This is a genomic window from Saccharothrix sp. NRRL B-16348, assembly GCF_001280085.1.
Taxonomy (GTDB): domain Bacteria; phylum Actinomycetota; class Actinomycetes; order Mycobacteriales; family Pseudonocardiaceae; genus Actinosynnema.
Genome location: NZ_LGED01000257.1, coordinates 57672 through 115342 on the forward strand (window position 1 = coordinate 57672; position 57671 = coordinate 115342).

At 71.9% G+C, this 57671-nt stretch carries 48 protein-coding genes and 1 pseudogene (2 of these 49 cut by a window edge); 27 read left to right on the forward strand and 22 right to left on the reverse strand.

Going from position 1 to position 57671, the window contains the following annotated elements:
- The 4 genes in view from ADK67_RS42265 to ADK67_RS42280 are tightly spaced (at most 50 nt apart) and all read right to left on the reverse strand, a layout consistent with a single transcriptional unit that may run on beyond the window.
- Positions 1 to 1221 carry the 5' portion of an ABC transporter substrate-binding protein gene (locus tag ADK67_RS42265; RefSeq protein ID WP_053722223.1) on the reverse strand. The gene continues 411 nt to the left of window position 1, outside the view, so only the first 1221 of its 1632 coding nucleotides appear in the window; it begins with the start codon at positions 1219 to 1221; its stop codon lies beyond the left edge, outside the window.
- 50 nt (positions 1222 to 1271) lie between these two features.
- Positions 1272 to 2207, reverse strand: coding sequence for a carbohydrate ABC transporter permease (locus ADK67_RS42270; RefSeq protein WP_231648631.1), 936 nt, complete (start codon positions 2205 to 2207; stop codon positions 1272 to 1274).
- Positions 2204 to 3193, reverse strand: a complete 990-nt coding sequence (locus ADK67_RS42275) for an ABC transporter permease (protein ID WP_053722225.1) — start codon at positions 3191 to 3193, stop codon at positions 2204 to 2206. The genes ADK67_RS42270 and ADK67_RS42275 overlap by 4 nt, the downstream gene beginning before the upstream one ends.
- Positions 3190 to 5583, reverse strand: a complete 2394-nt coding sequence (locus ADK67_RS42280) for a glycoside hydrolase family 3 N-terminal domain-containing protein (protein ID WP_053722300.1) — start codon at positions 5581 to 5583, stop codon at positions 3190 to 3192. The genes ADK67_RS42275 and ADK67_RS42280 overlap by 4 nt, the downstream gene beginning before the upstream one ends.
- A 313-nt stretch (positions 5584 to 5896) precedes the next feature.
- On the opposite strand from ADK67_RS42280, the gene ADK67_RS42285 reads away from it, so the two are divergent.
- Positions 5897 to 6958 (forward strand): LacI family DNA-binding transcriptional regulator, encoded by a 1062-nt coding sequence (locus ADK67_RS42285; protein ID WP_053722226.1) that lies wholly within the window; start codon positions 5897 to 5899, stop codon positions 6956 to 6958.
- Positions 6959 to 6961: 3 nt separating this feature from the next.
- On the opposite strand, the gene ADK67_RS42290 is transcribed toward ADK67_RS42285, so the two are convergent.
- The 5 genes and pseudogenes from ADK67_RS42290 to ADK67_RS53140 form a co-directional block, all read right to left on the reverse strand.
- Complete coding sequence (locus ADK67_RS42290) at positions 6962 to 7921, reverse strand: glutathione S-transferase family protein (RefSeq protein ID WP_231648640.1); 960 nt, start codon at positions 7919 to 7921, stop codon at positions 6962 to 6964.
- A gap of 178 nt (positions 7922 to 8099) precedes the next feature.
- A complete protein-coding gene (locus ADK67_RS42295) occupies positions 8100 to 8570 on the reverse strand; it encodes an NPCBM/NEW2 domain-containing protein (RefSeq protein WP_053722228.1) in 471 nt (156 codons plus the stop codon).
- Positions 8571 to 8573: 3 nt separating this feature from the next.
- Positions 8574 to 9131: a glycoside hydrolase family 97 C-terminal domain-containing protein gene (locus ADK67_RS53130; protein WP_231648641.1), complete on the reverse strand. Its 558-nt coding sequence runs from the start codon at positions 9129 to 9131 to the stop codon at positions 8574 to 8576.
- 54 nt (positions 9132 to 9185) lie between these two features.
- Positions 9186 to 10039 (reverse strand): annotated as a pseudogene (locus tag ADK67_RS53135) (glycoside hydrolase family 97 catalytic domain-containing protein); the annotation flags it as partial.
- Positions 10040 to 10055: 16 nt separating this feature from the next.
- Positions 10056 to 10313, reverse strand: a complete 258-nt coding sequence (locus tag ADK67_RS53140) for a glycoside hydrolase family 97 N-terminal domain-containing protein (protein WP_197289887.1) — start codon at positions 10311 to 10313, stop codon at positions 10056 to 10058.
- Between the two features lie 211 nt (positions 10314 to 10524).
- On the opposite strand from ADK67_RS53140, the gene ADK67_RS42315 reads away from it, so the two are divergent.
- Complete coding sequence (locus ADK67_RS42315) at positions 10525 to 11691, forward strand: AI-2E family transporter (RefSeq protein WP_053722232.1); 1167 nt, start codon at positions 10525 to 10527, stop codon at positions 11689 to 11691.
- 103 nt (positions 11692 to 11794) lie between these two features.
- Positions 11795 to 12268, forward strand: coding sequence for a winged helix-turn-helix transcriptional regulator (locus ADK67_RS42320; protein WP_053722233.1), 474 nt, complete (start codon positions 11795 to 11797; stop codon positions 12266 to 12268).
- Here ADK67_RS42320 and ADK67_RS42325 read toward each other — a convergent pair.
- Positions 12219 to 12593 carry a DUF4345 domain-containing protein gene (locus ADK67_RS42325; RefSeq protein ID WP_053722234.1) on the reverse strand — a complete coding sequence of 125 codons (375 nt, stop codon included), beginning with the start codon at positions 12591 to 12593 and terminating at the stop codon, positions 12219 to 12221. The genes ADK67_RS42320 and ADK67_RS42325 overlap by 50 nt on opposite strands.
- Positions 12594 to 12879: 286 nt before the next feature.
- On the opposite strand from ADK67_RS42325, the gene ADK67_RS42330 reads away from it, so the two are divergent.
- The 6 genes from ADK67_RS42330 to ADK67_RS42355 all read left to right on the forward strand — a co-directional run bounded on the left by ADK67_RS42330 (position 12880) and on the right by ADK67_RS42355 (position 20055).
- On the forward strand, positions 12880 to 15153 hold the full coding sequence (locus tag ADK67_RS42330) for a helix-turn-helix domain-containing protein (RefSeq protein ID WP_053722301.1): 2274 nt from the start codon (positions 12880 to 12882) through the stop codon (positions 15151 to 15153).
- 132 nt (positions 15154 to 15285) lie between these two features.
- Positions 15286 to 16470: a hypothetical protein gene (locus ADK67_RS42335; protein WP_053722235.1), complete on the forward strand. Its 1185-nt coding sequence runs from the start codon at positions 15286 to 15288 to the stop codon at positions 16468 to 16470.
- Entirely contained in the window at positions 16467 to 16814 is a 348-nt protein-coding gene (locus ADK67_RS42340; RefSeq protein ID WP_053722236.1) for a hypothetical protein, read from the forward strand. The genes ADK67_RS42335 and ADK67_RS42340 overlap by 4 nt, the downstream gene beginning before the upstream one ends.
- Positions 16811 to 17638, forward strand: a complete 828-nt coding sequence (locus tag ADK67_RS42345; protein WP_331459409.1) for an ESX secretion-associated protein EspG — start codon at positions 16811 to 16813, stop codon at positions 17636 to 17638. Before ADK67_RS42340 ends, ADK67_RS42345 begins: the two co-directional genes overlap by 4 nt.
- Before the next feature lie 231 nt (positions 17639 to 17869).
- Positions 17870 to 18991, forward strand: a complete 1122-nt coding sequence (locus tag ADK67_RS42350) for a serine hydrolase domain-containing protein (RefSeq protein WP_053722237.1) — start codon at positions 17870 to 17872, stop codon at positions 18989 to 18991.
- Positions 18988 to 20055, forward strand: a complete 1068-nt coding sequence (locus ADK67_RS42355; RefSeq protein ID WP_053722303.1) for an alpha/beta hydrolase — start codon at positions 18988 to 18990, stop codon at positions 20053 to 20055. Before ADK67_RS42350 ends, ADK67_RS42355 begins: the two co-directional genes overlap by 4 nt.
- A 300-nt stretch (positions 20056 to 20355) precedes the next feature.
- Here the strand turns inward: ADK67_RS42355 and ADK67_RS42360 are convergent, their stop codons facing one another.
- From ADK67_RS42360 to ADK67_RS51850, 3 genes are all read right to left on the reverse strand, one after another.
- The gene (locus ADK67_RS42360) at positions 20356 to 21942 is read right to left on the reverse strand and encodes a cellulase family glycosylhydrolase (protein ID WP_053722238.1); all 1587 of its coding nucleotides are present in this window, start codon (positions 21940 to 21942) and stop codon (positions 20356 to 20358) included.
- Between the two features lie 111 nt (positions 21943 to 22053).
- Positions 22054 to 22671, reverse strand: coding sequence for an alpha-ketoglutarate-dependent dioxygenase AlkB (locus ADK67_RS42365; RefSeq protein WP_053722239.1), 618 nt, complete (start codon positions 22669 to 22671; stop codon positions 22054 to 22056).
- A 77-nt stretch (positions 22672 to 22748) separates the two neighbouring features.
- A complete protein-coding gene (locus ADK67_RS51850; RefSeq protein WP_157621546.1) occupies positions 22749 to 22916 on the reverse strand; it encodes a hypothetical protein in 168 nt (55 codons plus the stop codon).
- Between the two features lie 236 nt (positions 22917 to 23152).
- Here ADK67_RS51850 and icmF point away from each other — a divergent pair, with 236 nt between their 5' ends.
- Positions 23153 to 26392 carry a fused isobutyryl-CoA mutase/GTPase IcmF gene (gene icmF, locus ADK67_RS42370; protein ID WP_053722240.1) on the forward strand — a complete coding sequence of 1080 codons (3240 nt, stop codon included), beginning with the start codon at positions 23153 to 23155 and terminating at the stop codon, positions 26390 to 26392.
- Between the two features lie 5 nt (positions 26393 to 26397).
- On the opposite strand, the gene ADK67_RS42375 is transcribed toward icmF, so the two are convergent.
- On the reverse strand, positions 26398 to 27402 hold the full coding sequence (locus ADK67_RS42375; protein WP_053722241.1) for a hypothetical protein: 1005 nt from the start codon (positions 27400 to 27402) through the stop codon (positions 26398 to 26400).
- A 120-nt stretch (positions 27403 to 27522) separates the two neighbouring features.
- On the opposite strand from ADK67_RS42375, the gene ADK67_RS50100 reads away from it, so the two are divergent.
- The 4 genes from ADK67_RS50100 (at position 27523) to ADK67_RS42395 (ending at position 30839) form a co-directional block, all read left to right on the forward strand.
- On the forward strand, positions 27523 to 28629 hold the full coding sequence (locus ADK67_RS50100; RefSeq protein ID WP_082404681.1) for a sensor histidine kinase: 1107 nt from the start codon (positions 27523 to 27525) through the stop codon (positions 28627 to 28629).
- Complete coding sequence (locus ADK67_RS42385; RefSeq protein WP_231648642.1) at positions 28626 to 29198, forward strand: response regulator; 573 nt, start codon at positions 28626 to 28628, stop codon at positions 29196 to 29198. Before ADK67_RS50100 ends, ADK67_RS42385 begins: the two co-directional genes overlap by 4 nt.
- A gap of 82 nt (positions 29199 to 29280) precedes the next feature.
- Complete coding sequence (locus ADK67_RS42390) at positions 29281 to 29907, forward strand: hypothetical protein (RefSeq protein WP_053722243.1); 627 nt, start codon at positions 29281 to 29283, stop codon at positions 29905 to 29907.
- Positions 29904 to 30839, forward strand: a complete 936-nt coding sequence (locus tag ADK67_RS42395; RefSeq protein ID WP_231648632.1) for a hypothetical protein — start codon at positions 29904 to 29906, stop codon at positions 30837 to 30839. Before ADK67_RS42390 ends, ADK67_RS42395 begins: the two co-directional genes overlap by 4 nt.
- A gap of 10 nt (positions 30840 to 30849) precedes the next feature.
- On the opposite strand, the gene ADK67_RS42400 is transcribed toward ADK67_RS42395, so the two are convergent.
- Positions 30850 to 31884, reverse strand: a complete 1035-nt coding sequence (locus tag ADK67_RS42400) for a LacI family DNA-binding transcriptional regulator (protein WP_053722244.1) — start codon at positions 31882 to 31884, stop codon at positions 30850 to 30852.
- Between the two features lie 271 nt (positions 31885 to 32155).
- Between ADK67_RS42400 and ADK67_RS42405 the strand changes: the two genes are divergently transcribed.
- Genes ADK67_RS42405 through ADK67_RS42420 form a run of 4 tightly spaced genes read left to right on the forward strand, consistent with a single transcriptional unit; the run spans position 32156 to position 36580 of the window.
- Positions 32156 to 33394 (forward strand): ABC transporter substrate-binding protein, encoded by a 1239-nt coding sequence (locus tag ADK67_RS42405; protein WP_231648633.1) that lies wholly within the window; start codon positions 32156 to 32158, stop codon positions 33392 to 33394.
- Between the two features lie 7 nt (positions 33395 to 33401).
- A complete protein-coding gene (locus ADK67_RS42410) occupies positions 33402 to 34322 on the forward strand; it encodes a carbohydrate ABC transporter permease (protein WP_053722246.1) in 921 nt (306 codons plus the stop codon).
- Positions 34323 to 34331: 9 nt separating this feature from the next.
- Positions 34332 to 35213 carry a carbohydrate ABC transporter permease gene (locus tag ADK67_RS42415; RefSeq protein ID WP_053722247.1) on the forward strand — a complete coding sequence of 294 codons (882 nt, stop codon included), beginning with the start codon at positions 34332 to 34334 and terminating at the stop codon, positions 35211 to 35213.
- A complete protein-coding gene (locus ADK67_RS42420; protein ID WP_053722248.1) occupies positions 35210 to 36580 on the forward strand; it encodes a GH1 family beta-glucosidase in 1371 nt (456 codons plus the stop codon). The genes ADK67_RS42415 and ADK67_RS42420 overlap by 4 nt, the downstream gene beginning before the upstream one ends.
- Before the next feature lie 79 nt (positions 36581 to 36659).
- On the opposite strand, the gene ADK67_RS42425 is transcribed toward ADK67_RS42420, so the two are convergent.
- Entirely contained in the window at positions 36660 to 37457 is a 798-nt protein-coding gene (locus ADK67_RS42425; protein WP_053722249.1) for a DUF3152 domain-containing protein, read from the reverse strand.
- Positions 37454 to 39031, reverse strand: coding sequence for a putative glycoside hydrolase (locus tag ADK67_RS42430; RefSeq protein WP_053722250.1), 1578 nt, complete (start codon positions 39029 to 39031; stop codon positions 37454 to 37456). Before ADK67_RS42430 ends, ADK67_RS42425 begins: the two co-directional genes overlap by 4 nt.
- A 138-nt stretch (positions 39032 to 39169) precedes the next feature.
- Between ADK67_RS42430 and ADK67_RS42435 the strand changes: the two genes are divergently transcribed.
- The gene (locus tag ADK67_RS42435; protein WP_053722306.1) at positions 39170 to 40204 is read left to right on the forward strand and encodes a polysaccharide deacetylase family protein; all 1035 of its coding nucleotides are present in this window, start codon (positions 39170 to 39172) and stop codon (positions 40202 to 40204) included.
- Between the two features lie 253 nt (positions 40205 to 40457).
- Here the strand turns inward: ADK67_RS42435 and ADK67_RS42440 are convergent, their stop codons facing one another.
- Complete coding sequence (locus tag ADK67_RS42440) at positions 40458 to 42464, reverse strand: hypothetical protein (RefSeq protein WP_231648634.1); 2007 nt, start codon at positions 42462 to 42464, stop codon at positions 40458 to 40460.
- A 108-nt stretch (positions 42465 to 42572) separates the two neighbouring features.
- Positions 42573 to 43058 carry a hypothetical protein gene (locus ADK67_RS42445; protein WP_231648635.1) on the reverse strand — a complete coding sequence of 162 codons (486 nt, stop codon included), beginning with the start codon at positions 43056 to 43058 and terminating at the stop codon, positions 42573 to 42575.
- Between the two features lie 157 nt (positions 43059 to 43215).
- Between ADK67_RS42445 and ADK67_RS42450 the strand changes: the two genes are divergently transcribed.
- The 3 genes from ADK67_RS42450 to ADK67_RS42460 are packed head-to-tail and all read left to right on the forward strand — an operon-like array spanning position 43216 to position 49392.
- Positions 43216 to 45258, forward strand: coding sequence for a DNA gyrase/topoisomerase IV subunit B (locus ADK67_RS42450; protein ID WP_053722252.1), 2043 nt, complete (start codon positions 43216 to 43218; stop codon positions 45256 to 45258).
- A 30-nt stretch (positions 45259 to 45288) separates the two neighbouring features.
- Complete coding sequence (locus ADK67_RS42455; RefSeq protein ID WP_053722253.1) at positions 45289 to 48696, forward strand: DNA topoisomerase (ATP-hydrolyzing); 3408 nt, start codon at positions 45289 to 45291, stop codon at positions 48694 to 48696.
- A gap of 27 nt (positions 48697 to 48723) precedes the next feature.
- Positions 48724 to 49392 carry a class I SAM-dependent methyltransferase gene (locus tag ADK67_RS42460; RefSeq protein WP_053722254.1) on the forward strand — a complete coding sequence of 223 codons (669 nt, stop codon included), beginning with the start codon at positions 48724 to 48726 and terminating at the stop codon, positions 49390 to 49392.
- Positions 49393 to 49459: 67 nt separating this feature from the next.
- Here ADK67_RS42460 and ADK67_RS42465 read toward each other — a convergent pair whose 3' ends face one another.
- On the reverse strand, positions 49460 to 50032 hold the full coding sequence (locus ADK67_RS42465; protein WP_157621547.1) for a hypothetical protein: 573 nt from the start codon (positions 50030 to 50032) through the stop codon (positions 49460 to 49462).
- 55 nt (positions 50033 to 50087) lie between these two features.
- A complete protein-coding gene (locus ADK67_RS42470) occupies positions 50088 to 51182 on the reverse strand; it encodes an acyl-CoA dehydrogenase family protein (RefSeq protein ID WP_231648636.1) in 1095 nt (364 codons plus the stop codon).
- 140 nt (positions 51183 to 51322) lie between these two features.
- On the opposite strand from ADK67_RS42470, the gene ADK67_RS42475 reads away from it, so the two are divergent.
- The 5 genes from ADK67_RS42475 to hisG all read left to right on the forward strand — a co-directional run bounded on the left by ADK67_RS42475 (position 51323) and on the right by hisG (position 56016).
- Positions 51323 to 52411, forward strand: a complete 1089-nt coding sequence (locus ADK67_RS42475) for an LLM class flavin-dependent oxidoreductase (RefSeq protein ID WP_053722256.1) — start codon at positions 51323 to 51325, stop codon at positions 52409 to 52411.
- A complete protein-coding gene (locus ADK67_RS42480) occupies positions 52408 to 52986 on the forward strand; it encodes an FMN reductase (RefSeq protein WP_053722257.1) in 579 nt (192 codons plus the stop codon). Before ADK67_RS42475 ends, ADK67_RS42480 begins: the two co-directional genes overlap by 4 nt.
- A 69-nt stretch (positions 52987 to 53055) precedes the next feature.
- Positions 53056 to 53763, forward strand: a complete 708-nt coding sequence (locus tag ADK67_RS42485; RefSeq protein ID WP_053722258.1) for a GNAT family N-acetyltransferase — start codon at positions 53056 to 53058, stop codon at positions 53761 to 53763.
- Positions 53764 to 53838: 75 nt separating this feature from the next.
- On the forward strand, positions 53839 to 54966 hold the full coding sequence (locus tag ADK67_RS42490) for an acyltransferase family protein (RefSeq protein ID WP_197289888.1): 1128 nt from the start codon (positions 53839 to 53841) through the stop codon (positions 54964 to 54966).
- Positions 54967 to 55152: 186 nt separating this feature from the next.
- Positions 55153 to 56016 (forward strand): ATP phosphoribosyltransferase, encoded by an 864-nt coding sequence (gene hisG, locus ADK67_RS42495; protein WP_053722260.1) that lies wholly within the window; start codon positions 55153 to 55155, stop codon positions 56014 to 56016.
- 47 nt (positions 56017 to 56063) lie between these two features.
- Here hisG and ADK67_RS42500 read toward each other — a convergent pair whose 3' ends face one another.
- Positions 56064 to 57671: the final stretch of a serine protease gene (locus ADK67_RS42500; protein WP_157621548.1), read on the reverse strand. 3276 nt of this gene lie beyond the right edge of the window; only the last 1608 of its 4884 coding nucleotides appear in the window; the start codon falls outside the window, past its right edge; it ends in the stop codon at positions 56064 to 56066.

The window sequence follows — 57671 nt, forward strand, 5'->3', positions numbered from 1 at the left end:
CTTACCCGACGCGTCCTTGTCGTAGGTCGTGCCCTTCACGCCCCACTTGGTGAACTCCTGCGCCTCGTCGGAGTACCAGAGCCAGTCGATGAACTGCATCGTCGCCACGAACTTGTCGCTCTCGACCGCCTTGGCCGACACCATCAGCCCGCTCTCCAGGCGCGTGCCGCGGATGACGTCACCCTTGGGGCCGGCGGGCAGCGGGATCTTCGCCACGGTCGCGCCGGGGATCTTGGAGACGTTCGGCCGGTAGTCGTTGATGATGTTCTGCGCGTTGCTGCTGATCGCGAACGACTTGCCGCTGGCGAACTTCTGGATCGCCGCGTCGTCCTTCTGCGTGAAGCTCTCCGGGTCCATCAGGCCTTCGGAGACGAGCTTGTGGAAGTACTCGATCAGCTGCTTGTACTCCGGGGTCGCGCCGGTGAACTCGTACTTCTGCGCGGACTCGTTCCAGATCGTGTTCTTGACGTAGCCCCACCCGGCCTGGGTGCCGAAGGTCTGGCCGGCGTAGTTGAGGATCGACTTGGCCTCGAAGCGGTCCGACAGCGGGTAGCTGTCCGGGTTCGCGGCCTTGATCGCCTTGAGGACGGTGTAGACCTCGTCCCAGTTCTTCGGCGTCTGCAGGTTCAGGCGCTTCAGCTCGTCGGTGCGGAACGCCAGCGTGTAGTCCTGCCAGATCTTCTCGTGCATGCCGGGCAGCACGTAGAACTTGCCGTCCTCCTGCCGCAGCGTGTTCAGCTCAGGCTGCAGCTTCCACTTCTCGACCTTGTCCTTGAAGTGCGGCATCAGGTCGATGTAGTCGCTCACCGGCAGGATCGCGCCGGAGGAGACGAACTGCTCCTCCTGGCCCGGGTAGGTCTTGGAGATGATCGTCGGGGCGTCGCCCGAGCTGATCAGCAGACCGCGCTTCTGGTCGTAGTCGCTGTAGGGCACGACCGTCGGCTTGATCGTGACGTTGGTCCGCTGGGTGATCTCCTTCCACAGCAGCCAGTCGTCCTTGATCGGGTAGTGCGACTGGTCGAGGTAGAGCAGGCTGACGTCGAGCGGCTCGGTCGCCTTGAACTGCGCGCCCGTCTTGTAGTCGGCCATCGACGCCGTCTTCTTGCCGTCGAGGTTGACGCCGCCGCCCGCGTCCGCGCCCTCCTCGCTGCACGCGGCCAGGCTGACCACGAGGCTGCCGGCGACGGCAGTCAGAAGCGTTCGCTTCCATTTCGTTCGCATCGTGCTGTCTCCTCAGGTGATTGACGCCGTCGTCAACTGGAGCGGATGCGCTACTGCTTGACCGCGCCGAGCATCACGCCCGACACGAAATAGCGCTGGATGAACGGGTAAACGGCGACGATGGGCAGCACGGTCAGCACCATCGTCACGGCCTTGATGTTCGCGGAGATCGCCACCGCGTTGGTCTCGACGGCGCCGACCGACGTCGCCGAGGTGGCGCCGGCGATCATGTTCCGCAGGTACACGGTGACCGGGAACAGGTCCGACCGGTCGAGGTAGAGGAACGCCTGGAACCACGAGTTCCAGTTCGCCACCGCGTAGAACAGGATCATGGTGGCGAGCACCGCCTTCGACAGCGGCAGCACGATCCGCAGGAGGATGCCGTACGTGTTGAGGCCGTCGATCGCGGCGGCCTCCTCCAGTTCGGCGGGCAGGCTCTCGAAGAACGCCTTCATCACCAGCAGGTTGAAGACGCTGATCGCGTTCGGCAGCACGATCGCCCAGATCGTGTTGGTCATCCCGAGACCGTTGACGAGCACGTAGTTCGGGATCAGGCCGCCGTTGAAGAACATGGTGAACACCGCGATGCCGACGAGCAGGCCGCGGCCCTTGAGCCGGTGCTTCGACAGCACGTACGCGTAGACCGTGGTGAGCACGATCGAGATCGCGGTGGCCGTCACGGTGTAGATCACGGTGTTGAGGTAGCTGTTCCAGAACGCCGGGTCGGACGCGACCAGCTTGTAGGTGTCGAGGTTGAACCCGCGCGGCACCAGGTTGACCTGGCCGGTGCGGATGTAGACCTCGCTGCTGAACGACTGCGCGACGATGTTGACGAACGGGTACAGCGTCACCACGACCACGCCGAGCAGCAGCACGGCGTTGACGACCCGGAAGATCCGGTAGCCGCGGGAGTCGTCCAGCGAGGTGTGCCGGGGCCTGCTGGGCTTGTCGAGCCGGTCCGCGAGGAGTGTCGTGTCGGTGGTCACCACAGGCTCGTCCCCACTGTGCGGCGCGAGATCGCGTTGGCGGACAGGATCAGCGTCAGGCCGATGATCGACTCGAACAGGCCGATCGCGGCGGCGTAGCTGAAGTTGTTGGACACCAGGCCGACCCGGTAGAGGTAGGTCGACACGACGTCCGCGGTGGGATAGGTCAGCGGGTTGTACAGCAGCAGGACCTTCTCGAACCCGACCGCCATGAACGTGCCGATGTTGAGGATCAGCAGCGTGATCATCGTCGGGCGGATGCCGGGCAGCGTCACGTGCCACGTCTGCTGCCAGCGGTTCGCGCCGTCGATCCGGGCCGCCTCGTAGAGCTGCGAGTCGATCGTGGTCAGCGCGGCCAGGTAGAGGATCGTGCCCCAGCCGACGGTCTGCCAGACCTCGGACGAGACGTAGATCGTGCGGAACCAGCTCGGGTCCTGGATGAACGAGACCGCGTCGCCGCCGAGCGCCCGCACGATCTGGTTGACCGAGCCCTCCAGCGACACCAGCTGCATGACCATGCCGGCCACGATCACGATCGACAGGAAGTGCGGCAGGTAGGACACCGTCTGCACGAACCGCTTGAAGTAGCGCGAGCGCACCTCGTTGAGCAGCAGCGCGAGCACGATCGGCAACGGGAAGGTGAAGATCAGCGACAGCGCGCCGAGCGCCATCGTGTTGCCGAACACCTCCCAGAAGTTCGGGTCGTTGATGAACATCTTGACGTAGCGCAGGCCGACCCACGTCTCGCCGTAGATGCTGCCGCCCGGCACGAACTTCCGGAACGCGATCACGTTGCCGAGCATCGGCGCGTAGCGGAAGACCAGGAAGAACAGCAGCGGGACGATGACGAGCGTGTAGAGCTGCCAGTCGCGCTTCCACGCCTTGCGCCACGTGGTCTTGTACCGCGGCGTCTTCGGTGTCCTCGGTGGTTTGTCCGGCCGGTCCGGCGCCGCGTCGGCCGCCGGTTCGCTGATCTGGGTGGTCATGCTCGCTCCACCTCCTCGTGGGTGACCGACACGGCGGTGAGCCAACGCCGCGTGTGGTCGACTTGGCGCAGCGGGCCGACGAGCCTCAGGTCCACCGCTTCGTGCACGTCGGCGCTCGACCGGGACACGCGCAGCTGCACCGCGCCCGGTTCGACCACGCGCTTGCCGTCCAGGCCGGTGAACGACGTGACGTCGGCCGGCACGCGGAACGTGACGCGTGCCGAGGCGCCACCGGCCAACTCCACCCGCGCGTAGCCGATGAGCCGCACGACCGGGCGGGTCACCTGCGCGACGGGGTCGTGCAGGTACAGCTGCACCACGTCCGCGCCGTGGCGTGCGCCGGGGTTGCGCACGTCGAGTTCGACGGCGACCTCGCCGTCGGTGGTCCACGGCTCGTCACCGGAGACCACGCGGACGGACGACCAGGTGAACGTGTCGTAGCCGAGGCCGTGGCCGAACGGGAAGGCGTGCGTCGGGTCGACGTTGGACACCTCGGTGCGGCGGCCGAGCGGCGCGGAGAGGTAGGTGCCGGGCTGGCCGGACGGGTCGTTCGGGATGCCGACGGGCAGCCGGCCGGACGGCGCGACCACGCCGGTCAGCACGTCCGCGAGGGCCCGGCCGCCGAGCTGCCCGGGGAAGAAGGCCTGCACGACCGCCGCCGCGCCGTCGGCCAGGTCGCCGATGGCGTACGGCCGTCCGGTGATCAGCAGCAGCACGACCGGCGTGCCGGTGGCGAGGACGGCGCGGACCAGGTCGGCCTGCGCGCCGGGCAGCCTCAGGTCGGTCGCGTCGCACCCCTCGCCCGACGTGCCGCGGCCGAACAGGCCCGCCAGGTCGCCGACGGCGACGACGCACACGTCCGCGTCCCGTGCCGCCGCCACCGCGGCCTCGACGTCGTCGGCGTCGGGTTCGGCGGAGACCTCGCAGCCCTTCGCGTGGGTGACCTCGCCGCCCACCGCGTCGCGCAGCGCGGAGAGCACGGTCGGGATCTCCAGGCCGAGCCCGGAATCCGGGTGGTGCACGCCGATGTGCGCGGGGAACGAGTAGCAGCCCAGCATCGCCATCGGGTCGTCGGCGAGCGGGCCCACCACGGCGAGCCGCACGTCCGGCCGCAGCGGCAGGACGCCGTCGTTGGCCAGCAGCACGACGGACTCCCGGGCGAGGCGGAGCGCGACGTCCTGCGCCTCGGGGGAGTCGAACCGCAGCTCGTCCACGTTCTCGGGCAGGGGCGACCAGTCCGGGTCGAGCAGGCCGAGCTCGACCTTCTGGCGCAGCACCCGGCGCAACGCCCGGTCGACCAGGTCCTCGTCCACGTCGCCGCGCTCGATCGCGTCGCGCAGCGGCGCGCCGTAGCAGCGCACGGTCGGCAGCTCGACGTCCACGCCCGCGGCGAGGGCCAGGCCGGCGGCGTGCGCCTCGTCCTCGGCCACGCCGTGCAGGGTCTGCAGGAACTTGATCGCGAAGTAGTCGGCGACCACCGTGCCGTCGAAGCCCCAGGTGTCGCGCAGCAGCGTGGTGAGCAGCCCGGCGTCGGCCGCGGACGGCACGCCGTCGATCTCGGTGTAGGACTGCATGACCGACCGCACGCCGCCGTCGCGCACCGCCATCTCGAACGGCGGCAGGATCACGTCGGCGAACTCGCGCGGGCCGATGGCCACCGGCGCGAGGTTGCGCCCGGCGCGGGAGGCGGAGTAGCCGGCGAAGTGCTTGAGGGTGGCGACGACCCCGGACCGCTCCAGGCCGCGCACGTACGCCGTGGCCACCGTGCCGACGAGGTACGGGTCTTCGCCGATGGTCTCCTCGGTGCGGCCCCAGCGGTAGTCGCGGGTGACGTCCAGGACCGGCGCCAACCCCTGGTGCACGCCCGCCGCGCGCATCGAGGCGCCGATCAGGCCGGACATCTCGGCCACCAGGTCGGGGTCGAACGACGCGCCCCAGGAGAGCGGCGCCGGGTAGGCGGTCGCCTGCCACGCGGCGAAACCGGTGAGGCACTCCTCGTGCACCAGCGCCGGGATGCCGAACCGGTTGGCGTCGGCGACCTGCCGCTGCGACGCGGCGAGCGACCGGGCGCCCGCCACCGGCGCGACCGGCCGGGTGCCGAACGGGCGGGTGAGCTGACCGAGGCCGGACGCGATGACGTCCGTCCAGACCACCGGCTCGCTGGTCATGTCGTGCTGGTGCGGTGCGACACCGGCGCCGGAGGGGTCCGCGCCGACCCAGACACCGACGAGCTGGGCCAGCTTCTCGTCGAGGGTCATGGCGTCGACGAGCGCGTCGACCCGTTCGGCGACGGGCCGGGAGGTGTCCCGCCACGTCGCGCTCGGCCGGTCGGCGGCAGTCGGGACGGCGTCGCCTGCCGGCGTCGTCGCGACCTCCGTCGTCCTGTTCATCATCGACCAGGTACCCCCGCTCACGTCCTCATGAAGACCGAAACTATCGAAGTACTTTCCGACACGCCGATCTGGTGGGGAGACCGTAGGAGGATCTCCTCAAGACGTCAACAGTCCGTGTCCTTCCTGTGTCTTCGCAGTTCACAGGTATGAACAGCCACCGAAAAAGGGCTCTCTTACTGGACCGATTACGTCAAAGATCTACGCCGATAGCTGTCATGCTGGTGATCGGAAGGTCGAACCTTTACGCTCGGCCGTCGAAACTTTAGATCCGGTGTGCGGTGCGCGGACCGTGATGCGGACAGGGGGCAGCATGAGTTCGTCGACCGAGCGGGAGGCCGCCGGCGCCGTGCCGGAGAAAGCCGTGAAGGGCGCGGCGTCGATCTCGTCGATCGCGGCCGAGGCGGGGGTGTCCATCCCGACCGTTTCGAAGGTGCTCAACGGACGGCCGGACGTCGCGCCGGACACGCGCGCCCGCGTGGAGAGCATCATCGAGCAGCACCGGTACCGACGACGGCGGGCCCGCCAGTCGTCCCGGCCGGCGCTGATCGACCTCGTGTTCCACGAGATGCACTCGGCGTGGTCGACCGAGATCATCCGCGGCGTGGAACTGGCCGCGGCGAACGAGCGCGCCGCCGTGGTGCTGTCCGAGCTGGGCGGCGAGCACCGGCCGCGCCGCGAGTGGTTCGACGACCTGCTGGCCCGCCGGCCGCTCGGCGTGATCCTGGTGCTGGCGGGCTTGGACGACGAGCAGCGCCGTCAGCTCGCCACCCGCAACATCCCGTTCGTCTTCGTGGACACCGCGGGCGAGCCGCCGCCCGGCGTGCCGACGGTGGGCTCGGCGAACTGGGCCGGTGGCCTGGCCGCGACCCGGCACCTGCTCGGGCTCGGCCACCGCCGGATCGCGGTCATCTCCGGGCCGACGACCATGCTGTGCAGCCGGGCCCGGGTCGACGGCTACCGCAGCGCGCTGGAGGACGCGGACGTCGTCGTGGACCCGGACTTCGTGCGTTACGGCGACTTCTACGTCCAGGGCGGCTACGGGCACGGCCTGGAACTGCTCAGCAGGCCCGACCCGCCGACCGCGATCTTCGCCGGCTCCGACTTCCAGGCGCTGGGCGTGATGCGGGCGGCACGGGAACTCGGCCTGACCGTGCCGGACGACCTGTCGATCGTCGGCTACGACGACCTCTCGGTCACCGAGTGGATAGGGCCCCCGCTGACCACCGTGCGGCAGCCGTTGCGCGAGATGGCCACCACGGCCGCGCACATGGTGTTCAGCTTGGCGCGCGGCGAACGGCCGCCGAACGAGCGCATAGACCTCGCCACGGAACTCGTCGTGCGGGAGAGCACCTGCCCGCCGCGGGCGCGGTGACGGCTAGCGCAGCGGGGTGTGCGCCGGGTCGACCCGTTCGCCGTCGCGGACGGGGCCCGGCGGCGTGCCGTCGCCGAAGGGCCGCCCGCCGAGCGCTTCGCGGCCGTGCGGCGTGACCCAGCCGGACAGGTCCGGCCCGGCGGGCACGATGCCGCTCGGGTTGATGTCCTTGTGCACGACGTAGTAGTGCCGCTTGATCTGGGCGAAGTCGACGGTGTCGCCGAAGCCGGGCGTCTGGAACAGGTCGCGGGCGTAGGCCCACAGCGCCGGCATCTCGGCCAGCTTGTTCCGGTTGCACTTGAAGTGGCCGTGGTAGACGGCGTCGAAGCGGGCGAGCGTGGTGAACAGGCGGACGTCGGCTTCGGTGATCGTGTCGCCGACGAGGTAGCGCCGGTCGCGCAGGCGTTCCTCCAGCCAGTCCAGGGCGGTCCACAGGCGGGTGTAGGCGTCGTCGTACGCCTCCTGCGTGCCCGCGAACCCGCACCGGTAGACGCCGTTGTTGACCTCGGTGAAGACGCGCTGGTTGACGGCGTCGATCTCGTCGCGGTGCTCGTCGGGCAGCAGGTCCGGCGCGCCGTCGCGGTGGTGCTCCCGCCACTCGGTGGACAGGTCGAGCGTGATCTGCGCGAAGTCGTTGGTCACCACGGCGCCGGTCGTCGTGTCGACGATGGCCGGCACCGTGATCCCGCGCGGGTAGTCGGGGTCGCGCTTGAAGTACGCCTCCTGCAACCGCTCGATCCCCAACACGGGATCCCGCCCACCGGGATCGAGGTCGAACGTCCACGACCGCTCGTCGTGCGTGGGCCCGGGCAACCCCAGCGAGAGCGCGTCCTCCAACCCCAACAACCGCCGCACGATGATCGACCGGTTCGCCCAGGGACAAGCCCGCGCCGCCACCAACCGGTACCGCCCGGCCACCACCGGAAACCCGTCCCGCCCGTCCGCGGTGACCCGCGTCGCGATGTACCGCGTGTCGCGGGTGTACTCCTTCCCCTTGACGGAGTACGTCCCACCACGCCGGTGCTCGGCCTGCCCACCGCCCGCCGAAGTCTCACTCACCTTCCCGAGCCTACGTCCCCACCCCGCCCCCGTCTTGTCGCGCAGGGGGAGGGGTGCCGTACCGGCTTGGCCACACTGCTCCTCACGCGCAGACCAGGCGGGCGTCGGCCCAGTCGGCGTGGTCGAAGTTGCGGTCGTCGCCGCCGTCCGTCACGCGGAGGCTCAGCAGCCGCACGCCGGCGATGTCGACGGTGATCGGAACGGCCTGGTCGCCGTCCCGCAGCACGCCGCTGTCGTACAGCAGCCGGTCGTCGCCGAAGACCCGGAACGCCACCGAGCCCGGCGACGTCGTCTCGTCGTCCAAGCCGACCGTCGCGGTGAACGCCCGGCACGCGCCGCCCAGGTAGACGGACAGCTCGGACGGCGCGTGCACGCCGACGCCCTTCTCATACACGACACCGCCGATGGTCAACGGGTTGCCGTCACCGCCCGCGTTCAAGCCGTTGGACCGGTCCCGCTCGACCGGCCCCCAGCCGTTGCTCTCGCTCATGAACGGCAGGTCGCTGACGTACGGCTCACCGGTGGGCGCGGGCGGCGGCACGAAGGCGCGCACCGCCTACTCCACGTGCACCCGAGCGTGGCCCGGCGCCCGGAACTCCGCGAACACCGGCACGTCCACCGGGCCGACGGGGCTGCCGTCACCCACCCGCACGGTCCACCGGCCGGTCAACGTCTCGCCCGGCCGCAGGGCGCGTCGCCCGACCGGCGCACCGGTCACCGTCCAACCCTTCGCCGCGTCCACGACACCCGACGGGGTGCCCGCGAGCGTGGTCGCGGGCACCGGCACCACCGGTCGTTCGCACGTCAGCATCCCCGGCAGGTACGGGCAGATCACCGCCGCGAACCCGCCGTCGCGCCGCACCGCGACCTCCAGCGCCGCCGACGACCGCACGATCCGGGCGTCCCGCCGCACGTCACCGCGCCCCACGCCGTCGCGCACCACCTCGACCAGCCACTGCCCGCCGCCCAGGAAGCCCAGCGGCGCCCGCAACGTCCGCGGGTCACCGGCCGCCACCGCGCCGACGAACCACCGGTCGCCGGAACGCCGCGCCACCACCGCGTGATCGGACGGGTCGCCGCCCAGCACGCGGGTCTCGTCCCACGCCGTCGGCACCTGGTTCAGGTACCGCAACGCCTCCGGGAACCGCTCGTACGCCTCCGGCCTGTCGGCGAAGTGCGTCCACCCCGACTCGTACAGCACCGGCAGCGCCACCTCGTGCGCGACCGACGCCTCCTTGGTCCCGACCTCCAACGACACCGGCGTGTAGTCCATCGACCCGACCACGTTCCGGGTGAAGAACTGCACCGGGTTGTTCGCCGCCGGCGGGAAGTTCTCCGCGCCGCGCACGGCCTCCATCGTCAGCACGTCCGGGCCAGGCCGTGCGGGATGGTCGAGCCGTGGGCGTTCACCATCAGCCGCAGCTCGGCGGTCTTCGCCAGCACCGCGTCGTACCACTGGTAGCGGGCCCGCGAGTCGGACTCCATGAAGTCCAGCTTCACGCCGCGCACACCCCACTGGCGCACGCTGGGCAGCACGGTGTCGCGCTCGGCCTGCGTGTCCAGCGCCGACCAGTGGAACCACAGCAGCACCTCGACACCCCGCGCGCGGGCGTACCGGACCAGCTCCGGCACCCACGTGTCGCGCCACCCCTCGTCCACGAGCACGTACTCCCAGCCGTTGCGGGCGGCGAAGTCCACGTACCGCTTCTGCCGCTCGAAGTCGCCGGGGCCGGCGTGCTCGCTCAGCCACGACCACGCGACCTTGCCCGGCCGCCCCCAGGACGTGTCGGCGACCTTGGCGGGGGACGCGAGGTCGTCCACCAGGGTCGACTCGCCGACGGTCGCCAACGAGCCGACGATCGCGGTGCGCCACGGCGTGCGCGACACGTCCGCGACCTGCTCGTCCGCGAGCACGACCCCGTAGTCGGTCGACCCGGCGGCGTGCCGCAGCCTGCTCCCCGAATACTGGCCGTCCACATCGGACTCGGTGAGCAGCGCGTAGTCCTCGCCGACCCGGAACAGCGACGGGTAGCCGTACTCACCCTCCGCCCGCGCCGGCGAACGTCAGCGTGCTCTCGGTCATCCGGCTCTGCCGCTGGAGCCGCTTGCCGGTGGTCATCGCGTACCGCTCGGTCACGACCCGGTCCGCGCGGTCGACCGCCCGCAGGTCCCTGGTCAGGTCGGCTCCGGTGGTGCGCAAGCCGATCGGCGACGGCGCCAGCACCGTGCGGCCGTGCCGTGAGACGGCGAACAGGGCCACGAGCCGCACCGCCAGGACGCGGCGAAGTGATGACATCGTTGTCAACTCCCGTTGCCGGTCGCGCCGGATGATGTTGAACCGCCATCGTCAGCGCCCGTGCGGCGACGGGTCAAGGTCGTCGACCGGACAGGTTTTGTCCTGGTGCGGGCCTTGACACGGGGTGGGGCGGCACGATCGGCGCGGCCGGCTCTGGCAGGCTGCCGCACAGGCGCCGCAGGGCGCGACGCGGTGGAGGGGATGGGAAGACGTGAGCGCTGAAGACCGCCGCTGGACCGATCGCGGTCAGGCGATCGGGCACGGGGTGACCTGGCTGGCGCGGTGGAGCACCCGCCTGGCGCTGGTCGCGATCGGCTTCTGGCTGCTGTGGACGCTGATCGGCAGGCTCTGGGTCGTCGTGATGCCGGTCCTGCTGGGCCTGCTGATCACGACCGTGCTGTGGCCGCCCGCCCGGTGGCTGCGCTCGCGCGGCGTGCCCGGCGCGCTGGCCGCGACGATCGTGCTGCTCGCCGGGCTGATCGTGCTCGGCGGCGTGCTGGCGCTCATCTCGACGTCGATCGCGTCCGGCGTGCCCGAGATCGCCGACAGCGCGACCCGCGCCCTGCAACAGGCCCTCGACTGGGCGGCGGGCCCGCCGCTGAACATCGGCGAGGGCCAGCTCGACCAGCTGCTGCAGCAGGGCATCGACCAGTTGCGGTCCAGCGTCGGGTCCATCGCGGACAGCCTGCTCACCGGTGTCGGCACGGTGACCTCCGGCGTGGTCACCGGCATCGTCGCGCTGCTGCTGGCGTTCCTGTTCGTCAAGGACGGGCCGCGGTTCACGCCGTGGGTGCGCGGCGTGATCGGCGAGCGCGCCGGCCGACACGTGACGATCGTGCTGGAGCGGGTCTGGACGACGTTGGGCGACTTCATCCGCACCCAGGCGATCGTGAGCCTGGTGGACGCGGTGTTGATCGGCCTCGGCCTGGTGGTGCTCGGCGTGCCGCTGGCCGTGCCGTTGGCGGCGTTGACGTTCCTCGGTGGTTTCGTGCCGATCGTCGGCGCGTTCATCGCGGGCGCCCTGGCCGTCCTGGTCGCGTTGGTCAGCAACGGCCCGACGACCGCGCTGATCATGCTGGTGATCGTCGTGGTGGTGCAGCAGGTGGAGGGCAACGTGCTCCAGCCGGTGCTCCAGTCGCGGAGCCTGCGCCTGCACGCGGCCGTCGTCCTGCTCGCCGTGACGGCGGGCAGCACCCTCTACGGCATCGCGGGCGCGTTCCTCGCCGTGCCGGTCGTGGCCGCGATGGCGGTCGTGCTGCGGTACCTGGGCGAAGTCATCGACCAGCGGTCCTCGCCGCAGCCCGCCGTGCCGGACCGACCGGACGAACCGGACCGCGTGCCGGACGTCGAACCACCGCGCCCGGCGGACGGCGCCTGAGCGCGAGGCGTGCCGCGGCGCCGAACGCGCCGCGGCACGCTCGGCGCCGATTTCCTCGCCCACGACCGGTTTTCCTGACGAAAACCGCGGTTATCATGCGCGGATGCTCCGACGCACATACGACGACCAGGTCTGCTCCGTCGCACGCACGCTCGAGGTCGTCGGCGAGCGCTGGACGCTGTTGATCGTCCGGGACGCGCTGTCGGGCGTCACCCGGTTCGACGGGTTCCTGCACCGCATGCCCATCGCGCGCAACGTGCTCAGCGACCGCCTCAACGGCCTGGTCGAGCACGGCGTGCTGGAACGCGTGCGGTACCAGGACCGGCCGCCGCGCCACGAGTACCGGCTCACGGACCGGGGACGTGAGCTGACGCCGGTGGTCCTGTCGCTCATGGCGTGGGGCGACCGCCACCTGCCCACGCCGACCGGTCCGCCCGCCGTCGCCGAGCACGAAGGCTGCGGCGGCGCCGTCCACACGCGAATGATCTGCGACTGCTGCGAGCGGCAGGTCGACCCCGACGTGGTGATCAGGCGGCCAAGCGGCGCTGCCACAGCACCAGGACCGGCGGCACGATGAGCTCGATCGCCAACAGGACCAGCATCAACGCGTGCGGCTGACCGACCGCCAGCCACGACGCGATCCGCGCCAGCCCGCCGACGAACACGGCCGCGCTGACGAAACGCAGCACCGTGGTGGCTTCCCGGACGCGCGGCACCACCGACAGCAGCGCCACCCCGATGGCCAGCCACATCGCGGCGAAGAACCGGTAGTTGCTGTCCAGCGTCGGCTCCGGCCGCGGGCTGCCCGGCAGCAGCACGGACGGGCCCAGCACGACCTCCAGCAACCCGGTGCCCGCGACGAACAGCCCGAGCAGCACCAGCACCACTTGGAACGCCTTCATCCCGACCCCCGTCGTCCCGTGCGCGTCAGCCCGCCGTCGATCCGCCGAACCCCGCGGACGCCGTGCGGCGACAGGAGATCCGCGCGTCGACGATCAAGCTCCCCGGCGTGACGGTACCACCGGGTAACTTAGTGGGCCGGTCGTGTCGATCAGTGGCGCGGAGTGACGATCCGGTGCCGCCGCGGGTGCGGCCGGTGTCTAGGATTCGGTCCGCCGAGGCGTGGACCGACGATGTCCGGTTGATGACGGGGTGTGCACTCGGCGTGCGTGACGGTGGGGGTTGGGTGTGACGAGCCGGTTCGGCGCCCTGCTGCGGCGATGGCGGCAGCGGGCCGGGTTGAGCCAGGAGAGCCTGGCCGAGCGCGCCGGGCTCGGTGTCCGCACCGTCCGCGGCCTGGAGACCGGACAACGCGGCAACCCCCAGGTGCGCACCGTGCGGTTGCTGGCCGACGCGCTGGGCCTGGACGCCGCCGAGCGCGCCGAGCTGCTCACCGCCGCCGGCCACCCCGAGCCCGCCGCCCCGGACGAGGACGTGCCCGTGCGGGTCGGTGGGACGCGCCCACCGCCCGCGCCCGTCCTCGGCGCCGATCCGCTGGTCGAGGCGGCGGACGCGCTCGCGTACGCGGTGCACGCCCGGTGGCGCCGCGAGGAGGAGCAGCAGCAGGTGCACGACCCCGTGCCGCTGCCGGTCCGCTGGCGACCGGCGCCCGACGAGCTGCGGGACAGCTGGGCCAACATCCGGCAGGCGAAGCCGGGCCAGACGTCCCAGCCGCTCGACCTCTCCGGGCGGCTCGACCAGGTCGTGGAGGTCTACCGGCGGATCCCGTCGTCCCGGCTGATCGTGCTCGGGCGCGCCGGCGCGGGCAAGACGATCCTCACCACCCGGTTCGTGCTCGACCTGCTGGCCACCCGCGCGCCGGCCGACCCGGTGCCGGTGATCTTCGGCCTCGGCTCGTGGAACCCGGTCCGCACCGACCTGCGGGACTGGCTCGCCGAACAGCTGGTGCGCGACCACCCCGGCCTCGCCGCTCCCGGTCCCGGCGGGTCGACGCTGGCCGGCGCCCTGGTCGACGCCCACCGCGTGCTGCCCGTGCTCGACGGGTTCGACGAGGTGGCGGGCGGCTTGCACCGGGCGGCGCTGGCCGCGTTGAACGCCACCACCCTGCCGCTGCTGCTGACCAGCCGGGTGGACGAGTACCGGGCGGCGGTGCGGGCCACCGGCGTGCTCCGGGCCGCCGGCGCGGTGGAGCTGGTCGACCTGTCCGCGGCCGACGTCGCCGACTACCTGCCGCGCACCACCGGCACGACCGAGCACGCCGGCAACGTCTGGCAACCCGTGCTGGACCACGTGCGGGAACACCCGGACGGCGCCCTCGCGGCCGTGCTGACCACGCCGCTGATGGTGGCGCTGGCGCGCCGGATCTACAGCGACACCCCCGGCCACGACCCGGCGGAACTGGTCGACGCGGACCGGTTCGCCGACCGCGACGCGATCGAACGGCACCTGCTCGGCGGTTTCGTGCCGGCCGTCTACCAGGAACGACGCGGCGGCCGGGCCTACGACGCCGAGCACGTCCGGCGGTGGCTCGGCCACCTCGCCGACCACCTGAGCAGGCTCGGCACGCACGACCTGGCCTGGTGGCAGCTCGGCACCTCGCTGCACCGGCGCTCCAGGGCGCTGGTGGTCGCGCTCTTCGTGTTCGCCGGGGTGTGGCTGGGTGACGTGGTGCTCGAGGGTTCCCTGATCGGGGCCGTGTCCGGGGAACTGGTGGGCCTCGGCGCCGTGGTCGCGCTGCTCGCCGGCGTGCCGTTCGGGTTCGTGCACGGGCACCTGGCGCGCGTCCAACCGCTCGAACCGATCCGGTTCCGGCTGCGGCTGCGAGTGGGTCCGGGGGCGAAGTGGCGGCGCGTGCGGATCCGGGCCCGGATGGGCCTGCTGTTCGGCGCGCTGGTCGGCTGCTCCTACGGGGTGCTGATGTTCCTGGTGAAGTGGCTGTTCGGGACCGGCAGGGTCACGCCGGCGATGCTGCTCGTCGACGCCGGCGTGTTCACCGTGGTGTTCGCGTCCGGCGCGGCGCTCGCCTTCGGGCTGATCGCCGCGGGCGAGTCGCCGCAGGACATCCGTTCGGCCGCGAGCCCCGCCGGCCTGCTCGGCGCGAACCGGAGGACCGTGCTCGGCCAGCTGGCGCTGTTCGGGCCGCTGTTCGCGGTGTTCTTCTCGGCCACGACCTGGCTCATCGCGCGCACGTTGATGTCGCTGCCGGGCGGTGGGCCGTTCGAGGTCGTGATCGCCTGGCCCGCTTTCGCGGGACTGGTGCTCGGCCTCGTCGGCGGCTTCGGCGGCGGGTTCGGCTACGCGATCAGCATGACCGCGTGGGGCCAGTGGGTCGTGTTCGCCCGGTTCTGGCTGCCGCTGACCGGCCGATTGCCCTGGGCCGTGCACGCGTTCCTCGATGACGCCTATCGGCGGGGTGTGCTGCGCCGGGCGGGCGCGGTCTACCAGTTCCGCCACGCCCGCCTCCAAGATCACCTGACCGAGGCGTACCGCGCTCTCCCGTGACCTCTTGACGGCCTTTCTACGCAGGTCAGGGCCACCGGCCATAGATGGCCGCCCCACGACCTGTCGGTGGCCTCCCCGTTGTCGTGAGCATGGACGGCGTCGGGGAGGCCGGCCGGGGGAGGGGGATGGCGGATGTCCGAGGAGGAACCGGCGCCGACGACGGGCGCGGTGAACTGGGAGGCGTACAGCCACGAAGAGCTGTACCGGATGCTGTGGCAGGACGCGGACGTCGCGGACGTCAGCGTGATCGCCACCGAGTGGGCGCAGCACCGCGCCGCGCTGGACGCGCACGCCCAAGTGCTGAGGGAGCAGCGGGTGGCGCTGCTCGACGGCTGGCACGGCACGGCGGCGGAGGAAGCGGCCGACCGGCTGACCGCGCTGACCGCCCGGGTGGAGAAGATCAGCGAACTGGCGCACGCGGGGCAGGTCGCGGCGCAGGAGGCGGCCGACGCGCTGGCCAGGGCGAGAGCCATGATGCCGCCACCGCCCGCCGCGCCCGCCGACCCGTCGGCCGGTGACCTGTCGGCTGGTGGTCAGTCGGCCGGTCACGGGACCACCTCGCGGTCGTCGTTCGCCATGGCGTTCCCGGAGTTCACGCCGCCGACCATGCCGACCGCACCGCCCATCCCGTCCATCCCGTCCTTCACCTCGTCCGTGCCGAACTTCGCCGCGATGTACTCCCCGACCGGGAACACCACGGCCTCCGGCATGGGTGCCGCGTTCGGCGCGGTGGGTGGCGCCGGGTTCAGCTTCTACTTCGGCGCGTCCTCCTTGGACCAGCAGAAGGCCGACGCGGTGCGCGCCATGCAGGCCTACGAGTCGAGCCTCGTGGGCGGCAGCAAGCTCATCGACGGGGCACGGGGCGCGATCCCGTCGGCGTCCCACACCGGCGCGACCGGGCCGTCGGCCGGAGGGGTGCCGGGCGGCCTGACGACGGGCCCGCGTGACGGCGGCGTGCCGTGGACCCGTCTGCTCTGCGGTGGTGGCGCGGGCAGAGCGGTGGGTGCGGGCGTGGGTTCGGCGGTCGGCGGTTCCGCGCCGTCCACCGGTCAGGGCGTGCAATTAGGCCCCGGCGGTCGGGTGGGTGTGGTGGCGGGCGGGCCCGGCGCGTTCGGCCTGCCGGTCGGACCGCTCGCCGGCGACGCCGCGCGGGGCACGACCCCAGCGGCGATGGCCGCGCCGATCGGCAGCCGTGCGAACGGCACTGACGACGAGCCGCACGAGAACCGGATGCCGTCCGTCAACCACGGGCTGTTCAAGGTGGACGCGCCGGCCGGCCCGGCGGTCATCGGCGAGACGACGGGAGCACAGCCGTGAACGCGGGTCAGGGCTACCAGGTCGAACTCGACCTGATCGAGGACCGGATCGCCGCGCTGACCAGGTTGGGCGACCTGACCGGCGACCTGGTGACGGCCGTGAGCCGGCTCGCCGAACGGCAACCGATGCTCGGCACCGCGCCACCCGCGGTGGAGCTGGCGTCACGGCTGCGCGCGGCGGCGGGGGAGTCCGGCCTGGCCGGCGAGGTGAGTGCCGCGCAACGCGAGGTGGTGGCGTTCCGCCGGCTGCTGTCCGACGCCAGAACCGCCTACACCGAGGTGGACGCCGCCGCCGCATCCGCCGTGCGCGCCGCGGGCGAGCTGTCAGACGGGCCTACCAAGTGACCGCGACCGGGCACGGTGGCGAACTGACCGCCGCGATCGAGCACGACGCCGTTTTCGAGCCCGCCGAACTGGACCTGCTCGCCACCTACGCCGGCGCCGCCTTCCCGTTCCCGCTCAGGGTGCCGTCCGTCGGCCGGTTCGCCCACGAGCGCGACGAGCTGCTCGCCGACGCCGCGCACGCCCTGCGCGCCCGCGGCCTCGCCACCGAATCCGAACCGATCGGCGTCGCGGCCGAGCTGGTCACCGCGTTGCGCGAGCACCGGGGCGCGGTCGACCTCGTGGTGATCGGCACGGAGGAGGCCACCGGCGCGGTGGCCATGGTCTACCGGGACCGGGCGGTGGTGTGCCGCCAGTCGCTGCACGGCGAGCGGGGGAACGCGGTCCGCGTGACGGCGGTGCCCGCCACCCGGCTGGCCGACGCGCTCGCCGGCCTGATCCCCGAGGTGCGGGCGGCGTCGACCCTGCCGATCACGTTGCCGCCCGGCGTGGTCGAGGGCGCGTTGCGGGTGTTCGGCGACCCCGAGGGCGACCACGCCGCCCGGCGGCACGTGCGCGACCTGGTCCGTGCCGGCGGCGGTGACGAGTCAGCGGTCGACCGGTTGGTCAACCTGTTCCCCGTGGTGGCGGGCCGGGGCCAGCTCGGCGTCGTCCGCCGGACCGGCAACGCCATCACCCGGCCGCACGAGGTGTCGTGGCTGGACAGCGCGCGCGGCCGGCTCCGGGTCGACCGCGGCGACGCCGGCTGGGTGAGCGTCAACCCGTTGCGGCACAGCGAACTCGTCCGCCGGCTCGGCGAGGCCGCGTCGGTCGCCCGCACCTGGTGACCGGGCCGACCGGCAGGAACACCCAGCAGAGGGAAGGGGAGGACCGTGGATCCAGCGCACTGGCCGGCGGACTACCGGGAACGCCTCGAACGCGCGGCACCCGACGCATGTGCGGCGAACGCGAGCCTGCGCGAGGTAGGTGCGACCGCCACCGCCGGGCTCGACCGGCAGGACCGCCCCACCCGACCACGACGAACCAACCCTGACGACGTCAACCACGGAGGAATTCGCATGATCGGCAAGACCCGACGCCTGGTCACGGGCGTCGGCGGCGCTGTCGTCCTCGCCGTCACCGCCGCGCTCACCACGCCGGCGGCCGCGCTCGCCGCGCAGGACGACCACGCCGCGACCCAGGCCGTCCTCGACCGCTACCAGGCGCAGGCCGGACCGGGCGCGGCCGTCCACGCCGGTGACGACACCGCCGCGTGGACGCTGAGCAGCGGCACCGCCAAGATCGGCCAGAACCGCCCCATCACGTCGACCGAGCACTTCCGCATCGGCAGCCAGACCAAGACGTTCACGGCTGCGGTGGTGCTCCAACTCGTGGACGAGGGCCGCGTCGTGCTGGACGCGCCGATCGGCCAGTACCTGCCCGGCGTGTTCACCGGGAACTACGACGGCGCCGTCATCACGGTCCGCCAGCTCCTCCAGCACACCAGCGGCATGGTCCGGGACATCCGGGACGCCGCACCCAACCCCGACGGCAGCTACGCGCTGACCGAACTGGTCCGGTCCGCGATGGACGAACCCGCCCAGTTCGCGCCCGGTGCGGGCCTCGGGTACTCCAACGTCGGCTTCCTCGTGCTCGGCCTGCTCATCGAACGGGTCACCGGCCGCACGGTCCGCGACGCGATCACCGAACGGGTCATCACGCCGCTCGGGCTGGCGCACACGTCGTTCCCCGCACCGGGCACGCGGGCGCTGGCCGACCCGTACCTGCCCGGTTACGTGGGCGGCAGGCTCGGCCCGTTCTTCTTCTGGACCGAGGGCACCACGAACACCGAGCTGACGTTCTGGAGCACCGCCGGCGCGATGGCGTCCACGTTGGAGGACATGGCCGCGTTCTACGGCGCGCTCCTCGACGGCCGGGTCGTCTCCCCGGCGGCCCTCGCCGAGATGCGCCGGACCGTCGCGCCGGACCACTCGTACGGGCTCGCGCTGTCCAAGGTGAACCTCACGTGCGGCGGTGAGGCGTGGGGCCACAACGGCGCGTTGCCCAACGGCCACTACTCCATCACCCTGACCACCGACGACGGCCGGTTCGCGTCGCTGGTCACCAACGGGAACGTGGTCAGCTCCCGGCTGGTCTCGGTCGAGGTGCTGGACGCGGCGTTGTGCGAGGTGGCGGCGTGATCCGGCGACTGACCGCGCTCGCCGTCGCGGCCGTGCTCGGCCTGCCCGGCGCCGGTGCGACCGCGTCGGCGACGAGCGGGCCGCCGGTGTTCACCGACGGGCACGGGCTGACCGTGGTGAGCCGGCCGGCGTGGGTGGACGAGCACGAGCGGACGTTCGTGTTCACCGTGCGCACGGCCCAGGTGCCGGCGTACTCGGTGATGGAGGGGCAGGTCTCCGGTGAGCACACGATCATGGTGACGCTGCCGGAGGGGTACGACCAGGCCGCCGCCACCCGCTACCCGGTGCAGTACCACCTGCACGGCCACCCGGACCGCCCGAACACCGTCGCGAACCAGCGGATGTTCGAGGAGACCACGGTCGGCGTCCCGCTGATCACGGTGGCGCCCAACGGCTCCGGCCGAGGCTGGTACACGAACTGGCTGTACCCGCCGGCGTCGCTCGGTCCGCAGAACTGGGAGACCTTCCACCTGGACCAGGTGATCCCGTTCGTGGACGGAAACCTGCGCACCATCCCGCGCCGGGACGGTCGGGCGATCTCCGGTCACTCGATGGGAGGGTTCGGCGCGTTCCACTACGCCGAGCACCGACCCGAGCTGTTCGGGTACGTCGGCGCCTTCTCCGGCGGGCTCGACCTGCTCAGCCAGGAGCAGCGGGCGGCGGTCCTCGCGTCCACGCAGCTGCCGGGCAGCGGCACACCGACCGTTCCGGTGGAGTCCGTCTTCGGTGTGCCGATCTGGCCGCTGGACGGCGGGTGGAACCGGGAGAGCCCGGCGCAGCACGTGGGTTCGCTGCGGGGGATGGGCGTCGCGATGTACACGGGGAACGGCGGGGACCTCACCGTGAACCCGGTGCAGGCCGTGATCGAGAACCGGGCTCGGGCGACCAACGTCGTCACGCGGGATCACCTGGTCGCGGCCGGTATCCCGCACACGTTCGTCGACTACGGCGACGGCAACGGCTGGGCGGAGGGCTGCACGGGCAAACACGCCCAACTGCCGTGCCTGCTGGCCGACATGGACCACTTCGTCGACCTGCTGATGGGCAGCCTCACCCACCCCTAGCCCGACCTGTCATCACGCCCTGACCTGCACCTTTGCCGATCACCGGCTCCACGATCGAGTGATCCTGCCGCCGACTTCCAAAAAAGACACCGTTATCAACGACCTGAAACGTCGGTTGAAACAAAGAGGCCCCCGACCAACCGCCCCACCTACCCGAACCACGACCCACCGCGACGGGACGGGGCACGACCGGGCCGCAGGTGCGATACCTGCGGCCCGTCACCGTCACCTGTCGACCCGGCCCGATCAGGAGCATCGCGGCCCTGCATCGGCCGGCCGGGGGAGCGCGCTACGCGACGGTCACGCCGTGCACGAAGCCCCGCCCAGCGTCACGCCGGCAGGCACGCTCGCCGCGCCGTTCGCGGTGAACCCGAGCGACACCGAGGCGCCCGCGCCCAGCGACGGCGCGTACGTCGGCGCGCTTACGGTCACCGTCGTCCCGCTCTGGCTGAACGTCCCGTTCCACCCGCTGCCGATGGTCACGCCGGCCGGCAGGGTGAACACCACCTTCCACGGGTTGACCGGGCTGGTCGCGCTGTTCGTCACGGTCAGCGAACCCTGGAAGCCGCCCTGCCACGCGTTGTCCTGCCGCCACACGACCTTGCACGCCCCCGAGCCGTTGCCGCCGGAAGTGGTGGTCGTGGTGGTCGTGGTCGTGGTCCCGCCACCCGTCGGCGGGATCAGGTACGGCTGCAGGATCGACTGCTTGGCCTGGTTCACCGTGGTCCAGTCGTCGCCCACGATCCCGCCCGTGTCACCGCTGTTCGGGTTCCACGACCAGTACGTGAACGAGATGCCGTCGACACCCTTCCCGGTGTACGCCATCAGGTTCTCCAGCCACACCTTGTCCTTCGGGTTGGCCAGCGTGGAACCGAACTCGCCCATCATCAACGGCGCGGTCCCGCTCTTGTGCAGGTAGCCCCAGTACTTGTCCCAGATGGCGGGCATGTTCGCCGGGAAGTCCGGCGCGGTGAACCACTTCTGCTCGAACACCGAGGTCGCGTACTCGTGCGGCGAGTAGACCAGCCGGTTCGGCACGTCCAGGCGCACCGGGAACTCGCCCGCCTTGGACAGGTTGCCGCCCCACCAGCCGCAGTCCTCGTCGTTGGACGGGTCGTTGTCCCACGTGTCGGACAGGCCGCCGCTCGGGCAGCTCACGCCCTCGACGAAGATCAGCCAGTTCGGCTGCACGGACAGGATCGCGTTGCCGGCCCGCTCGGCCGCCAGTCGCCAGTCGCGCTCCACCACGCCGCAGCCCCAGCACGCGCCGGTGGCGTTGGGGTTGGTCCCCTCGGCGTGCGGCTCGTTGTGCAGGTCCGCGCCGATCACCGTGGTGTTGCCCGCGTACCGCTGGGCGAGCATCTTCCAGTCGTTGATCCACGTCGACTCCGGCACGGTCGCCGTGTACCAGAGCGCGGACTGCCCGGCGCTGGTCGGGCGGTGCCGGTCGAGGATGATGCGCATCCCCTTCTGGCCCGCGTACTCGATGACCTTGTCCAGGATCTGCAACGGCGACAGCCCGACCAGGTCGGGGTTGGTGAAGTCGTTGACGCCCGACGCCGTCGCGCCCGGCTTGAGCGCGTCGTTGGAGAACGGCACGCGCAGGGTGTTGTAGCCGAGCGAGGCCATCTGGTCGAGCTGCTGCTTCCACGTGCGGTTGGACCACAGCCCGTGGAAGGTCTTGTTGTCGGTCTCCATGCCGAACCAGTTGATGCCGGTCAGCCGGACCGTCGCGCCGGTGCTGTCCACGATCTTGTTGCCCGCGGTGTGCAGGTAACCACCGGCCGGGGCCGCCGTGACCTGTCCCGCCGTCGCCATCGCGACGACTCCGCTGACGGCTACCGCAGCCGCGAGCAGAGCGCCGAAGATGGATCTCCGTTGCCGCATACCGCTCTCCTTTGAGGATGTTCGCAACGTTCTGGGAGCGCTCCCAGAAGGAGAGTAGTGACGCCGGTCAGGCGGGACAAGCAGCAAAATTCCAGGTGGGGTCAGCGTGGATCAGCGCACGCCGCGCGGCCGGAACTGGACGCTGATCCGCGGACCCACGGCCTTCGCCGCCTTCGGCACGGCGTGCTCCCACGTCCGCTGGCACGACCCGCCCATCACGATGAGGTCGCCGTGCCCCAGCGCGTACCGGACGGTCGCCCCGCCGCCACGCGGTCGCAACGCCAACGCCCGCGGCGTCCCGACGGACACGATCGCCACCATCGTGTCCTCGGTCGAGCCTCGCCCGATCGTGTCACCGTGCCACGCCACGGAGTCGCGGCCGTCCCGGTAGTAGCACAGGCCCGCGGTCCGGAACGGCTCGCCCAACTCGTCGGCGTACCAGGCGCTCAACTCGTCCCGCGCGAGCGTCAGCACGGGGTCGGGGAGCGGCGCGTCCTCGCCGTAGAAGCAGAGCAGCCGCGGCACGTCCACCACGCGCTCGTACATCTGCCTGCGCTCGGCCCGCCACGGCACGTCGGCGGCCAGGCGTCGGAACACCGCGTCCGCGCCGGTCAGCCAGCCGGGGAGCACGTCGACCCACGCGCCGTCGCCCAGCCACGTCCGCCGCACACCGGTCAGCGGGCGCAGCGCGGGCGCCTCGGCGCCGTCGTCGAACAGCGACACCTGCATGAGGTCAGCATAACCCGAGGGTCGAACACCCGTTCGACCCCAATGGGCTCTATAGCTTCAGTGCTGACTAAAAAAGATCAGGCGTCCGGTTCGGGCTTGCGTCGTCGGCCACCGGTGCGGGCCTGCTTCGAAGGCTCGTCGGCGGTCTCGGTCTGCTGCTTCCCGGCGACGGCCGCGTCGGCGGTGCCCGGGTGGTCGGCGAGCAGGATGGCGGCCAGCTCGTCGTAGATAGGTGTGCTGCTCATGGAAGATCCTCTACCCCGTTTGGACGGAAGTTACACGCGCGTTCGGTGAGAGGTACGGCCAGGGTTGCGAAAACGATCGACGTCGGCCGGATAGGCCCGATTCATCCCGGTTCACGGGCGCCTCATCCCGGTTCACGGGCGCCGCGGGTGACCCGTCGCACAACACGCTAGTACTTCCGATAGACGGATGTCCTAGTAATCTGGTGGGCAGTTCCGCGCTGCCGAAGGAGCCAGTCGTGACCGCTGCCCCGCTGCACACCCCGCTGCACCCGGTCCGCTTCGTGACCGCGGCCAGCCTGTTCGACGGGCACGACGCCGCGATCAACATCATGCGTCGGATCCTGCAGTCCCAGGGCGCCGAGGTCGTGCACCTCGGCCACAACCGGTCGGTGCGCGAGGTCGTCGCCGCGGCCGTGCAGGAAGACGTGCAGGGCATCGCGATCAGCGCCTACCAGGGCGGGCACGTCGAGTACTTCAGCTACCTGGTCGAGCTGCTGGCCGAGCGCGGCGCGGGGCACATCAAGGTCTTCGGCGGCGGTGGCGGCGTGATCGTGCCGGAGGAGATCGAGCTGCTGCACTCGCGTGGCGTGGCGCGGATCTTCTCGCCGGCCGACGGGCAGGAGCTGGGCCTCGCCCGCATGATCAACACGATGGTGGAGGCGTGCGACCACCCGCTGGCCGAGCGCCCGCCGTCGTCGTGGGACGGCCTGTTCGCCGGCGGCGAGGACGTGCTGGCCCGGGCGATCACGCTGATCGAGGCGGGCGTGCTGCCGGCGGACGTGCGCGACCGGATGGTCCACGTCGCGGCCGAACGCCCGGTGCCGGTCCTCGGAATCACCGGAACGGGTGGTTCGGGCAAGTCGTCGCTGACCGACGAGCTGGTGCGCCGGTTCCGGCTGGACCAGCAGGACAAGCTGCGCGTGGCGGTGCTGGCGGTGGACCCGACCCGGCGGAAGGGCGGCGGCGCGCTGCTCGGCGACCGGATCCGGATGAACTGCCTGGACGGCGACCGGGTGTTCTTCCGCTCGCTGGCGACCCGCCGGGCGGGCTCGGAGGTGCCCGACGGCCTCGGTGACGCGATCCTGGCCTGCAAGGCTGCCGGGTTCGACCTGGTCGTGGTGGAGACGCCGGGCATCGGCCAGGGCGACGCGGCGATCGTGCCGTTCGTGGACCTCTCGCTGTACGTGATGACGCCGGAGTTCGGCGCCGCGTCGCAGCTGGAGAAGATCGACATGCTGGACTTCGCGGACGCGGTGGCGATCAACAAGTTCGAACGGCGGGGCGCCGAGGACGCGCGGCGTGACGTGGCCCGTCAGCTGGTGCGCAACCGGGAGGCGTTCGGTGCGTCGTGGGAGGACATGCCGGTCTTCGGCACGTCGGCGGCGACGTTCAACGACGACGGCGTGACGGCCCTGTACCAGCACCTGCGCGACGAGCTGGCGCAACGCGGCCTGGACGTGGCCGAGGGCGCGCTGCCGGTGGTGACGGGGAAGGTGTCGACGTCGGCGGCGACGGTGGTGCCCGCGACGCGGGTGCGGTACCTGGCCGAGATCGCCGAGACCGTGCGCGGCTATCACCGGGCGACCGAGACGCACGTGGACGCGGTGCGGCGGGCCGCGCACCTGCGGGCGGCGCGGGCGGAGCTGGCTGAGGCCGGGCACGACACGGCGGCGATCACGTCGCTGCTGGAGTCGGCGGAGAAGGCGGTCGACGCGGTGTCGGCGGAGCTGCTGGCGTCGTGGCCGCAGGTGGTGGAGGCCTACAGCGGTGACGAGATGGTCGTGCGGGTGCGGGACCGGGAGATCCACACCAAGCTGACCCGGGAGACGCTGTCGGGCAACAAGGTGCGGCGGGTGTCGTTGCCGCGCTACGAGGACGAAGGCACGTTGCTGCGGTTCCTGCGCAAGGAGAACCTGCCGGGCCACTTCCCGTACACGGCCGGGGTGTTCCCGTTCAAGCGGGACGGCGAGGACCCGGCGCGGATGTTCGCGGGCGAGGGCGACGCGTTCCGCACGAACCGCCGGTTCAAGTACCTGTCGAGGGGCTCGGAGGCGACCCGCCTGTCGACGGCGTTCGACTCGGTGACGCTGTACGGCCGCGACCCCGACACCCCGCCGGACGTCTACGGCAAGGTCGGCACGTCCGGGGTGTCCATCGCGACGTTGGACGACATGAAGGCGCTCTACGACGGTTTCGACTTGACCTCGCCCACCACGTCGGTGTCGATGACGATCAACGGTCCGGCGCCGACGATCCTGGCGTTATTCCTCAACACGGTGGTCGACCAGCAGGTCGACAAGTTCCGGGCGGAGCACGGGCGCGAGCCGTTGGAGGCGGAGGCGGAAGAGCTGAAGGCGTGGGCGCTGGCGACCGTGCGCGGCACCGTGCAGGCCGACATCCTGAAGGAGGACCAGGGGCAGAACACCTGCATCTTCTCCACCGAGTTCTCGCTGCGGATGATGGCCGACATCCAGGAGTGGTTCATCCAGCAGAAAGTGCGCAACTTCTACTCGGTGTCGATTTCCGGCTACCACATCGCCGAGGCCGGGGCGAACCCCATCAGCCAGCTGGCGTTCACGCTGGCCAACGGGTTCACCTACGTCGAGTCGTACCTGGCGCGGGGCATGAGCATCGACGACTTCGCGCCGAACCTGTCGTTCTTCTTCTCCAACGGCATGGACGCCGAGTACAGCGTGATCGGCCGGGTGGCGCGGCGGATCTGGGCGATCGCGATGCGGGAGCGGTACGGGGCGAACGAGCGGTCGCAGAAGTTCAAGTACCACGTGCAGACGTCCGGTCGGTCGCTGCACGCGCAGGAGATGGACTTCAACGACATCCGCACCACGTTGCAGGCGTTGTGCGCGCTGTACGACAACACGAACTCGTTGCACACCAACGCCTACGACGAGGCGATCACCACGCCGACGGAGTCGTCGGTGCGCCGGGCGATGGCGATCCAGCTGATCATCAACAAGGAGTGGGGCCTGTCGGCGAACGAGAACCCGTTGCAGGGCTCGTTCGTGGTCGAGGAGCTGACCGACCTGGTGGAGGAGGCGGTGCTGGCGGAGTTCGACCGGCTCTCCGAGCGGGGCGGTGTGCTGGGCGCGATGGAGACCGGCTACCAGCGCGGCCGGATCCAGGACGAGTCGATGCTCTACGAGCAGCGCAAGCACGACGGGTCGTTGCCGTTGATAGGGGTGAACACGTTCCTGCCGGAGGACGGCAAGCGCGAGGACGTGACCATCGAGCTGGCGCGGGCGACGGAGGACGAGAAGCGGTCGCAGGTCGAGCGGACCCGTGCGTTCGCCGCCGCGCACGCGGCCGAGGCGGAGCCCGCGCTGCGGCGGTTGAAGGAGGTCGCGGCGTCGGGGGAGAACGTGTTCGCGGTGCTGGTGGACGCGGCCCGGGTGTGCACGCTCGGGCAGATCACCGAGGCGTTCTTCGAGGTGGGCGGCCAGTACCGGCGCAACGTCTGAGCGCGTCACGTGCTGGTCGGCGCCGAGGCGACCGCGTGCGGCGCGGGGTGCTTGCGGCGCTGGTGGTAGGAGATGGCCGCGGTGGCCAGCGCCGCGCCCCAGACCGGCCAGAAGCACTCCGGCAGCCAGGCTCCCCACTCGGCGGCGGTGAACCGGCCGGCGATCGCGAAGCGGAGGTAGGTGAACCCGGCGACGGTGACGATGATCGAGACGAAGCCGGCCGGGACGACCGCCAGCAGCGGGGGGACCCGCTTGCCGCGCAGGCCGGGGATCCAGCGCGGGAAGACCTCGCCCCACCGCTGGGTCAGGCCGAGGGTGAGCACGCCGCCGAACGCGCCGAAGGTCGCCAGGTAGGCGCCGGCCAGCCACAGGGCGTCGTCACCCTCGGCCAGGAACTCCTCGCTCACGCCGAGCGGGATGCCGAGCGCCCATGCCCACCGGGTGGCGCAGTACACCAGCGGCACCGCGACCGCCACGTGCACGGCGACACGCCCGCGTTCGGGGGTGAACCACGTCCCGCGTCGCCGGTCGCGTCCGTAAGCCGTTGCGGCGGCGGCCAGCAGCAGGCCGCCGAGCACGCAGACGAGCTGGTTGAGCACCGGCCACGGCCAGGCGTCGGCCAAGGTGGTGCCGTCGAAGTCCCAGCCGAAGAGCGGGGCGATCAGGAGCAGCGGTGTGTAGGCGACGCCCATGAGCAGCCGGGAGTCGGGGATCACCAGGACCAGCAGCGCGGCGATGGACCAGGCAGGCACCAGCGGCGCGCGGTGGCCGCCGTTCCGGGTCAACGCCAGCGCCGTGGCCGCGGTGATCAGCGAGAAGGCGGCGATCCACCAGCCGAAGGCCGGTGTCGTGCCGGCCAGGACGGACAACGCGCCGTCGGGATCGGGATCGTCGGCGCCCCAGGGGTAGCCGGGCGTCCCCAGCGCCCAGGCGACGCCGAGCACCCCGTAGACCAGCGCCCACAGTGCCGGCGCGTAACCCCGCCGGACGGGGGTGAACAGGTTCTTCATGCGACCGAGCCTTCCGCCGCGGCCGGGTGGCGAGCCAGATGCCGTTCGGCACCCGTGTGGGCGTGAGAGGTGCCGTTCGGCACTCGTGGGCGGCTCGGGGGTTGTGCTTATCGTCTGCGGGTGAACGTGACTTGGGCTGTCGTCCTGCTGCCGGTGCTGGTGGCCGTCGCGGTGAGCGCGATCGGGTTGGGCCGGCCCCGGTGGCGGCCGCGTCTGCCCGTGCTGGTTCTCTTGGCGGGGAGCGTGTCCCTGGTCGTCACGGCGGTCCACGTCCTGGGAGCGGTGCGGCCGGTGTGGGGCTCCGACGCGCTGGGGATGGTGGAGGGCGCGGCGCTGCTGGTGTCGACCGGTCTGGTCTTCCGGTACGCGCCGCCGCCGCGGGCGGTGGTGTCCGCGGCGGCGACGGGCCTGGCCGCGGCCGGGTGGCTGTTCCGCGTGTTCACGCCCGCGTCGCCGTTGGAGGCCGTCGGCGTGTTCGCGTTCTGGGGACTGGGCGCGTTGTCGGCCGCCGGGGTGGGCGCCTACTTGCGCTCCCTGGACGTGCGGCAGGAGCGGGCGGTGGCCGACACGCGCACCGCCTTGCGGCTGCGGCTGGCCCGGGACCTGCACGACTTCGTCGCGCACGACATCAGCGAGATGGTGGCGCACGCCCAGGCCGGCACGGTCGCGGGCGATCCGCTGCGGGCGTTGGAGCGGGTCGAGGCCGCGGGTCAGCGGGCCTTGTCGGTGCTGGACCGCACGCTCGACATGCTGCACCACGACCGACCCCTGGGTCCGGTGGGCGACCTGGGCGGCATCGAGGAGGCCGCCGCGCGGTTCTCCGCCGCCGGACCCGCGCGGGTCGACCTGCGGCTGGACCGGGCGGTGGCGGTTCCGGTGGAGACCGCGGCACTGGCCTACCGGATCGTGATCGAGGGACTGACCAACGTGCGGCGGCACGCGCCGCGGGCGACGCGCGTCGACCTGCGCGTCGGCGTCTCGGCCGGTGCGCTGGAGATCAGGCTGACCAACGACGGCGTGAGCGGCGCGCGCGGCCGTCGGCGTGGTGGGTCCGGGCTGCCCGGCCTCGCCACGCTCGTCGCGGAGCAGGGCGGTGAGCTGGTCACCGGCGCCGTGCCGGACGGGTGGTCGCTGACGGCGCGCCTGCCTCCGGCACAATCACCGGCGTGGTCGCCCGAATCCTCCTCGCCGACGACCAGGAGGGCATCCGGAGCGCCTTCCGCATGATCCTCGACGCCCAGCCCGACCTGACCGTGGTGGCGGAGGCGGCCGACGGCCGTGCCGCGATCGACACCGCGACGGCGATCCGGCCCGACGTGGTGCTCGCCGACATCCGGATGCCCGGCGCCGACGGCATCGAGGTGGCCCGCGCGCTGGCCGGCACCGGCATCCACGTCGTGGTGGTGACCACGTTCGGGCTCGACGAGTACGTCCAGGCCGCCCTGCGCCACGGCGCCGCCGGGTTCATCCTGAAGCGCTCCGCCCCGGCGCTGCTGGTCGAGGCCGTCCGCGCGGCGGTCAACGGCGACGTGCTCATCAGCCCGGAGCTCACCGTCCGGTTGCTGCGCGGGCGGGAGCTGCCGCACGAGCCGTCGAGCGTCGTGCTGACCGAGCGGGAAGACCAGGTCGTGGCCAGGGTGGCGGTCGGCAGGACCAACGCCGAGATCGCCGCCGAGCTGTTCCTGTCCCCGGGCACGGTGAAGAACCACATCGCGTCCGTCCAGCAGAAGACCGGCACCAGGAACCGGGTCGCCATCGCCGCGTGGGCCTGGGCCACCGGCCGGGTCAAGCCCTGAAGTCTCACCGGCTGTATCCAGGACCGTGCTCCGAAACTCCTAATGGGTGAACCCATAAGGAGTAGCAGGGCGGTGAGTTCCGATGAAGTGGTGGACCGGAGGGTCGTTCGCGATCCTGGCGTGCGCGGTGGTGGTCGGCTGTGCCGGGGTGCCGGGACGGCCGACCGCGCAGCAGGTGGACCAGGGCCGGTCCGCGGAGTCCGCCGGCGAGCCGCCGGGCGGAACAGCGGCCGAACCGCCGCGGGAGTCGGAGACGCCTTCCTCGCCTTCCGTGCCTCCCGCGCCGCAGGTGCCCAGCCCTCGCGTCCCACCTCGGACGACCGACGACCTGCCCGGCGTGCCCGGCAGCCCGATCAAGTACGACAACACCCTCTTCGGTGCGGCGCCGGAGGTCGCGAGGGACTCGATCGAGCGTGAGATCGGCGAGCAGTGCGGTCCGGGGCTCTGCGGCGTCCGGGTCGTCACGACGCCGCGGGGCAGCGAGGGGTGCATCTCGGAGATCTCGCCGATGCCCGTCCACCCCGGCGGCACGGTCACCGTCTACCACGGTCCGCAGTGCGCCGAACAACGCGGCGAGGTCCTGACGGGGGAGCCGCCGACCGAAGATCCGCCGACCGGAGAACCGGGACCCACACCGGAGAACACGCCCGACCCGATCCCGGAGCCGACCCCCGAGGCCTCGCCCGGGACGACGGGCAGCGGACCGTGACCGCGGTGATCGCGCGCCGGACCGCGGCCGCGGCGCAGCCGGCGACCGACCCGGCCGAGCCGCGGACCGGACCGGCGCGGGCGTTGCGGATCGTGGCCTCGGTGGTCGCCAACACCACCCTGCTCACGGCCCTGCTGTACTTCTTCGGCCTGGTGGCCACGCAGGTGTTCTTCGCCCACTTCCGGGTGCACTACACGTTGCTCGGCCAGACCTCCGACGAGATCCTGGCACGTGGCGCGGACGGGCTGTTCATGCCGCTGGCGGGGATCGCGATCGCCGTCCTGTTCGTCACCTTCGTGGCCCGGTACCTGCGCACGCGGCTGTCCGCGCGGCGGTGGGCGGCGTTCCTGCGGGTCTGCGCGCCGGTCGCCGCCGTGCTCGGCGTCGCGCTGCTCGCGGTGACCGTGCCGATCACGGTCGACCCGGAGCCGTTCCGCGGCTACCCCGGGCTGCCCGGCCTGGGGTTCGCGGTCGGCGTCGTGCTGCTCGCGTTCGCGTGGCGGCGGTGGAGCGTCACCGCGGGGCGTGCCAGGAAGGGCGCGGGATTCGGGGTCGCGGAGTCGGTGGCCGCGTTCCTGCTGGTCAGCATCGGTCTGTTCTGGGCTGTCGGCGACTACTCGGCCTCGGTCGGCACGCGGCGCGGGTTCGAGGTCGAGGCACGCGTGCCGGACATGCCCGCGCTGGTCGTCTACAGCGGGGGAAGCCTGAACCTGACCGGTGACGGGGTGCGCCAGGTGACGTGCGCCCAACCCGACGCGACCCACAAGTACCGCTACGACGGCCTGAAACTGCTGCTGCACTCCGGCGGCCAGTACGTGTTCCTGCCCGCGACGTGGCGGACGTCGTCCGGCACCGCGTTCGTCGTGCCCCGCACCGACTCGCTGCGCCTGGAGTTCGGGCCGCCGGACAGCACTCCGCCGCCGACCTGCTGACCGGGGCGGCTCACCGGCTGGAGGCGCGCACCACCAGCCTGGTCGGCAGGAACGCGGGCGCCGGCTTCTCGCCACCGTGCACCATGGTCAGCACGGCCCGCGCCGCGGCCACCCCGATACCGGCCTTGTCCTGCGCCAACGTGGTCAACGGCGGGTCGACCAGGGCGGCGAGCTCGATGTCGTCGAACCCCACGACCGCCAGCTCGTCCGGCACCCGCAGCCCCGCGTGGCGCGCGGCCAGCAACGCGCCGACCGCCATCTCGTCGCTCGCGCAGAACACCGCCGTCGGCGGCTCGGGCAACGCGATCAGCGACCGCATCGCCGCCTGGCCGCTCGGCCGGTAGAAGTCGCCCTCCACCACGTACTCCGGCGGCACCGCCAGGCCTTCCTCGGCCATCGCCGCGCGGAAGCCGTCCAGCCGGTCCGTCGCCGGGCGGTTGGCGCGCGGCCCGGTGATCGTGGCGATCCGGCGGTGGCCCGCGCCGACCAGGTGCCGCACCGCCAGCGCCGCGCCGCCGACGTTGTCCGACGTCACGTACGTCGCCCGCGGCCCGTCGACCTCCACGTCCACCGCCACGCACGGCAGCCCGGACTGGGCGAACGCCGCGAACGCCGAGGCGTCCGACCCGCTGTCGATGAGCACCAGCCCGCCGAGGTGGTGCCGCCGGGTCATGTTCACGTACGCCACCGGGTCGGCGAGCGACGCGCCGACCGCCCGCAGCGCCGCCGACCCGCTCGTGGCGAGCATCAGCAGGTGGTAGCCGTGCGCGCTCAGCGCCGACTTCAACCCGATCAGCAACTCCTGCAGGTACGGGTGCCGCCAGCCCGGCCTGCGGTGGTCGGTGTCCCACACCAGGCCGATCAGCCCGGACCGCTTGGTGGCCAGCGCGCGGGCCGACTCGTTGGGCCGGTAGTCGAGCTCGCGGGCCACCCGCTCCACCACTTCGCGCTTTTCCTTGCTGACCGTCAGCGGCTGGTTGAAAACGCGCGAAACCGTCGCCACCGACACCCCGCAGAGCTGGGCGATCTCACGGATCGTGGTCATCTGCGCCCTTTCTTTGTAACCGGTTTCAGACGCTCAGTCGGTGCCTCCTGACCAGGAGGGACACGCTACCACCTGCGGAAACGTCGAAGCCCGGAAACAGCCAGGTTATCGTTTCGTTACTTGACGGTGTCGCGGCCCGGGGCTGTCATGTACACCACACCGGCCGGGTGCGAACCCCGGTCGAATTCGCCGGAAACCCCCGGATCGACCTTGCGCGTGTCCGGCGTGCCCGAAAACGGCCCGCCTATTGATGGAGAGTGAGAGCCGCGTTATGAGACGAACTCCGACCCTGATCGGCGCCACCCTGCTGGCCGCCGGCCTGGTCGCCGCCGGCTGCGGCAGCGGCGCGGGCGACGGCAAGACCAGGATCACCATCGGGCTGTTCGGCAACTTCGGCTACCAGCAGCTGTTCGAGGAGTACGAGAAGGCGCACCCGGACATCGACATCACCGACCGCACCGCCTCCTACTCCGACCACCACAAGAACCTCGCCGCCCACCTCGCCACGAACAACGGCGCGGCGGACATCGAGGCGGTCGACGTCGGCTACATCAACCAGTTCAAGGCCAACCCCGGCCAGTTCGTCGAGCTGAAGGCCGACGTCAAGGACCGCTGGCTGGACTGGAAGTGGGAGGGCTCGCTGTCCAAGGACGGCAAGCAGATCGGCTACGGCACCGACATCGGCGGCCTGGCCATCTGCTACCGCCGCGACCTGTTCGAGGCCGCCGGCCTGCCGTCCGACCGCGACGCGGTCTCGGCGCTGTGGCCGACGTGGGAGCAGTTCATGGCCACCGGCAAGCAGTTCGCCGCCAAGGCCCCGGCCGGCGCGAAGTTCTTCGACGGCGGCCCCACCGTGCTCAACGCGATCGTCGGCCAGGCGCCGACCGGCTACTACGACAAGAGCGACAAGATCGTCGTGGGCGAGAACCCCGACATCAAGAAGGGCTGGAACCTCGTCGCGCAGGGCGTCGCCGACGGCCTGTCCGCCGGGCTGCTGCACAGCACCCCGCAGTGGAACACCGGCTTCAAGCAGGGCCAGTTCGCCACCCTCGCCTGCCCCGCCTGGATGATGGCCAAGATCAAGGACCAGGCCCCGGACACCGCGGGCAAGTGGGACCTCGCGGCCGTGCCCGGCGGCGGCGGCAACTGGGGCGGCTCGTACCTGACCGTGCCCAAGCAGGGCAAGAACGTCGACAAGGCCGTCGCCCTCGCCGACTGGCTCACCGCGCCCGAGCAGCAGGCCAAGGTCTTCGCCAGCGCCGGCCTGCTCCCGTCCGCGCCCAAGCTCTACAGCGAGCAGTCGGTGGCGCAGAAGCAGGACGCGTTCTTCAACAACGCGCCCACCGGCAAGGTCTTCACCGACGCCGCCCGCGCGCTGAAGCCGCAGTACCAGGGTCCCAAGGCCGGTGACATCCAGACCGAGCTCGGCAACGCCATGCAGCGCGTCGAGCAGGGCAAGCAGAGCCCGGACGAGTCCTGGGACCAGTTCGTCGCCGACGTGACGAGGTAGCCGACCGATGAAGACGGACTGGCGCGAACGCCGCCACCGGTGGGACACCCGGTACGCGCCGTACGCCTACATCGCGCCGTACTTCCTGCTGTTCGCGGTGTTCGGCCTGTTCCCCCTGCTCTACACCGCGTGGGTGTCGCTGCAGGAGCGCAACCTGATCGACGGTGACGCGGCCAGGTTCATCGGCCTGGACAACTACGTCGAACTGCTCACCGCGGACCCGCACTTCTGGAACGCCATGGGCAACACGATGAGCCTGTGGCTGCTCACCACCGTTCCGCAGATCCTGATGGCGCTCGGCATCGCGCAGCTGCTCAACCGGCGGCTGCGCGGCCGGACGTTCTTCCGGATGGGCGTGCTGCTGCCGAACATCACCTCGGTGGCGGCGGTGACGATCATCTTCGCGCAGCTGTTCGGCCGCGACTTCGGGCTGATCAACTGGGGGTTGGAGCTGTTCGGCGCCGGCCGGATCGACTGGCAGGCCGGCACCGGCAGCTCGCACACCGCCATCGCCGCGATGGTGGTGTGGCGCTGGACCGGCTACCACGCGCTGATCTTCCTGGCGTCCATGCAGGCCATCCCGACCAGCGTGTACGAGGCGGCCCGGCTGGACGGCGCGAGCGCGTGGCAGCAGTTCTGGCGGATCACCGTGCCGATGCTGCGCCCGCAGATCATCTTCTCCACCGTGATCGCCACCGCGGGCAACATGCGGCTGCTGGCCGAGCCGCTGCTGTTCAACCCCGGCGCGGGCGCCGCGACCGGCGGCTCGGACCGCCAGTTCCAGACCGCCGCGCTCTACCTGTACGAGCAGGGCTTCTCGAAGTTCGAGTTCGGCTACGCGTCGGCCATCGCCTGGCTCCTGCTCATCGCGACGGTAGCCATCACCGGGTTGAGCTACCTGGCCGCGCGCCGCATCCGGACGGACTGAGAGGACACCATGACCACCGTGCTCGAACCGTTGGCGCCGGACGCGCCCGCGCCGTCCCGGAGGCGCGGGGCGGTGCGGATGCTGCCCGGACCGTGGACCTACGCGGCGTTGATCGCGGTGCTCGCCGGGTCGGCGTTCCCGGTGTACTGGTCGCTCGTCGTGTCGTCGCAGACGTCCGACAAGGTGACCGACGTGCCGCCCGTGCTGGTGCCCGGCGGCCACCTGTTCGCCAACATCTCGCGGGTGTTCGACCAGTCGGACTTCGCGCTGGCGATGATGAACTCGCTGATCGTGTCGGGGACCATCACCGTGTCGGTGGTGTTCTTCTCCACCCTGGCGGGCTTCGCCTTCGCCAAGCTCAAGTTCCGCGGCCGGTCGGCGCTCATGCTGCTCGTCATCGCCACCCAGGCCGTGCCGACCGAGCTCGGCGTCATCCCGCTGTACATGATGATGAGCGACTTCGGCTGGGCGGGCGAGATCCACTCCGTCATCGTGCCCGGCCTGGTCACCGCGTTCGGCGTGTTCTTCATGCGCCAGTACTTCGAACGCGCCGTGCCCGACGAGCTGCTGGAAGCCGGCCGCATGGACGGGTGCAGCTCGCTGCGCCTGTACTGGCACGTCGTCCTGCCCGCCGCCCGCCCGGCCGCCGCCGTGCTCGGCCTGTTCACGTTCATGCAGGCGTGGAACGACTTCTTCTGGCCGCTGGTCGTGCTGTCCCCGGAGAACCCGACCGTCCAGACCGCGCTGAACACCCTGGCCAGCGGCTACACCACCGACTACACCCTCGTGCTCACCGCGGCCACGATCGGCACCGTGCCGGTCCTCGCGGTGTTCCTCCTGTTCGGCCGGCAGATCGTCGGCGGAATCATGCAAGGAGCTCTCAAAGGATGACCGACTTCCCCCAAGGATTCCGCTGGGGCGTCGCCACTTCGGCCTACCAGATCGAAGGGGCCGTGGACGCCGACGGGAGAGGACCGTCGATCTGGGACGCGTTCGGCGCGCGGCCCGGCGCGGTCGCCGGTGGCGACACCGGTGCGGTCGCGTGCGACCACTACCACCGGATGCCGGAGGACCTGGCGCTGCTCGGCGAACTCGGCGTGGACGCGTACCGGTTCTCCGTGGCGTGGCCGCGGATCGTGCCGGCCGGCGCGGGCCGGGTCGAGCAGCGCGGGCTGGACTTCTACCGCCGACTGGTCGACGGGCTGCTGGAACGGGGCATCGAGCCGTTCCTCACGCTGTACCACTGGGACCTGCCGCAGGCGCTGGAGGAACTGGGCGGCTGGCGGTCGCGCGACACCGCGGAGCGGTTCGCCGAGTACGCGGTCGTCGTGCACGACGCCCTGGGCGACCGGGTGTCGAAGTGGACCACGTTCAACGAGCCGTACGTGTCCTCGATCGTCGGCTACGGCGAAGGCAGACACGCGCCCGGCGCGCGGGAGGGCCACGGCTCCCTCGCCGCCGCGCACCACCTGATGGTGGCGCACGGGCTCGCGGTGCGGGCCATGCGCGGCACGCCGGGCCACGAGTTCGGCATCGTGCTCAACCAGTCGCCGTCGACCCCCGTCACCTCGTCCGACGCGGACGTCGCCGCGGCGCGCAGGCACGACCTGCTGCTGCGCCGCCAGTTCACCGAACCGCTGTTCGCGGGCCGCTACCCGGACGACTACGAGGAGACGTTCGCGGGCGTCACCGACCTGTCGTTCCGCCGGGACGGCGACCTGGAGCTGATCTCCACGCCGCTGGACTACGTGGGCATCAACTACTACTACAAGCAGCACGTGGCCGACGCGCCGCACCGCGACCCGAACCCGGCCACCCGCACGTCGATCGACATCGGCATCGACACGACCCGCCTGCCGGACGTGCCGCGCACCGCGATGAACTGGCCGGTCGAGCCGGACGGGCTGACCCGGACGCTGGTCGGGCTGAAGGAGCGCTACCCCGACCTGCCTCCGGTGTACGTGACGGAGAACGGGTGCGTGTACCCGGACACCCCCGGCCTCGTCGACCAGGAGCGCATCGAGTACGTGCGCACGCACCTCGCGGCGGCCCAGGACGCGATCACCGCCGGGGTCGACCTGCGCGGGTACTTCGTCTGGTCGTTCCTGGACAACTTCGAGTGGGCGCACGGCTACAAGCACCGGTTCGGCCTCGTGCACGTGGACTACGAGACGTTGGTCCGCACGCCCCGGGCGAGCTTCCACTGGTACCGCGACCTGGTCGCCGAGCAGCGTGCCAGGACGGCCGCGGCGGGGTGACCTGCGTGGCCGCCGTCGCGCGGAGGCGCGTTCGCGCGACGGCGGCCGACACCCCGGAACCCCGAAAGACCCGGCCGACTCACGGCCACGGGTTCGGCGTGCACGCCTTCCCGTCCGGGACGACCACGACACCCTGGTCGCTGCCCGTCGTGATCGACGCCAGCCCGTCGTTGTCCACGCTCAACGTCTGCTGCATCATCACCGGCGCCGGCGCGCCGTCCTCCGGGCACACCTCGTGGCCGAGGCCGAGGAAGTGCCCGACCTCGTGGTTGACCGCGTAGACCCGGTAACCGCGCAGGTCGTCGCCGTAGGTGTGCGCGCCCCGGAACCAGCGCGCCGTGCTGAGGTGCACCGTCGACCCGATCCGGCACGACGTGTCGTAGGGCAGCTCGAACCCGCACAACGACCGCGCGGTCCGCTGCGACGTCAACCGGATCCGCAGCTCCGGCTCCACGTCGCCGCCCACCCGCCGGAACGCGTGCCTGCCCGCCCACCCGCGCGGGTGCCGCAGCACGTGGTCGACCACGGCGGCGAACGAGTCGTCGCCGTGCGGCAGGACCACCCCGTCCTCGACCTCGACCGCGTACGTGACGCCGGACGCGCCGGGTTTGCCGGACGGCGGCACGACGTGCCACGTGCCCGCGCCGTGCTCCGGGAACGCCGGACCGGCCGGCAGGTCGGCGCCGGAGCGGAACGTGTCGACCGAGGGCGCGCTGCGCTCCGCGGACGGCGGGGACGACGACGTGGACGGCACGACACCGGACGAGGGCCACGCCACCGTGGCCGGCCGCGCCTCCATCCCGACGTCCAACGCCACCACGGTGGTGGCCGCCAGGCAGACCCCCGCCAGGTAGGGCACCGCGGTCACCGGCCTCATGCGGGCTCCAGGCCGGCCGAGCCGTACGTGCAGGCGGCGTTCCACAGCAGGAACGACGGCGCGCCCGCCTCCGACGTGGCCCGCACCTGCGCCTGCACCTCGCCCGGACCGTAGTGGTGCCCCAGCGAGAACGCCTGCAGCCACGGGATCACCGTCGCGCCGCTGCCCCCGGTCAACCGGACGAAGTCCGCGACCGACGCCCGCACGATCTCGTACGGCTTGGCGTTCGGGTTGTCCACGCCGTACTCGTTCGGGCCCCAGTGCGACGGGTAGACCATCGGCGAGACGTAGTCCACGTGCGCGGAGATGGCCGGGATGTCCTGCGCCACGTCACCCGGGCTGTGCGCGGCGATGCCGAACACCGACGCGCCGAGGTACGCGCCCAGCGGCCGGACCACGGCCCGGTTGTCCCTGAGAAAGTCCACTATGGACTGCTCGGGGGTGGTGGCCAGGCCGGGGAACACCATCTGCCCGATCGGGCCGTCCGGCCGCCGCACGTAGTCGTAGAGGATGTCGTCGAAGCCGAGCGACGCGGCCTCCTCGGCGATCGCGATGTTGTACGCCCGGACGTCGGGGTTGGCGAAGTTGGTGAACGCGTACTCGCCGTAGTGCGCCGACCAGGGCGCGCCCGACGCGTTCTGCGCCACCCGGTCGCGCGCGCCCGAGTGCCACGACGCCTTGCCGAGCACCGGGTCGCGGAACGCCACCAGCCTGCCGACCACCCGCAACCCCATCGCGTGCAGCTCGTCCAGCGCGGCGCGGGCGTCGTAGTAGTTCCGGTTCGCGCCGATCTGCCTGGCCAGCGGCACCTGCGAGTCGTAGCCGATCTCGCCGCTCTCGTCCTTGATGTCGAGCTGCACGGTGTCGATGCGGCCCTCGCGCGCCAGCGCCAGCACCGGGTCGCGCAACGACGCCGTCGCCCATGCGGCGGCGCTCATGTGCACACCGCGCATCCCGGGGTGGGTGACCTTGACCGCGACGTCGTGGCGCTGCGCGTTGCCCGCCGCGTCGCTGGCCTCGACCCGGACGCTGGTGGGCGCCGACGCCAGCGAGACCTCGAACTTCCCGTCGCGCACCGGCACCCGCTGGTCGCCCACCCGCACCACGTCCGCGCCGTCCGCGCTGCCCTTCACCGTCACCGGACCGCGCGGCGACTTCGCCTCGACGACGTCCACCTTCAGGGCGGGCGGTGTGGCGTCCACGGTGAACTCGCGCTGCACCTCCACGTCGGGCATCCAGGGCAACGGGTTGGCCGCCCGCACGGACAGCGTGTGCCTGCCCTCGGCGAGCTTGACCCCGGTCAACGTCATGCGGCCGTCGGCGCGTCGCGCCTCCACCGGCTGTCCGTCCACGTGCACGGTGACACGGTCGAGCCCACTGGCCTCCGCGGTGGTGATGGACACGCGCTCTACACCCGAAGGAGTGACAGCGGAGCCGTCTCCCAGCTCCGCCACGGCGAGCCCGACGCCGCGCCCGTGCACGATCGTCGTGACGACCCCGGCGATCAGCAGCAGCACCACGACACCGACGACTGGGATCAGCACGCGCTTGAGCTTCCGGGGCGATTCCGACATCGGGTGACTCCGATCTGGGCGTGGCATCGGTAACCAGCGACTTGACCGGGTGACGGAGGACCAAACCGAACATCATCCGAAGGGGTGTACGGCGGTGTCGACCCGGCCCCGGCGCGGAACCATTCGACTGTGAACACCATGTCGCCGAGCCCGGTCCGGACCGTTGTGGCGCTCGTCGCGGCCGTGTGCTGCGGCTGCGCCGGCCAACCCGCGGCGGGGCCGCCCGACCAAGCCGCGGCGCAACTGCCCGCCGCCTCCTCGCCCGCACCGCCATCGTCCCCCACACCGCCCGACCCGGCAGCGGTGGGCGCGAACGAACTCGGCCAGGTGCCGATCCTGATGTACCACCGGCTCGTCGAGCAGCCCACGTCGGTCTACGACCGGACACCGGCGGCGTTCCGCGCCGAACTGGAGCGGCTGGCCGCCGAGGGGTACGTGCCGGTGACCACCGCGGAGTACGCGACCGGGCGGCTCGACCTGCCCGCCGGCGCGCACCCCGTCGTGCTGACCTTCGACGACGGCGACGCGACCCAGCTCGCGCTCGGCCCCGACGGGCAGCCGGCGCCCGGCACGGCCATCGCCATCCTGCTGGACGTGGCCGCGCGGCACCCCGGCTTCCGGCCGGTGGCCAGCCTGTACGTCAACGCCGGGCCGTTCGGGTCGCCGGACGGCGCCGCCCTGCGCTGGCTGCGCGACCACGGCTTCGAGATCGGCAACCACACGCGTGACCACACCAACCTCGCCCAGACCGACGACGGGGGCGTGCAGGCGGCGATCGCGTCCGGGCAGCGGGAGATCCAGCAGGCCGTGCCCGACTACCGGGTGTCGAGCCTCGCGCTGCCGTTCGGCGCGATCCCGGCCAACGGCGCGCTCGCCCTGCGTGGCGGCTCGGAGGGCACGACGTACGAGTACGTGTGCGTGCTCATGGTGGGCGCGGGGCCCGCGCCGTCGCCGTACGCCGCGGACTTCGACCCGGCGCGCACGCCACGCATCCGGTCGCAGGACCCGACCGGCCAGGAGGCCCGCTACGGCTCGACGGTGTGGCTCGACCAGCTGGCCGCCGCGCCGGCGCAGCGCTACACGTCCGACGGCGTGCCCGACCGCGTCTCCTACCCGGCCTCGGCCGGCGTCGCGCCCGCACCGGCGTTCGCCGACCGGGCGGTCGCCTACTGAGCGGTGCTCAGACCCGCGCCGCCGTTCACCAAACCGCCCGGTGACCCGTGCTCAGAACCGCCGCCGTTCGCCGACACGGGGCCGCGCCCGCACCGCCTGCCGTGCCGTGCGTGCCGTCCGGTCGCCGGTCGCGCGCTGCCTGCCGTGCCGTACGCGCTGCCATGCCGTGCGTGTCGCCGTTTGCCGGTCGCGCTGTGCCTGCCGTGCGTGCCGCCGGTCGTGTCCTGTCGAGCCGTGCCGACCGCCCCTGACCTCAGGCGGTGGCCCGGGCGTGGTTGCGCAGGGCGACGGCGGCCCGTTCCAGGCTGCCCAGCACGCCCGGCGGCAGCTCGTGGTGCCGACCCACCACCTCCTGCGCCATGACCTGCATCGGCGCCGACTCCTCCGCCTCCACCACCGCGAGCACCTTGAACGCCGTGCCCGGCGGGAACACCACCCGCTCCTGGATCACGCTGCCGAACGAGTCGACCACCGACACCCGCCGACCCGTCGCCGACCAGAGCAGGAACTCCACCCGCCCGTCGACCGGCACCTCCGGCCCGGCCACGGTGTTGAGCAGACCGTGCTCCACCAGCACGTCACCCGTGCGGAACCGGCGCGCGTCGCCCCAGCACACCGTCACGCCCTGGTGCGCCGGCAGCCTGCGCAGCCCCGACACGACCGCCGCCGCGTACGGCCACAGCCTGCCGAGCTTGCCGCTGCGCAGCGCCTCGACCAGGACTTCCTCGTCGTGCCGCAGGCACGCGGACACCGCCGCGAGGTCCGTCACCACCGCCTCGAACGCCTCCGGGTCGTCCGGGCGCTCCACGATGTGCCGGCACGCCACCGCCGCGTGCTCGCCGTACCGCTCGCCCAGCATCCGGCGCACCGCGTCGCGCTCCTGCTCGGTGCTGCGGTGGTCGACCGGCACGACCTCCTCGCCGACCTGCTCGCCCCACGCCGGCGCGGGGGAGTCGCCTAGCGGGCCGTCCACGCTCAGCGGCACCGGCTCGGCGGCCGTCACGGGCGGCGGCGGCTCCTCGGCCACCGGCGGGCGCGGCATGGGCGAGGGGTCGCAGAACACGACCTTCAGCAGCCGCCGCACCTCCGGCTCCAACCGTTCCACCAGCGACGCGCCCGCCACCGCGACCGCGCCCGCCGTCGTGCGGCCGGGCGTGCCCACGGTCAGCCGAGCCCACTCCGGGTCCACCGGCAGCGACCGCACCTCGGGGCCGTTGTCCTCCGCGTCACGCACCCACAGCCCGGACGGCACGACCTCCAGCACCACGCCGCCGCCCAGGTCGAAGATGCCCGGACCGCGTTCCACCAGCCCCTGCACCGGCACCCGGTAGCCCGAGACGACCGGCGTGCCGCCCGGCGCGTAGCGGACCTCCGTCACGTACGGCCGCCACGTCTGCTGCCCGCGCGGGTTCACCGCCACCACGGCCGCGCCGCTGCGCAGCGACCCCACCGGCAGGCCCGTGTACAGCGAGATCGGCTCGCCGAGCTGGTCGGCCACCGCCTGCGCCTGGTGCTCGCCGCCGTACCAGACCAGCCGCACCCGCGACCGCGCCACCGACGGCAGCCCGCCGATCAGGCGGCACACCTCGTCGGTCGGGATCGGCGGCTGCGCCGGACCACCGACCACGACGGTCAGCACGTTGTCCCGGCATGGCAGCCCGATCACCGCCCGTGCGTCCGGCGCCTGCGGGTCGAACTGCGCGCGTTGCGCCCGCAGCCACAGCCCCGCCGGGATCGGCTCGGAGATGCCCACCTCGCCCGTCGGCCACGGCGTGTTCGGGTCGACCGCCTCCCAGTTCGGCACCGGGAACCGCCGACCCATCGGCACCGGCGACGCGCCCGGCAGGAACCGCAGCCAGCAGCCGTACCCGCCGTTGCCCGCGACGAACGCCGCGCCCGGCACCGTGGTGACCGCGCCGTCCGGCGCCACCACTTCCGCCTGCAACTGCTCGGTCAGCCACTGCGCGGGAGCCGTCGGCCGCATCGAGCCGGAGTGCGGCGTCATCAGCCGCACCGGCCCTCTGCCGTGCAGCGCGGCGGCCACCGCGGGCCAGAACGACGTCTCCTCGCCGGCGGGCGGTTCGACCACGACGACCGTGCGACCGCGGTCGACCGGCAGGCTCCGGCCCAGCGCGACCGCGGCGGGGCTCGCGCCACCGGGCGGCCCGACGACCAGCGTCGCCCCGGCGAACGAGGCCGAGAACCGGTCGGGCGCGGGCGCGGCCGCGGGCGGCGGCGCCATGGGCTCTCGTTCGACCACCGGCTCCACCTGTGGGGCACGCTCCTTCGGTGCGGCACGTCGGAACATCAAGGCGCCCGATCACCTCCAGGCACGACAGCGCGGGAACGCCAGCACTCTACGCGGACGTCACCCGATCGGGGGTGGGCGCGTTGCCCCAAGCTCGTCCACTGTGGACCCGAGGAGGGCTCCGACCAGCGCGCCGAACGCCACGTGGTCCGCCCACTGCGCGGCCCGGTGCAGCTCGCGGACCGCCGGGAACCGTCTCCCGACCAGCTCGAGGTCCACCACCGCGATCACCGCGCCCGCCACCGCGCCCGTGCGCGCGTCCAGCGGCCGACTCCGGTGCACGGCCGCGAGCACGACGGTCCAGAACGCCGACACGCCGAGGTGGACGACCGCGCCGCGGATCACACCCGTGCCGCCGAGCAGGGACGCCGCCGCCCGGGTCGACCGCAGAACGTCACCACCGGTCGACAGCGCGTGCAGGGTCGACGGCACGCCACTGACCACCGCCGCGACCAGCCACGCGCGCGTGACGCGTGGACCGGACCTGCGCCGGGTACCCGACGCGACAGGATCTCCTCGGGCGCGCTTGCTCCGTCGTGATTCCATGTTCGAACCTGTGTTCGAGTATGACAAGATCGCGGGTGAACCACACCAACGACGTGCCCGACCGTATCGGGACACCGGGGACCGCGCGGATCACCCGCCTTCCTCGGCTACCGTGAACGCCGCTCGACACACGCCACGACCTGGGGAGAACGACCCGGTGACCGCTGAGATCCTGTACGGGGCCGACGACCTGACCCACCTGGAGGGTCTGGAGGCTGTGCGCAAGCGCCCCGGCATGTACATCGGGTCCACCGACAGCAGGGGCATCAACCACCTCTTCACCGAGGTGGTCGACAACTCCACCGACGAGGGCGTGGCCGGGCACGCCACCAAGATCGTCGTCACCCTGCACGCCGACGGCAGCGTCCAGGTCGACGACGACGGCCGCGGCATCCCCACCGGCACCCACGCCAAGTCCGGCCTGTCCGGAGTGGAGCTCGTGCTCACCCGGCTGCACGCCGGCGGCAAGTTCGGCGGCTCCGGTTACAAGACCTCCGGCGGCCTGCACGGCGTGGGCGCGTCCGCCGTCAACGCCCTGTCGCACCGCTTCGACGTCACCGTCCGCCGCGAGGGCAAGACGCACGAGATGTCGTTCGCGCACGGCGTGCCCGGCGTGTTCGACGGTCCCGGGCCCAAGGCGGGCTTCACCCGCCAGTCGGGCCTGCGCGTCACCGGCCGCACCAAGCGCACCGGCACGTCCATCCGCTACTGGTACGACGCGCGCTACTTCGAGAACGGCGCCGCGCTCGACGTCGAGGCCGTCCGCACGAAGCTGCGCAACACCGCGTTCCTCGTCCCCGGCGTGACCTACACCCTGCGCGTCGCCACCGACGACGCGATCAGCGAGGAGACGTTCCACTACCCGGGCGGCCTGGTCGACATGGTCGACCACCTCGCGCCCGCCAGCGAGAAGCCGGTCACCGGCACCCTGCTCATCACCGGCACCGGCGTCTACCACGAGAACGCGGCCGACGAGAACGGCGTCATGCGGTCCAAGGTCGAACGGCAGGCCGAGGTCGAGATCGCGCTGCGCTGGGGCACCGGCTACGAGCGGATCGTCGAGTGCTTCACCAACACCATCCGCAACGTCCACGGCGGCACCCACCGCCGGGGCTTCGAGCGCGCCGTGCTCAAGTCCATCCAGGACGCGATCGGCAAGACCAGGGGCCTGCTCAAGCCCAAGGAAGACCCACCGACACTCGACGACGTGCTGGAAGGCATGACCGCCGTCGTCCACGTCCGCATCCCCGAGCCGCAGTTCACCTCCCAGACCAAGGACGAACTCTCCACCGCGGGCATCACCAAGGTGGCGCTCGCCGTCGTCGAGAAGCACATCAAGGCCTGGACCGAGGACCGCCGCACCAAGGCCGAGGCCAAGGTCGTCCTGCAGAAGGTCGTCGACGCCTCCCGCGTCCGCCTGACCCAGAAGCAGCAGAAGGACGCCGCCCGCCGCAAGACGGCCCTCGAAGGCGCCGCCATGCCCGCGAAACTGGTCGACTGCCGCACCACAGGTGTTTCGCGTAGCGAACTTTTTCTCGTGGAAGGCGACAGCGCCCTCGGCTCGGCGCGCATGGCCCGCGTGTCGGAGTACCAGGCGCTGCTCCCGCTGCGCGGCAAGATCCTCAACGTGCAGAAGGCCAGCCTCGCCGACACCCTGCGCAACGCCGAGATCGCCAGCATCGTGCAGGTCCTCGGCGCGGGCACCGGGCGGACGTTCGACCTGAACACCATGCGCTACGGCCGGGTGATCCTGATGGCCGACGCGGACGTCGACGGGTCGCACATCCGGACGTTGCTGATCACCTTGTTCGCCAAGTACATGCGGCCGGTGATCGAGGACGGGCGGCTCTACGCGGCGATGCCACCGTTGCACAAGGTGGTGACCAAGGGCCGCAACCCGGAGACCCACTTCACGTTCAGCCAGCGCGAGATGGAGCAGAAGGTCGCCAGGCTGGAGAAGGCGGGCAAGACGGTGGTCAAGCCCGTGCCCCGGTTCAAGGGCCTCGGCGAGATGGACGCGGACGAGTTGTGGGAGACCACGATGAACCCCGCGACCCGCTCCGTGCGCCGCATCACGATGCACGACGCGGAAGCCGCGGAGGCCGCGTTGGAGCTGCTGATGGGCGAGAAGGTCGAGCCGCGCCGGGCCTGGCTCGTCGAGTCGTCGGCCCGGGTCGACCAGTCCGCGATCGACATCTGACCCGCCTGACACACGAGGGAACGACCGACCATGGCACGCCGCAAGACCCCCACGACCAGGGTCGACCCGTCCGCCTTCGACCGCGCGGGCGCCCAGGTCTTCGACAACTCCCTGACGACCGAGATCGAGGACTCCTACCTGGAGTACGCGTACTCGGTGATCCACTCGCGGGCCCTGCCCGACGCGCGCGACGGCCTCAAGCCGGTGCACCGCCGGATCCTGTTCTCGATGAACGAGCAGGGCTACCGCCCGACCAGCGCGTACGTGAAGTCGTCGCGCGTGGTCGGCGACTGCTTCGTGCGCGGCGCGCTCGTCTCCACGCCGGCGGGCCTGCGGCCGATCGAGGAGATCGGCATCGGCGACCTCGTCCTGGACGGGCGGGGAGAGCCGGTCGAGGTCAACGCCGTCTACGAGAACCCGGTGTCGGAACTGGTGCGCGTCACCTGGTCCGACGGCCACTCCATGCTCGTCACGCCCGGCCAGCGGTTCCACACCGGGCACGGCTGGACCGACGACGACTGGACCGCGGCCCGCGACCTCGCCGGCGCCCGCACGACCGGTTTCGGCTCCGACCGGCACGCGTCCCTGCTCGCCGACGGCGACGCGTCCGGTTTCGTGCTCGGCCTCGTCGCCGCGTCCGGTGACGTGCTCGCCGACCGGCGGGTGCGGCTGGAGTCGACGGACGTCGACGCCGTCGACCGCGCGCACGGCTGGGCCATCGCGCACGACGTCACCACCTCCCGGGAGAAGGACGGCGACCGGCTCACCCTCACCTTCGCCCCGCACGCCGACCTCGAAGCGGCGGCGACCGGCCGGCCGCACGCCGTGCTGCGCGACCGCTCGGCGTGGACGCCGTTCCTCGCCGGCCTGTTCGTCGCGGCCGGCCACGTCCGCGACGGCCGCGACATCGTGCTGCCCGGCGGCGAGGCCGAGTACGCCGTGCTGGCCGACGCGGGCCTGCGCACCCGCCGTGACGCGACGACCCTGACGATCACCGGCCGTGACGCCGCCGCGCTCGCCGTGGCGCTGCTGCGCTGGACCGGCGTCGGCCCGCGCCAGGACGGCCTGGTCCAGGTGATCCGCAACGCCAGGCACGCCGCCGACGAGCAGTTCCCGCACGTCGTGTCGGTCGAACCGGCCGCGCCGGACACGACCTACGACATCCAGGTCGCGAGCCGCGAGCACGCGTTCGTGGTCAGCGGCTTCGTCGTGCACAACTGCATGGGCAAGTACCACCCGCACGGCGACACCGCGATCTACGACGCGATGGTCCGCCTGGCCCAGGACTTCTCCCTCAACACCCCGCTGGTGGACGGGCACGGCAACTTCGGCTCGCCGGACGACGGACCGGCCGCCTCGCGGTACACCGAAGCCCGGATGTCGCCCGCCGCGATGCTGCTGGTCGGCGAGCTGGACGAGGAGACGGTCGACTTCCGGCCCAACTACGACGGTTCGCTGCAAGAGCCGACGGTGCTGCCCGCGGCATTCCCGAACCTGCTCGTCAACGGCACGTCGGGCATCGCGGTCGGGATGGCGACGAACATGATCCCGCACAACCTGGGCGAGGTCGTGGCGGCGGCGCGGCACCTGGTGACGCACCCGGACGCGACGCTGGACAAGCTGATGGAGTTCATCCCGGGCCCGGACCTGCCGACCGGTGGCGTGCTGCTCGGGTTGGACGAGGTGCGCAAGGCGTACGAGACCGGGCGCGGCGTGGTGCGGATGCGGGCCAAGGTCGAGACCGGGCTGCTGGAGGGCAGCCGGGGCAGGCAGGCGATCACGGTCACCGAGCTGCCCTACGGCGTCGGCCCGGAGAAGATCATCGAGAAGATCACCGACGAGGTGACGAAGTCCAAGCGGCTGACCGGGATCTCCGACGTCAAGGACCTGACGGACCGCGAGAACGGCACGCGCGTCGTGATCGAGTGCAAGGTCGGGGTGAACCCGCAGGCGCTGCTGGCCGACCTGTACCGGCTCACGCCGATGGAGCAGTCGTTCGGCATCAACAACCTGGTGCTCGTGGAGGGCCAGCCGCGGACGTTGGGGCTCAAGGCGCTGCTGGAGGTGTTCCTCAAGCACCGCTACGAGGTGGTCACCCGGCGCACCCGGTACCGGCGGCGCAAGCGCGAGGACCGGTTGCACCTGGTCGAGGGCCTGCTCAAGGCTCTGCTCGACATCGACAAGGTGATCAAGCTCATCCGGGGCAGCGAGAACGCCGCCGCCGCGAAGGAGGGCTTGATGGCGAAGTTCAAGCTCTCCGAGATCCAGGCGACCTACATCCTGGACACGCCGCTGCGCCGGTTGACCCGCTACGACTCGTTGGAGTTGGAGGCGGAGCAGGAGAAGCTGCGCAACGAGATCGCCGAGCTGAGCAAGATCCTGGACGACCCGGCCGTGCTGAAGAAGGTCGTGTCCACGGAGCTGGCGAAGGTGGCGAAGGACCTCCAGCAGGAGCGCCGGACCACGCTGCTCGACGGTGACCTGAAGGAGGTGCTGGCGGCGTCGAAGCCCGCCGGTCCGCTGGAGGTCGCCGACGACCCGTGCCAGGTGATCCTGTCCGCGACGGGGCTGGTGGCGCGGACGGCGGCCGAGTCGGAGGAGTCGTCGGAGGCGCGCCGGCGCAACGGGCGCATCAAGCACGACGCGGTGGCGGCGACCGTGCACACGACGGCGCGCGGCCAAGTGCTGGTGGTGACGAACCGGGGCCGGGCGTTCAAGACCGACGTGCTGCCGCTGCCGGTGTTGCCGGAGCAGAGCGGCACGGTGTCGTTGAGCGGTGGCATGGCGGCCAGCGAGCTGGTCGAGCTGGAGGCCGGCGAGAAGGTCGTGGGCATCGCGCCGCTGACCGACACCGAATCGCCGGGGCTGGCGTTGGGCACGCGGTCGGGCACGGTGAAGGTGTGCGCGCCGGAGTGGCCGGTGCGGTCGGACGAGTTCGAGGTGATCACCCTCAAGGAGGGTGACGAGGTGGTCGGCGCGACGTGGCTGACCAGCGCGGACGAGACGTTGGTGTTCGTGACGTCGGAGGCGTCGCTGTTGCGGTACCCCGCGTCGCTGGTCCGGCCGCAGGGGCTGCGCGGCGGTGGCATGGCGGGCATCAACGTGGGGTCGGACGCGCGGGTGGTGTTCTTCGGCGCGGTGCGCACGGACGACGACGTGCACGGTGAGCCGATGGTGGTCACGTCGACCGGGCAGAGCGTGAAGGTGACGCCGTTCGCCGCGTACCCGGCGAAGGGCCGGGCGACGGGCGGTGTGCGGGCGCACCGGTTCCTGAAGGGCGAGACGGCGTTGGCACTGGCCTGGGTGGGGCCGCGGCCCGCGGGCGCGGCGCAGAACGGGTCGCCGGTGGAGCTGCCCGCGTCGGACGAGCGCCGCGACGGTTCCGGGCACGCGCACCCCGGTCCGGACGTGGTGGGTCACCTGATCGAACGCGACTGACAATCGTTGTCGTTTAAGCTCGGCGGTGTGACGACACAGCTGAGCTCCGCCGACGCCGAGCGACTGCGGCGGAGGTGGGACGCGCGGCAGGAGCCGTTCCTGCCGCACCGGGACGAGGCGTTCGCCGTGCTGGCGGACGCCGCCGTCGGACGTCGGGCGCTCGACCTCGCCGGCGGGCCGGGGTCGATCGCGTCACGGCTGGTCAACGCCGAGGTGACGGTGCTGGACGTCGACCCGGTGCTGCTGGCGATCGCCCGTGCCGCCCTGGGTGACCGGGTCGCGGTGGTGTCGGCGGACCTGGGCGCGCCGGGCTGGGGCGTCGGGCGGGAGTTCGACGCCGTGGTGGCCGGCACCGCCCTGCACTGCTTCGGCCCGGACCGGCTGCGCGCGCTGTACGGGGAGATCCACGACGTGCTGGCCCCGGGCGGCGTGTTCGCCAACGCCGACCGGATGCCCGACGCCCCGCCGACGGCTCCGGTCGACGGCTTGGCCGGGTGGCACGAGTGGTGGGCCGAAGCGTTGACCCACCCAACCCTGGCCGCCGCCGCACGCGACCGGGCGGACGGCGAGTCCGCCGACTTCTACCCGCCGGCGTCGTGGCACGTGGACGCGCTTCGCGCGGCCGGTTTCGGCGAGGTCGCGGTGCGGTGGCGGCGGGACGACACGGCGGTGGTGGTCGCTCGTCGGACCTCCTGACGGCGTCCGCGTCCCGTCTCCAGCCCGCGATGCGCTGGAACGGCCACCGCCTGGCGTGGCCCTTCGGCTACCTCCACACGCCGCTGTTCGGTCGCATGGACTCCGCCTCGACTCGGGCCTGACGAACCTGGTCGGCGGTCAGCCACCGGAGGTCCCAGAGCAGCGCGCCGTCGAACACCGACCGGATACCGGCCTCACCGAGGCCGGTCTTCAGGGCCAAGGCGGCGATGTCCAGTCCTCGGTGCCGGGCCAACCGCGCCAACACCACGTCGAAACCCGGGTACACCGCCACCGCGCGAGCGTAGTGATTCCTAGCTGTAGAACCGGCGCAGTCCCAGCCAGGCCTGGGACCACGACGGCCCGGGTCGCACACCGAGACCTCCGTGCCGTGCTCCTCGTTCTCCACCACGGCCTCGTGCGTCACGGCCACGCGGCAGCCGGTGAACACCGGACTCCGCGCGCCCACCACGACCACCGGCCGGTCCGGGCGGTCCGGTGGCGGGCCCCAGTCGGCGTTGGACATGTGGCCCGAAAACGGCCGGGGCAGCCCGAAGTCCGGACCGTACCGCTCGATCGCGCCTGCCTGCCCGTAGTTCCGGGCGAAGACGTCACCAGCGGGAACCCGTGGGCGGCCTGCCACGCCAGCACCGGCGCGGCGACCACCAGCGCGACCACCGCACCCGCCGGCAGCCACATCAGCTGTCCTGTCGGCCGCCCGGGAACACGGGGCCGTACCGCTCCAGGTTGGCGTTGGGGTGCAGGATCGCGTGCAGGTTCAGCGCGTGCACGTCCCGCTGGATGCGGTGCAGTGCCGGGTCGTCGCCGACCAGCACGTCGACCGCGTCCCGGGCACGCAGGCACGCCTCGCCGAGGTCGCGGCGGACGCCGGCGCGGTCTTCCGGGGTCCACTCCTCGCCGTCGACGGCCTTGAGGTCGACCACGGCGGCGGTGCGGCGGGCGTGGAACTCGGCCTCGTCGGCCAGCACGGTCGCCTCCCTCAGGCCGGACGGTGACGCCGAACCGCGTGCCGCGTCCACCGCCGCACGGGCCAGGCCGACGGCGGGCGCGCCGACCGTGGCGCAGGCCGCGGGCATGAACGGCGCGCGGAACATCGGCGCGGTGGCGTGCGGGTGGGCCCGCAGCACGGGAGCGAGGCGCAGCACCCGTTCCGCGGGCACGAACACGTCCTGCGCGACCGTGGTCACGCTGCCGGTCGCGCGCAGCCCGGTGGTGTGCCAGTCGTCCACTACCTCCAGGTCGACCAGCGGGATCGCCAACGCCACGGGGGTCCGGTCGGGCAGCAGCACGGCGGCGTTGGCGGTCCAGTGGCTCTGCGGCGCGCCCGTGCTGAACGCCCACCGCCCGTTGACCAGCACCCCGCCGCCGACCGGCTCGGCCGTCGCGGTGGGACTGAGGATGCCGGTCACCCGCACGTCCGGTTTGGCGAACACCTCGCACCGCACGTCGTCGGGGAACTGGCCGACCACCCACGTGGAGATGGCCCACACGGCCGCCGTCCACGCCGCCGACCCGTCGCCGCGCGCCAGCTCGGCGATCACCCCCACCACCGTGGCCAGGTCCGCCTCGTGGCCGCCGTGCTCGGCGGGCACGCGCAACCGCAGCACGCCCGCGTCGGCCATCGCCTCCAAGGCGGCCTCGTGGAGCCTGCGGTGCTCGTCGCCCCAGGCGGCGTGGGCGCGCAGGACCGGGACGATCGCCGCGGCGCGCCGCACCAGCTCGTGCCGACCCGTGCCGTGCCCAGCGCCGTGCGTCGCAGTGCGGTGCACCACCGTGCCGTGCCTCCCCCATCGGTGACCCGTGACACACACCTTGGCGTGTGCCGCGCCACCAGACAACACCGGAATAGCCGGCGACCCGGTACCGTTGTGCCGATTAGTTGAAAGCGCAACTACCTGAACGAGGAGTGGCCATGCAGTTCGGTGTCTTCACCGTCGGCGACGTGACGCCCGACCCCACCACGGGGCGGACGCCGACCGAGGCCGAGCGCATCAAGGCCATGGTCGCCATCGCGCTCAAGGCCGAAGAGGTCGGCCTGGACGTCTTCGCGACCGGCGAGCACCACAACCCGCCGTTCGTCCCGTCGTCGCCGACGACCATGCTCGGCTACATCGCGGCGCGCACCGAGCGGCTGATCCTCTCCACCGCGACCACGCTGATCACCACCAACGACCCGGTGAAGATCGCCGAGGACTACGCGATGCTGCAGCACCTGGCCGACGGCCGGGTCGACCTGATCATGGGTCGCGGCAACACCGGCCCGGTGTACCCGTGGTTCGGCAAGGACATCCGCGACGGCATCGACCTGGCCATCGAGAACTACGCCCTGCTGCGCAAGCTGTGGCGCGAGGACGTGGTGGACTGGGAGGGCAAGCACCGCACGCCGCTGCAGTCGTTCACCTCGACCCCGCGCCCGCTCGACGACGTGCCGCCGTTCGTCTGGCACGGCTCGATCCGCAGCCCGCAGATCGCCGAGCAGGCCGCGTACTACGGCGACGGCTTCTTCGCCAACCACATCTTCTGGCCCAAGGAGCACTTCCAGCGGCTGATCACCTTCTACCGCGAGCGCTACGAGCACCACGGGCACGGCGCCGCGCACCAGGCGATCGTCGGTCTCGGCGGCCAGGTGTTCATGCGCCGCAACTCGCAGGACGCCGTCCGGGAGTTCCGGCCGTACTTCGACAACGCGCCGGTCTACGGGCACGGTCCGTCGCTGGAGGAGTTCACCGAGCAGACCCCGCTGACCGTCGGCAGCCCGCAGGAGGTCATCGACAAGACGCTGACCTTCCGCGAGCACTTCGGCGACTACCAGCGCCAGCTGTTCCTGATGGACCACGCCGGCCTGCCGCTGAAGACGGTGCTGGAGCAGCTCGACCTCCTCGGCGAGATCGTGCCGACGCTGCGCCGCGAGTTCGCGGTCGGCCGCCCGGCCGACGTGCCGGCCGCGCCCACCCACGCGTCGCTGCTCAAGGCCGCCGTCGGGGGAGTGAACAGCCGATGACGACGCTGGCGGTCGTGCAGGCCGGGTTGGGGTCGCCGTCGTCCACGCAACTGCTGGCGACCCGGTTGGCCGAGGCCGTGCAACGGCTCGTGCCCGACCTGGAGGTGCGCACGGTGCACCTCCGGGACGTGGCCCGCGACATCGCGGACAACCTCGTCACCGGGTTCCCCAGCGCGCGTTTGCGCGAGGTGGTGGAGTCGGTGGTCGGCGCGGACGCGGTCATCGCCGTGACGCCGACGTTCAACGCGTCCTACAGCGGGCTGTTCAAGTCCTTCGTTGACGTGCTGGAGCCGGAGTCGTTGGCGGGCAAGCCGGTGCTGATCGGCGCGACCGGCGGCACCGAGCGGCACTCGCTGGTGCTCGACCACGCGCTGCGCCCGCTGTTCGCCTACCTGCGGGCGGTCGTGGTGCCGACCGGCGTGTACGCCGCGTCGTCCGACTGGGGCGCCGAAGGGCTGCCCGGCCGCGTCGACCGGGCCGCGGGCGAGCTGGCCGACCTGCTCGTGGGCCGGGCGCCGGCGAAGCCCGTCGACGACGGGTTCGTGCCGTTCGACCAGCTGCTCGCCGGACGGTGAGGTGACCGGCGCGGGCGAGGCGGAAATGGACCTGACCAGCGGTCCGGAGGCTGCATAAGGTTCCGGTCCATGTCCGCCTCGCTGCACCTCGCGGTGCGCAACGCCACCGTCCTGACCACCGCGCTGGCCCGCACCCGCGGGCACGACCTGATCAGCCGCACCGCGTTCCTCGCGATGAGCGGGCCGACCCTGCTCCGGGTGCTCGCGGTGCGCCCCGACCCCGACCCGGACGACTTCGCCGAGCTGGAGCTGCTGGTCAAGCGGGCCGAGGCGCGGGTCGTGGTCGAGGACTCGTTCGGCACGATCGACGGCGCGGCGCTCGGGCTCACCGCACGCCACCTGCCGGTGATGATCCGGCCCTACGAGCCCGTGCCGCCGCCCGCCCTGGAGGTCAGGGGAGTGCGCACGGCCGACGAGTGGGCCGTGGCCGAGCAGGTCGTGGTCGACGGCTTCCCCCTGCCGGGCTTCCCGACCGGCAACGCGCTGCCCGTGGCGCTGAAGGACCGCGAGGGGTTCCGGATGCACACGGCGTGGCGTGACGGCGTCGTGGCCGGCGCGTGCCTGACCGTCGAGGCGGACGACGCGGTCGGCGTGTACTGGGTGACGACCCTGCCCGAGCACCGCTCGCACGGCGTCGGCCGGGCGTTGATGAACGCGGTGATCGACGAGTTCCCCGTGCCGATGACCTTGACCGCGGCCAAGCCCGGCCGGCCGCTGTACGAGTCGCTGGGCTTCTCCGTCGTCACCCAGGCCACGTGGTGGTCGAACGCGGACTGACCGGGCCTGCTCCCGGCCGGGTACGCCGACGATTTCGCCCGCCATTTTCCGGCCCGCAGCCGTTACCTTGGGATGATGACCGCAGAGGTGGGGCAGCGGTCCCGGCTGGCCGCGGTGGACAACCTGAAGGTGCTGCTCGTCGCCTGGGTGATCGGCGGGCACGCGCTCCTCGGGTACTCGGCGGTGGGCGGGTGGCCGTACGACGAGGTCAACGAAGTCACCTTCGCGCCGCGCGTCGAGGCCGTCCTCGCCGCCGTGCTCGGCCCGTCCGGGCTGTTCCTGATGGGCACCTTCTACCTGCTGTCCGGCCTGTTCACGCCCGAGTCGGTGGCGCGCAAGGGCGCCGGCCGGTTCATCCGCGACCGACTCGTCCGCCTCGGCATCCCGTTCGCGCTGTCGGCCCTGCTCGTGTGGCCGCTGGCGCTGTGGGTGGCCTACCGCGCCGCCGGGCACGACGTGACGCCGTGGTGGGTGTTCACGCACCGTGACCCGCTGCTGGACTCCGGCTCGCTGTGGTTCGTCGAGATCCTGCTGCTGTTCTCCATCGCCTACGCGCTGTTCGGCAGGCCGCGCGCGACGCCGATCGCGCTGACCGGCGGCCACCTCGTCGCGGTCACCGCCGGCGTCGTCGTGAGCACGTTCGCCGTCCGGCTGTGGTTCCCGGCGCGCAGCGGGCAGATCGGCGACCTGCACATCTGGTGGTGGCCGCAGCTGATCGCCATGTTCGGGGTGGGGATCGTCGGCGCGCGGTCGGGCCTGGCCGAGCGGGTGCCGGACCGGATGTGGCGCGGCAGCCGGGTGGTCGCGGCGCTGGCCATCCTGGCCGTGCCGGTGGCCGCGGTCGTGCTCGGCGTGTCGGACCTCGCCGGGCAGGCGGACCCGTTCCTCGGCGGCTGGCGGTGGCAGGCGCTGCTGCTCGCCGTGGTCGAGGCGGTGCTCGTGGTCGGCGGGTCGGTGTGGCTGCTCGGCCTGGCCCAACGGCGGCTGACCCGGGACGGCCCGCTGGCGGTGGCGCTCTCGCGCGGCGCGTTCGCCGCTTTCTTCATCCAGGGGCCGGTGCTCATCGTGCTCGCGGTGGCGGCCCGGCCGTTGCCGCTGCCGGCCGAGGCGAAAGCATTCCTGGTGGCCGCGGTCGCGATCGTGGTCTCTTTCGGGGCGGGCTGGCTATTGACCGCGCGAACCAGGGCGGGCCGCTTTCTCTAATTCGTTTGACTGTCGGCATTCACTGGGTTAAATAGACCCGCGGGCAATGTCCCGGCGGTCCGGTGTTCACCTAGTGGGAAGCTCGGACGGGTGACGCCGGCGCGACACCCCGTGGTTTCCACACCGTGGGACACCTGGGCATACCCGAGACGGGGACGGGCCGCTCGGTGTGGGAGACTTCGCGCCATGGCTCCTCTTCGCTTCGCCCTGCCCAACAAGGGCTCGTTGAGTGCTCCCGCGGCCCAAATGCTGGCCGAAGCGGGTTACCGGGTGAACAGGTCCGGCCGTGAGCTGATCGTGGCGGACCCGGCAAATGATGTGCAGTTCTTTTTCCTGCGTCCCCGCGACATCGCGGTGTACGTGGGCGAGGGGTCGTTGGACGTCGGCATCACCGGTCGTGATCTGCTGCTCGATTCCACCGTGTCCGCGAAGGAAATCCTGCCGCTCGGCTTCGGTCGGGCGGCGTTCTACTTCGCGTCCAAGCCCGGCGGCATCCACGACGCCGCAGGCCTGGAGGGCAGGCGGATCGCGACCAGCTACCCGAACCTGGTCGAGCACCACCTCGCCGACCTCGGCGTGAAGGCGCACCTCGTGCGGCTCGACGGCGCGGTGGAGACCGCCGTGGAGCTGGGCGTGGCCGACGCCATCGCCGACGTGGTGGAAACCGGCATCACGCTGAAGACCTCCGGCCTGGAGACGTTCGGCTCACCGATCCTCCAGTCCGAGGCGGTGCTGATCCAGGGCGACACGGTCGCCGACGCCCCGGACGCGGTCCGCGCGGTCGAGATCCTGCACCGCAGGCTGCAGGGCGTGCTGATCGCCCGCCGTTACGTGATCCTCGACTTCGACTGCCCGGTCGAGGCGCAGGAGGAGGCCTTCAAGCTGGTCCCCGGCATCGAGTCGCCCACCGTCTCGCCGCTGGCCCGCGAAGGCTGGGTGGCCGTCCGCTCGCTCGTGCCGCGCGACGACGCGCCGTTCATCATGGACGAGCTGTGGCGCGTGGGCGCCCGCGCGATCCTGGTCAGCTCCCTGGACACCTGCCGCATCTGACACCCGGTGCCGGTCGCCCGCACGCGGCGACCGGCACCGGTCGGACCTCACCGGTAGAACAGCGTCCGTACGGGCACCTCGTCCAACCGCTTGGTCAACTCGTCGTCCAGCGAGTCGACGTCGAGCCGGTCGAGCAGCGCGATGGCCTCGCTCCACTCGCCCGCTTTGCTGAGGAACCCGGCGCACGTGATCACCTCGCGCGGAGCGGGCTCCAGCTCTCGCAGCATCACGCGCACCAGCGACAACGCCTCGCCCAACCAACTCCCGGCGTCGGCCAGCGCGATCGCGCACGCGATGCGGTCCTCGACGGGCTCGGCCACGTCGTACGCGACAGCCCGTAACCTCTCCGCCGCTTCACGCTCGTACCCGTACCTCGCGAGCACGGCCCACGATCCGGCCCAACGCCGTGGCCGCGCACCCGCCTCGATCGCCCGGCGATTCGCGTCACGAGCGCCGGCCGGGTCACGCCGGCACAGCAGTTCGGTGGCGCGGAGGTGATCATTTTCGCCGGAGTCCTCGGCGAGTACCACCTGGGCGCACAACTCGTTCGCGCGTGGTGTTTCGCCCACGCGTGCGAGTTCGGCGGCGATCGCGACGATGTCGGTGCTGGTCGCCGCCGCAGCGAGGTCATCGAGCGTAGCGACCGCTTCCTCATGGTGGCCGAGCGAGGCGAGGCGTCCCGCCGCGGCGAAACGTTCGCTGATCGGCTTCTCGACCAGCGCGATGAACGTGCGCAGCGCCTCAACGGCCTCGTCGACCAGGCCGATGGAAGCAAGGCTTATCACGGCCCCGCCGTACACGCCGTCGGCCCACTCCCGTGCGGCCAGCACCTCTCGCAAGGCGTCCAGCGCGATGTCGAACTCCGCCCGCCGCAGGAGGGTGCCCGCCGCCGCCGCCTTGTCCGCGGGCCGCGTCGAGTCGCCGGCGAGTCGCCGAAGCAATTCCATACCCCGATCGGGCGGACCGAGGTCGAGCAGCAGCGTTGCGGCGGCGAACAGCTCGTCCGGTGAGGTGTCCGATCGCTCGGCCACGTCGAGCACCACACCACTGAGTCCGGCGTCACTGAACTCGTCACTGAACCTGTCGCGCAACCGTTGGCACGCGCGCAACCGCATGTCGGCCGGTGCCGCTGGGTCGAGTGCGACAGCGCGCAGCTCGGCCGCCGACCAGGTGTTGATCAAGATGTGTCGCACCGAGTCGAGTTGGGAGGCCGGGACGGCGTCGCGGCCTCCCAACTCGGTCACTGCCCGGTGGACCTTGTCATCCCAAGCTTCGCGAGGTGTAGCGGTGAGCACTGACATCGCGGTGACGAGAGGCACGTCGGGATGAGCGAGATGGTGCAGGCTCAATTTTGCCCACGTGTCCGCGTTGTCGTACTGCCTGAGTGATTTCGCGGCGTCGAGGCGCTGACCGACCTCGGCTTCACGAGAGTACGTCCAATGCCGCAGTTGATCCACCGCCCACTGGTTCTCGGGCAGGTCGGCGAGCCGCTGCAGCGCTTGGATGCGCACCGCCACGGGCATGGCGGGGGATCCGGCTACTTCCTCGATCGCGCGGGCATCTGAGGCGTCGGTGTGGAACATCCTCAACGAGGACAAGGCGGAGCACCGTGCGTGGATGGGCCGGTGGCGGTCGTGGACCACGGCCCGCAGCGG

Excerpts from the sequence above, each read along its gene's own strand:
- ADK67_RS42275 (WP_053722225.1), bottom strand. The coding sequence starts at position 3,193 with ATGACCACCCAGATCAGCGAACCGGCGGCCGACGCGGCGCCGGACCGG.
- ADK67_RS42280 (WP_053722300.1), bottom strand. The coding sequence starts at position 5,583 with ATGAACAGGACGACGGAGGTCGCGACGACGCCGGCAGGCGACGCCGTC.
- ADK67_RS42285 (WP_053722226.1), top strand. The coding sequence starts at position 5,897 with ATGAGTTCGTCGACCGAGCGGGAGGCCGCCGGCGCCGTGCCGGAGAAA.
- ADK67_RS53140 (WP_197289887.1), bottom strand. The coding sequence starts at position 10,313 with ATGTCATCACTTCGCCGCGTCCTGGCGGTGCGGCTCGTGGCCCTGTTC.
- ADK67_RS42320 (WP_053722233.1), top strand. The coding sequence starts at position 11,795 with ATGCTCCGACGCACATACGACGACCAGGTCTGCTCCGTCGCACGCACG.
- ADK67_RS42325 (WP_053722234.1), bottom strand. The coding sequence starts at position 12,593 with ATGAAGGCGTTCCAAGTGGTGCTGGTGCTGCTCGGGCTGTTCGTCGCG.
- ADK67_RS42335 (WP_053722235.1), top strand. The coding sequence starts at position 15,286 with ATGTCCGAGGAGGAACCGGCGCCGACGACGGGCGCGGTGAACTGGGAG.
- ADK67_RS42350 (WP_053722237.1), top strand. The coding sequence starts at position 17,870 with ATGATCGGCAAGACCCGACGCCTGGTCACGGGCGTCGGCGGCGCTGTC.
- ADK67_RS42360 (WP_053722238.1), bottom strand. The coding sequence starts at position 21,942 with ATGCGGCAACGGAGATCCATCTTCGGCGCTCTGCTCGCGGCTGCGGTA.
- ADK67_RS42365 (WP_053722239.1), bottom strand. The coding sequence starts at position 22,671 with ATGCAGGTGTCGCTGTTCGACGACGGCGCCGAGGCGCCCGCGCTGCGC.
- ADK67_RS51850 (WP_157621546.1), bottom strand. The coding sequence starts at position 22,916 with ATGAGCAGCACACCTATCTACGACGAGCTGGCCGCCATCCTGCTCGCC.
- ADK67_RS42375 (WP_053722241.1), bottom strand. The coding sequence starts at position 27,402 with ATGAAGAACCTGTTCACCCCCGTCCGGCGGGGTTACGCGCCGGCACTG.
- ADK67_RS42385 (WP_231648642.1), top strand. The coding sequence starts at position 28,626 with ATGATCCTCGACGCCCAGCCCGACCTGACCGTGGTGGCGGAGGCGGCC.
- ADK67_RS42390 (WP_053722243.1), top strand. The coding sequence starts at position 29,281 with ATGAAGTGGTGGACCGGAGGGTCGTTCGCGATCCTGGCGTGCGCGGTG.
- ADK67_RS42400 (WP_053722244.1), bottom strand. The coding sequence starts at position 31,884 with ATGACCACGATCCGTGAGATCGCCCAGCTCTGCGGGGTGTCGGTGGCG.
- ADK67_RS42405 (WP_231648633.1), top strand. The coding sequence starts at position 32,156 with ATGAGACGAACTCCGACCCTGATCGGCGCCACCCTGCTGGCCGCCGGC.
- ADK67_RS42410 (WP_053722246.1), top strand. The coding sequence starts at position 33,402 with ATGAAGACGGACTGGCGCGAACGCCGCCACCGGTGGGACACCCGGTAC.
- ADK67_RS42415 (WP_053722247.1), top strand. The coding sequence starts at position 34,332 with ATGACCACCGTGCTCGAACCGTTGGCGCCGGACGCGCCCGCGCCGTCC.
- ADK67_RS42420 (WP_053722248.1), top strand. The coding sequence starts at position 35,210 with ATGACCGACTTCCCCCAAGGATTCCGCTGGGGCGTCGCCACTTCGGCC.
- ADK67_RS42425 (WP_053722249.1), bottom strand. The coding sequence starts at position 37,457 with ATGAGGCCGGTGACCGCGGTGCCCTACCTGGCGGGGGTCTGCCTGGCG.
- ADK67_RS42430 (WP_053722250.1), bottom strand. The coding sequence starts at position 39,031 with ATGTCGGAATCGCCCCGGAAGCTCAAGCGCGTGCTGATCCCAGTCGTC.
- ADK67_RS42435 (WP_053722306.1), top strand. The coding sequence starts at position 39,170 with ATGTCGCCGAGCCCGGTCCGGACCGTTGTGGCGCTCGTCGCGGCCGTG.
- ADK67_RS42445 (WP_231648635.1), bottom strand. The coding sequence starts at position 43,058 with ATGGAATCACGACGGAGCAAGCGCGCCCGAGGAGATCCTGTCGCGTCG.
- ADK67_RS42455 (WP_053722253.1), top strand. The coding sequence starts at position 45,289 with ATGGCACGCCGCAAGACCCCCACGACCAGGGTCGACCCGTCCGCCTTC.
- ADK67_RS42475 (WP_053722256.1), top strand. The coding sequence starts at position 51,323 with ATGCAGTTCGGTGTCTTCACCGTCGGCGACGTGACGCCCGACCCCACC.
- ADK67_RS42480 (WP_053722257.1), top strand. The coding sequence starts at position 52,408 with ATGACGACGCTGGCGGTCGTGCAGGCCGGGTTGGGGTCGCCGTCGTCC.
- ADK67_RS42485 (WP_053722258.1), top strand. The coding sequence starts at position 53,056 with ATGTCCGCCTCGCTGCACCTCGCGGTGCGCAACGCCACCGTCCTGACC.
- ADK67_RS42490 (WP_197289888.1), top strand. The coding sequence starts at position 53,839 with ATGACCGCAGAGGTGGGGCAGCGGTCCCGGCTGGCCGCGGTGGACAAC.
- hisG (WP_053722260.1), top strand. The coding sequence starts at position 55,153 with ATGGCTCCTCTTCGCTTCGCCCTGCCCAACAAGGGCTCGTTGAGTGCT.